Source organism: Dysgonomonas sp. PH5-45, assembly GCF_029893235.1.
Classification (GTDB): domain Bacteria; phylum Bacteroidota; class Bacteroidia; order Bacteroidales; family Dysgonomonadaceae; genus UBA1309.
Genome location: NZ_JARXWE010000003.1, coordinates 57,672 through 115,342 on the forward strand (window position 1 = coordinate 57,672; position 57,671 = coordinate 115,342).

Annotated in this window: 51 protein-coding genes and 5 tRNA genes (2 of these 56 cut by a window edge); 12 read left to right on the top strand and 44 right to left on the bottom strand. The window is 41.3% G+C overall.

What is annotated here, in order from left to right; translation table 11 throughout:
- The 18 genes from rpoC to M2132_RS02190 form a co-directional block, all read right to left on the bottom strand.
- Nucleotides 1–770, bottom strand: partial view of a DNA-directed RNA polymerase subunit beta' gene (gene rpoC / locus M2132_RS02105; protein WP_280670890.1) — the beginning only. The gene continues 3,514 nt to the left of window position 1, outside the view; 770 of the gene's 4,284 nt are visible here — the first part of the coding sequence; its start codon is at nucleotides 768–770; the stop codon falls past the left edge of the window.
- A gap of 91 nt (nucleotides 771–861) precedes the next feature.
- Nucleotides 862–4,674 carry a DNA-directed RNA polymerase subunit beta gene (gene rpoB / locus M2132_RS02110; protein ID WP_280670888.1) on the bottom strand — a complete coding sequence of 1,271 codons (3,813 nt, stop codon included), beginning with the start codon at nucleotides 4,672–4,674 and terminating at the stop codon, nucleotides 862–864.
- Between the two features lie 102 nt (nucleotides 4,675–4,776).
- Nucleotides 4,777–5,151, bottom strand: coding sequence for a 50S ribosomal protein L7/L12 (gene rplL, locus M2132_RS02115; protein ID WP_280670886.1), 375 nt, complete (start codon nucleotides 5,149–5,151; stop codon nucleotides 4,777–4,779).
- Between the two features lie 44 nt (nucleotides 5,152–5,195).
- Nucleotides 5,196–5,708, bottom strand: coding sequence for a 50S ribosomal protein L10 (rplJ, locus tag M2132_RS02120; RefSeq protein WP_280670884.1), 513 nt, complete (start codon nucleotides 5,706–5,708; stop codon nucleotides 5,196–5,198).
- Between the two features lie 22 nt (nucleotides 5,709–5,730).
- Nucleotides 5,731–6,429 carry a 50S ribosomal protein L1 gene (gene rplA, locus M2132_RS02125; RefSeq protein WP_280670882.1) on the bottom strand — a complete coding sequence of 233 codons (699 nt, stop codon included), beginning with the start codon at nucleotides 6,427–6,429 and terminating at the stop codon, nucleotides 5,731–5,733.
- 18 nt (nucleotides 6,430–6,447) lie between these two features.
- Nucleotides 6,448–6,891: a 50S ribosomal protein L11 gene (gene rplK, locus M2132_RS02130; protein ID WP_280670880.1), complete on the bottom strand. Its 444-nt coding sequence runs from the start codon at nucleotides 6,889–6,891 to the stop codon at nucleotides 6,448–6,450.
- A 64-nt stretch (nucleotides 6,892–6,955) separates the two neighbouring features.
- Nucleotides 6,956–7,498: a transcription termination/antitermination protein NusG gene (gene nusG, locus M2132_RS02135; protein ID WP_280670877.1), complete on the bottom strand. Its 543-nt coding sequence runs from the start codon at nucleotides 7,496–7,498 to the stop codon at nucleotides 6,956–6,958.
- Between the two features lie 15 nt (nucleotides 7,499–7,513).
- Complete coding sequence (gene secE / locus M2132_RS02140; protein ID WP_280670875.1) at nucleotides 7,514–7,702, bottom strand: preprotein translocase subunit SecE; 189 nt, start codon at nucleotides 7,700–7,702, stop codon at nucleotides 7,514–7,516.
- Between the two features lie 19 nt (nucleotides 7,703–7,721).
- Nucleotides 7,722–7,795: transfer RNA gene (locus M2132_RS02145), tRNA-Trp, on the bottom strand.
- Nucleotides 7,796–7,855: 60 nt separating this feature from the next.
- Entirely contained in the window at nucleotides 7,856–9,043 is a 1,188-nt protein-coding gene (tuf, locus tag M2132_RS02150; protein WP_280670873.1) for an elongation factor Tu, read from the bottom strand.
- A gap of 96 nt (nucleotides 9,044–9,139) precedes the next feature.
- A tRNA-Thr gene (locus M2132_RS02155) sits at nucleotides 9,140–9,211 on the bottom strand.
- A 10-nt stretch (nucleotides 9,212–9,221) separates the two neighbouring features.
- A tRNA-Gly gene (locus tag M2132_RS02160) sits at nucleotides 9,222–9,294 on the bottom strand.
- Nucleotides 9,295–9,305: 11 nt separating this feature from the next.
- A tRNA-Tyr gene (locus M2132_RS02165) sits at nucleotides 9,306–9,391 on the bottom strand.
- A gap of 18 nt (nucleotides 9,392–9,409) precedes the next feature.
- Nucleotides 9,410–9,483: transfer RNA gene (locus M2132_RS02170), tRNA-Thr, on the bottom strand.
- Between the two features lie 91 nt (nucleotides 9,484–9,574).
- Nucleotides 9,575–9,874 (bottom strand): ribosome hibernation-promoting factor, HPF/YfiA family, encoded by a 300-nt coding sequence (hpf, locus tag M2132_RS02175; RefSeq protein ID WP_280670871.1) that lies wholly within the window; start codon nucleotides 9,872–9,874, stop codon nucleotides 9,575–9,577.
- Nucleotides 9,875–9,893: 19 nt separating this feature from the next.
- A complete protein-coding gene (gene xerC / locus M2132_RS02180) occupies nucleotides 9,894–10,778 on the bottom strand; it encodes a tyrosine recombinase XerC (RefSeq protein WP_280670976.1) in 885 nt (294 codons plus the stop codon).
- Nucleotides 10,779–10,846: 68 nt separating this feature from the next.
- Nucleotides 10,847–11,038 carry a 30S ribosomal protein S21 gene (gene rpsU, locus M2132_RS02185; RefSeq protein ID WP_280670869.1) on the bottom strand — a complete coding sequence of 64 codons (192 nt, stop codon included), beginning with the start codon at nucleotides 11,036–11,038 and terminating at the stop codon, nucleotides 10,847–10,849.
- Nucleotides 11,039–11,532: 494 nt separating this feature from the next.
- A complete protein-coding gene (locus M2132_RS02190; RefSeq protein WP_280670867.1) occupies nucleotides 11,533–12,171 on the bottom strand; it encodes a nitroreductase family protein in 639 nt (212 codons plus the stop codon).
- Nucleotides 12,172–12,367: 196 nt separating this feature from the next.
- Between M2132_RS02190 and M2132_RS02195 the strand changes: the two genes are divergently transcribed.
- Nucleotides 12,368–12,985 carry an HAD family phosphatase gene (locus tag M2132_RS02195; protein ID WP_280670865.1) on the top strand — a complete coding sequence of 206 codons (618 nt, stop codon included), beginning with the start codon at nucleotides 12,368–12,370 and terminating at the stop codon, nucleotides 12,983–12,985.
- Nucleotides 12,986–13,010: 25 nt separating this feature from the next.
- Nucleotides 13,011–13,943 carry a riboflavin biosynthesis protein RibF gene (gene ribF / locus M2132_RS02200; RefSeq protein ID WP_280670863.1) on the top strand — a complete coding sequence of 311 codons (933 nt, stop codon included), beginning with the start codon at nucleotides 13,011–13,013 and terminating at the stop codon, nucleotides 13,941–13,943.
- Nucleotides 13,944–14,058: 115 nt separating this feature from the next.
- Here ribF and nifJ read toward each other — a convergent pair whose 3' ends face one another.
- The 5 genes from nifJ to M2132_RS02225 form a co-directional block, all read right to left on the bottom strand.
- The gene (gene nifJ / locus M2132_RS02205; protein WP_280670861.1) at nucleotides 14,059–17,628 is read right to left on the bottom strand and encodes a pyruvate:ferredoxin (flavodoxin) oxidoreductase; all 3,570 of its coding nucleotides are present in this window, start codon (nucleotides 17,626–17,628) and stop codon (nucleotides 14,059–14,061) included.
- 151 nt (nucleotides 17,629–17,779) lie between these two features.
- Nucleotides 17,780–18,973 (bottom strand): ATP-binding protein, encoded by a 1,194-nt coding sequence (locus M2132_RS02210; RefSeq protein ID WP_280670859.1) that lies wholly within the window; start codon nucleotides 18,971–18,973, stop codon nucleotides 17,780–17,782.
- Nucleotides 18,974–19,275: 302 nt separating this feature from the next.
- The gene (locus M2132_RS02215) at nucleotides 19,276–20,103 is read right to left on the bottom strand and encodes a transporter substrate-binding domain-containing protein (protein WP_280670856.1); all 828 of its coding nucleotides are present in this window, start codon (nucleotides 20,101–20,103) and stop codon (nucleotides 19,276–19,278) included.
- A 90-nt stretch (nucleotides 20,104–20,193) separates the two neighbouring features.
- Entirely contained in the window at nucleotides 20,194–20,538 is a 345-nt protein-coding gene (locus M2132_RS02220) for a DUF6984 family protein (protein WP_280670854.1), read from the bottom strand.
- 94 nt (nucleotides 20,539–20,632) lie between these two features.
- A complete protein-coding gene (locus tag M2132_RS02225; RefSeq protein ID WP_280670852.1) occupies nucleotides 20,633–22,642 on the bottom strand; it encodes a putative porin in 2,010 nt (669 codons plus the stop codon).
- A gap of 226 nt (nucleotides 22,643–22,868) precedes the next feature.
- On the opposite strand from M2132_RS02225, the gene M2132_RS02230 reads away from it, so the two are divergent.
- A complete protein-coding gene (locus tag M2132_RS02230; RefSeq protein WP_280670850.1) occupies nucleotides 22,869–23,354 on the top strand; it encodes a surface-adhesin E family protein in 486 nt (161 codons plus the stop codon).
- Between the two features lie 7 nt (nucleotides 23,355–23,361).
- Here M2132_RS02230 and M2132_RS02235 read toward each other — a convergent pair whose 3' ends face one another.
- Nucleotides 23,362–24,210, bottom strand: a complete 849-nt coding sequence (locus M2132_RS02235) for a hypothetical protein (RefSeq protein WP_280670848.1) — start codon at nucleotides 24,208–24,210, stop codon at nucleotides 23,362–23,364.
- 329 nt (nucleotides 24,211–24,539) lie between these two features.
- On the opposite strand from M2132_RS02235, the gene M2132_RS02240 reads away from it, so the two are divergent.
- Nucleotides 24,540–25,979: a CCA tRNA nucleotidyltransferase gene (locus M2132_RS02240; protein ID WP_280670846.1), complete on the top strand. Its 1,440-nt coding sequence runs from the start codon at nucleotides 24,540–24,542 to the stop codon at nucleotides 25,977–25,979.
- Here the strand turns inward: M2132_RS02240 and M2132_RS02245 are convergent.
- The 6 genes from M2132_RS02245 to M2132_RS02270 form a co-directional block, all read right to left on the bottom strand.
- Nucleotides 25,976–27,070 (bottom strand): glycosyltransferase family 4 protein, encoded by a 1,095-nt coding sequence (locus tag M2132_RS02245; RefSeq protein ID WP_280670844.1) that lies wholly within the window; start codon nucleotides 27,068–27,070, stop codon nucleotides 25,976–25,978. The two genes, M2132_RS02240 and M2132_RS02245, sit on opposite strands and share 4 nt — an antisense overlap.
- A 15-nt stretch (nucleotides 27,071–27,085) precedes the next feature.
- Nucleotides 27,086–28,282 carry a glycosyltransferase family 4 protein gene (locus M2132_RS02250; protein ID WP_280670842.1) on the bottom strand — a complete coding sequence of 399 codons (1,197 nt, stop codon included), beginning with the start codon at nucleotides 28,280–28,282 and terminating at the stop codon, nucleotides 27,086–27,088.
- A gap of 25 nt (nucleotides 28,283–28,307) precedes the next feature.
- Nucleotides 28,308–29,456, bottom strand: a complete 1,149-nt coding sequence (locus tag M2132_RS02255) for a glycosyltransferase family 4 protein (protein ID WP_280670840.1) — start codon at nucleotides 29,454–29,456, stop codon at nucleotides 28,308–28,310.
- Nucleotides 29,453–30,640 carry a hypothetical protein gene (locus M2132_RS02260; RefSeq protein WP_280670838.1) on the bottom strand — a complete coding sequence of 396 codons (1,188 nt, stop codon included), beginning with the start codon at nucleotides 30,638–30,640 and terminating at the stop codon, nucleotides 29,453–29,455. The genes M2132_RS02255 and M2132_RS02260 overlap by 4 nt, the downstream gene beginning before the upstream one ends.
- Before the next feature lie 89 nt (nucleotides 30,641–30,729).
- The gene (locus M2132_RS02265) at nucleotides 30,730–33,072 is read right to left on the bottom strand and encodes a polysaccharide biosynthesis tyrosine autokinase (RefSeq protein WP_280670836.1); all 2,343 of its coding nucleotides are present in this window, start codon (nucleotides 33,070–33,072) and stop codon (nucleotides 30,730–30,732) included.
- A gap of 16 nt (nucleotides 33,073–33,088) precedes the next feature.
- Nucleotides 33,089–33,919 (bottom strand): polysaccharide biosynthesis/export family protein, encoded by an 831-nt coding sequence (locus tag M2132_RS02270; RefSeq protein ID WP_280670834.1) that lies wholly within the window; start codon nucleotides 33,917–33,919, stop codon nucleotides 33,089–33,091.
- Nucleotides 33,920–34,129: 210 nt separating this feature from the next.
- Between M2132_RS02270 and M2132_RS02275 the strand changes: the two genes are divergently transcribed.
- Together M2132_RS02275 and M2132_RS02280 are read left to right on the top strand one after the other, a co-directional pair.
- Nucleotides 34,130–35,149 carry a hypothetical protein gene (locus tag M2132_RS02275; protein WP_280670832.1) on the top strand — a complete coding sequence of 340 codons (1,020 nt, stop codon included), beginning with the start codon at nucleotides 34,130–34,132 and terminating at the stop codon, nucleotides 35,147–35,149.
- A 52-nt stretch (nucleotides 35,150–35,201) separates the two neighbouring features.
- Nucleotides 35,202–36,503 (top strand): MATE family efflux transporter, encoded by a 1,302-nt coding sequence (locus M2132_RS02280; RefSeq protein ID WP_280670830.1) that lies wholly within the window; start codon nucleotides 35,202–35,204, stop codon nucleotides 36,501–36,503.
- Nucleotides 36,504–36,568: 65 nt separating this feature from the next.
- On the opposite strand, the gene M2132_RS02285 is transcribed toward M2132_RS02280, so the two are convergent.
- The 10 genes from M2132_RS02285 to ribD all read right to left on the bottom strand — a co-directional run bounded on the left by M2132_RS02285 (nucleotide 36,569) and on the right by ribD (nucleotide 47,910).
- Complete coding sequence (locus M2132_RS02285) at nucleotides 36,569–37,750, bottom strand: ABC transporter permease (RefSeq protein WP_280670828.1); 1,182 nt, start codon at nucleotides 37,748–37,750, stop codon at nucleotides 36,569–36,571.
- On the bottom strand, nucleotides 37,747–38,388 hold the full coding sequence (locus tag M2132_RS02290; RefSeq protein ID WP_280670826.1) for an ATP-binding cassette domain-containing protein: 642 nt from the start codon (nucleotides 38,386–38,388) through the stop codon (nucleotides 37,747–37,749). Before M2132_RS02290 ends, M2132_RS02285 begins: the two co-directional genes overlap by 4 nt.
- Nucleotides 38,388–39,842, bottom strand: coding sequence for a DUF4836 family protein (locus M2132_RS02295; RefSeq protein WP_280670824.1), 1,455 nt, complete (start codon nucleotides 39,840–39,842; stop codon nucleotides 38,388–38,390). Before M2132_RS02295 ends, M2132_RS02290 begins: the two co-directional genes overlap by 1 nt.
- 96 nt (nucleotides 39,843–39,938) lie before the next feature.
- Complete coding sequence (locus tag M2132_RS02300; RefSeq protein WP_280670822.1) at nucleotides 39,939–40,436, bottom strand: OmpH family outer membrane protein; 498 nt, start codon at nucleotides 40,434–40,436, stop codon at nucleotides 39,939–39,941.
- Nucleotides 40,437–40,495: 59 nt separating this feature from the next.
- On the bottom strand, nucleotides 40,496–41,011 hold the full coding sequence (locus M2132_RS02305; RefSeq protein WP_280670819.1) for an OmpH family outer membrane protein: 516 nt from the start codon (nucleotides 41,009–41,011) through the stop codon (nucleotides 40,496–40,498).
- A gap of 98 nt (nucleotides 41,012–41,109) precedes the next feature.
- Nucleotides 41,110–43,761, bottom strand: a complete 2,652-nt coding sequence (gene bamA, locus M2132_RS02310; protein WP_280670817.1) for an outer membrane protein assembly factor BamA — start codon at nucleotides 43,759–43,761, stop codon at nucleotides 41,110–41,112.
- A 46-nt stretch (nucleotides 43,762–43,807) separates the two neighbouring features.
- A complete protein-coding gene (locus tag M2132_RS02315) occupies nucleotides 43,808–44,560 on the bottom strand; it encodes an isoprenyl transferase (RefSeq protein WP_280670815.1) in 753 nt (250 codons plus the stop codon).
- Between the two features lie 23 nt (nucleotides 44,561–44,583).
- Complete coding sequence (locus M2132_RS02320) at nucleotides 44,584–45,285, bottom strand: DUF6089 family protein (protein WP_280670813.1); 702 nt, start codon at nucleotides 45,283–45,285, stop codon at nucleotides 44,584–44,586.
- Between the two features lie 84 nt (nucleotides 45,286–45,369).
- Complete coding sequence (locus tag M2132_RS02325) at nucleotides 45,370–46,767, bottom strand: DUF6242 domain-containing protein (RefSeq protein ID WP_280670811.1); 1,398 nt, start codon at nucleotides 46,765–46,767, stop codon at nucleotides 45,370–45,372.
- A gap of 75 nt (nucleotides 46,768–46,842) precedes the next feature.
- The gene (gene ribD / locus M2132_RS02330; protein WP_280670809.1) at nucleotides 46,843–47,910 is read right to left on the bottom strand and encodes a bifunctional diaminohydroxyphosphoribosylaminopyrimidine deaminase/5-amino-6-(5-phosphoribosylamino)uracil reductase RibD; all 1,068 of its coding nucleotides are present in this window, start codon (nucleotides 47,908–47,910) and stop codon (nucleotides 46,843–46,845) included.
- A 24-nt stretch (nucleotides 47,911–47,934) separates the two neighbouring features.
- Between ribD and prmC the strand changes: the two genes are divergently transcribed.
- From prmC to M2132_RS02355, 5 genes are all read left to right on the top strand, one after another.
- Entirely contained in the window at nucleotides 47,935–48,783 is an 849-nt protein-coding gene (gene prmC / locus M2132_RS02335) for a peptide chain release factor N(5)-glutamine methyltransferase (RefSeq protein WP_280670806.1), read from the top strand.
- On the top strand, nucleotides 48,780–49,262 hold the full coding sequence (locus M2132_RS02340) for a regulatory protein RecX (protein ID WP_280670804.1): 483 nt from the start codon (nucleotides 48,780–48,782) through the stop codon (nucleotides 49,260–49,262). The genes prmC and M2132_RS02340 overlap by 4 nt, the downstream gene beginning before the upstream one ends.
- Entirely contained in the window at nucleotides 49,237–49,935 is a 699-nt protein-coding gene (locus M2132_RS02345; protein ID WP_280670802.1) for a ComF family protein, read from the top strand. The genes M2132_RS02340 and M2132_RS02345 overlap by 26 nt, the downstream gene beginning before the upstream one ends.
- A 30-nt stretch (nucleotides 49,936–49,965) precedes the next feature.
- Nucleotides 49,966–51,060: a glycosyltransferase family 1 protein gene (locus M2132_RS02350; protein ID WP_280670800.1), complete on the top strand. Its 1,095-nt coding sequence runs from the start codon at nucleotides 49,966–49,968 to the stop codon at nucleotides 51,058–51,060.
- Between the two features lie 161 nt (nucleotides 51,061–51,221).
- A complete protein-coding gene (locus M2132_RS02355) occupies nucleotides 51,222–53,150 on the top strand; it encodes a S8 family serine peptidase (protein ID WP_280670798.1) in 1,929 nt (642 codons plus the stop codon).
- 89 nt (nucleotides 53,151–53,239) lie between these two features.
- Here M2132_RS02355 and gpmA read toward each other — a convergent pair whose 3' ends face one another.
- The 4 genes from gpmA to rnr form a co-directional block, all read right to left on the bottom strand.
- A complete protein-coding gene (gpmA, locus tag M2132_RS02360) occupies nucleotides 53,240–53,986 on the bottom strand; it encodes a 2,3-diphosphoglycerate-dependent phosphoglycerate mutase (protein ID WP_280670796.1) in 747 nt (248 codons plus the stop codon).
- A gap of 97 nt (nucleotides 53,987–54,083) precedes the next feature.
- Nucleotides 54,084–54,506 (bottom strand): hypothetical protein, encoded by a 423-nt coding sequence (locus tag M2132_RS02365; RefSeq protein WP_280698185.1) that lies wholly within the window; start codon nucleotides 54,504–54,506, stop codon nucleotides 54,084–54,086.
- Nucleotides 54,460–55,101, bottom strand: a complete 642-nt coding sequence (locus M2132_RS02370) for a hypothetical protein (protein ID WP_280670791.1) — start codon at nucleotides 55,099–55,101, stop codon at nucleotides 54,460–54,462. Before M2132_RS02370 ends, M2132_RS02365 begins: the two co-directional genes overlap by 47 nt.
- Nucleotides 55,102–55,149: 48 nt before the next feature.
- Nucleotides 55,150–57,297 carry a ribonuclease R gene (gene rnr, locus M2132_RS02375; RefSeq protein WP_280670789.1) on the bottom strand — a complete coding sequence of 716 codons (2,148 nt, stop codon included), beginning with the start codon at nucleotides 57,295–57,297 and terminating at the stop codon, nucleotides 55,150–55,152.
- A 324-nt stretch (nucleotides 57,298–57,621) separates the two neighbouring features.
- Between rnr and M2132_RS02380 the strand changes: the two genes are divergently transcribed.
- A protein-coding gene (locus M2132_RS02380) for an HAD family hydrolase (protein WP_280670787.1) crosses the window boundary here: on the top strand, nucleotides 57,622–57,671 show its start. The gene runs 547 nt beyond the window's last position; 50 of the gene's 597 nt are visible here — the first part of the coding sequence; its start codon is at nucleotides 57,622–57,624; its stop codon lies off the right edge, out of view.

Here is a 57,671-nt window from a genome sequence, read left to right on the forward strand (position 1 = left end):
ATGACAGGAACTATCTTCACAATCATCCATTCCGGACGGTTTTTACCTTTCGACGTACGGAAAGCTTCCACAACCTGAAGTTGCTTCAAAGCCTCGTTCTTACGTTGTTGCGATGTATCTGTGTTTGCTTTGTGGCGCAAATTATTTGCCAACGAATCGAGGTTGATCCTTGTCAGAAGATCATAAATGGCTTCGGCTCCCATTTTGGCGATAAACTTGTTGGGATCGGTATCGTCCAACATCTGGTTATCTTTAGGAAGGGTATCCAATATGTTCAAATATTCTTCTTCTGTCAAGAGATCTTTTTCGGCAATACCTTCTTCGGCTTTAATACCGGCCTGTATCACAACATAACGTTCGTAATAAACAATCATGTCTAGTTTTTTGGTAGGTATGCCCAAAAGGTAGCCCATTTTATTGGGTAATGAACGGAAATACCAGATGTGTGCAACAGGCACCACAAGATGAATATGTCCGGTACGCTCGCGGCGCACTTTTTTCTCTGTAACTTCAACACCACAACGGTCGCAAACAATACCCTTATAACGTATGCGCTTGTATTTTCCGCAATGACATTCGTAGTCCTTGACCGGACCAAAAATACGTTCGCAGAAAAGACCGTCACGCTCGGGTTTGTAAGTACGATAGTTGATAGTTTCAGGTTTCAAAACCTCGCCGCTCGAGTTTTCCAGAATTTCTTCGGGTGATGCTAAACTAACGGTGATTTTTGAAAAGCCACTCTTTACTTTACTATCTTTTCTAAAAGCCATATAACTAAATTGTATAAAGAGTTATAATATATTCGGTAAAGTGTATCCCCCATTTTGAGGTAAAGGGATACACTCTGAATTTTGTTAATTATTAATCGAGAGTTATGCTAAGTCCCAGACCGCGCATTTCGTGCAACAATACGTTCAACGATTCAGGAATTCCCGCCGGAGGCATTGCTTCGCCTTTAACGATAGCTTCGTATGCCTTTGAACGGCCCGAAACGTCGTCCGACTTGATGGTGAGTATCTCCTGAAGTATATGAGCCGCACCGAATGCCTCGAGTGCCCAAACCTCCATCTCTCCGAAACGTTGTCCCCCGAACTGAGCCTTACCACCAAGTGGTTGCTGAGTGATAAGCGAGTACGGACCTATTGAACGGGCGTGCATCTTGTCTTCGACCATGTGCCCCAATTTCAGCATATAGATGATACCTACTGTTGCCGGTTGGTCAAAGCGGTCGCCTGTTCCTCCATCGCACAAATATGCTTTACCGTAACGAGGTATACCGGCTTTGTCTGTCCATTCGTTCAGGTCGTCCAGACTGGCTCCGTCAAAGATTGGAGTGGCAAATTTAACGCCAAGCTCCCGTCCTGCCCATCCAAGAACAGTTTCGAATATCTGTCCAAGGTTCATACGCGAAGGCACACCAAGTGGGTTCAACACGATATCGACAGGTGTTCCATCGGGCAAGAACGGCATATCTTCCTGACGGACAATACGCGATACAATACCTTTGTTACCGTGGCGTCCTGCCATCTTATCACCAACCTGAATTTTACGTTTCTTAGCCACATACACCTTGGCTATCTGAACGATACCCGAAGGCAATTCGTCGCCGATAGTAAGGTCGAAGCGTTTACGTTTCAACTCAGCATCGTATTCTTTATACTTACGCAAGTAGTTTACAATGACGCATCGTACAAGTTCGTTCTTATGCTCATCGTTTGTCCAATTACTTACTTGGATAGATTCGTAATCAATGCCATCGAGAGCAGCTTTCGTAAATTTAGCTCCTTTGGCAATAACATCCGAGTTCAGATAATCTTTAACTCCTTGCGAGGTTTTCCCTTCGGTCAAAACCAACAGCTTATCTACCAAGATAGATTTCAGACCGTTCATCTTAACTTCGTATTCCTCGTCAAGTTTCGGTAACAAAGCTTTTGTTGAAAGTTTTGTTTTACCTTTCTTGTTTGCTTTCGAGAACAAGTTTGTTCCTATCACAACACCCTTCAAAGAAGGTGAAGCTTTCAAGGAAGCATCTTTCACATCGCCGGCTTTATCGCCAAAGATGGCACGCAAAAGCTTTTCTTCGGGCGAAGGGTCGGATTCTCCCTTTGGAGTAATTTTACCGATCAATATGTCGCCGGGGCCAACATGCGCACCGATACGAACAATACCACGTTCGTCCAAATCTTTTGTAGCATCCTCGCTTACGTTAGGAATATCGGATGTCAGTTCTTCAACCCCGCGTTTTGTATCACGTACTTCGAGCGAGAATTCTTCCACATGTATAGAAGTAAGAACGTCTTCACGAACAACCTTTTCGTTCAACACAATGGCATCCTCATAGTTGTATCCTTGCCAAGGCATGAACGCAACTTTCAGGTTTTTACCGATGGCAAGTTCGCCATTCTCGGTAGAATATCCCTCGGTCAGAATCTGTCCGCTCACAACACGGTCGCCCTTACGGCAAATAGGACGAAGGTCGATAGTTGTGTTCTGGTTTGTTTTTCTGAATTTAGGGATTTCGTATGTCTTAATCGCATCCTCGAAGCTAACAAAGTCTTCTTCGTTTGTGCGATCGTATTTTATTTTAATTGTAGAAGCATCTACATAAACAACTTCGCCTGCACCTCCGGCCACGATTTGCGTACGTGAGTCCTGGATAAGTTGTCCTTCTATACCGGTACCGATAATCGGTGCTTCGGTACGCATCAATGGTACAGCCTGGCGCATCATGTTCGATCCCATCAGGGCACGGTTAGCATCATCGTGTTCCAAGAAAGGAATCAGTGAAGCGGCTATGGATGCAATCTGCGTTGGAGAAACGTCCATCAATTCGATTTCGGCCGGTGCTACAACCGGATAATCGGCATCCTGACGAGCTTTTACCCTTTTTAGAATAAATGTACCATCGCCATTCAATGGAGCGTTACCTTGTGCAATAAGTCTGTCTTCTTCTTCTTCGGCCGCTAAGTAAACAACACCTTTATCCGATAGGTCAACCTTGCTGTTTTCGACCTTACGGTAAGGAGTTTCTATAAACCCAAGCTCATTAATCTTTGCATACACACAAAGCGAAGAAATAAGACCGATGTTTGGTCCTTCAGGTGTTTCGATAGGACAAAGGCGTCCGTAGTGAGTGTAATGTACGTCGCGCACCTCGAAACCTGCTCTTTCGCGCGAAAGACCACCAGGTCCAAGAGCCGACATACGGCGTTTATGCGTAATCTCGGCCAATGGATTGGTTTGATCCATAAACTGAGACAAAGCATTTGTTCCGAAGAACGTATTTACAACCGACGATATGGTTTTTGCATTAATCAAATCGATTGGAGTAAACACCTCATTGTCGCGCACATTCATTCGCTCACGAATGATACGAGCCATACGGTTAAGGCCTACACCAAACTGGTTGTAAAGCTGCTCGCCTACTGTACGTACACGACGGTTACTCAAGTGGTCGATATCATCCACAATAGCTTTCGAGTTAATCAACTCGATAAGATATTTAATGATTTCGATAATATCTTCTTTCGTCAAAACACGAGTATCGTTACTGGTGTTAAGATTCAATTTTTTGTTTATTCTGTAACGGCCAACTTCTCCTAAATCGTAACGTTTTTCAGAAAAGAACAAGCTGTTGATAACTTCGCGGGCGCTGGTATCATCTGCTGGCTCTGCACTACGAAGCTGACGGTAAATATGTCTTACCGCGTCAATTTCAGAATTACTTGGGTCTTTTTGCAATGTATTGTAGATAATTGCAAAATCAGACAAGTTTTGAGTGTCTTTGTGCAACAGGATTGATGCTACACCCGATTCTATAATTGCGTCGATGTGTTCTTTCTCAAGAACGGTTTCACGTTCAATAATTACTTCGTTACGTTCTATCGAGGTAACCTCGCCTGTGTCTTCATCAACAAAATCTTCCATCCACGATTTCAAAACACGGGCAGCAAGCTTGCGGCCTTCTGCTTTTTTCAGATTTTGTTTGGTTGCCTTTAACTCTTCTGCAAGGTCAAAGATTTCAAGAATATCTTTGTCACTTTCAAAGCCTATGGCTCTGAGCAGAGTTGTTACAGGTAATTTCTTTTTACGGTCGATGTATGCGTACATCACGTTGTTGATGTCGGTAGCAAACTCGATCCATGACCCTTTGAAAGGAATGATACGTGCCGAATACAATTTTGTACCATTGGCGTGCATACTCTGTCCGAAAAATACCCCCGGCGAACGGTGAAGCTGAGAAACAACCACACGTTCTGCCCCATTGATAACAAACGTACCCTTCTCGGTCATATAAGGAATAAGGCCAAGATATACGTCTTGGATAACCGTATCGAAATCTTCGTGATCGGGGTCGGTACAATAAAGCTTCAACTTAGCTTTGAGCGGTACACTATACGTAAGCCCTCTTTCAATACATTCTTCTATTGTATAACGAGGAGGGTCAATAAAATAATCTAAAAATTCAAGAACAAAGTTGTTGCGGGTATCCGCAATGGGGAAGTTTTCGGTGAAAACCTTGTAGAGGCCTTCGTTTGTTCTTTTTTCAGGAGGGGTGTCAAGTTGTAAAAAATCTCGGAAAGATTTTAGCTGCACTTCCAAGAAATCCGGATAGTGGAGTGGATTTTTTATTGAAGCAAAATTTATTCTTTGTGTATTTGTTGTTGAAGACATAAAACCTTAAATTTATTGAACTTATTACTTTTGACGCAAAAAGGTTAAGAACCCTCGTTTCTGGAAGGTTCCTAACCAAATATCCTGATTTACAGGTTTGTATTATTTAAGTTCAACTTCAGCTCCAGCTTCTTCCAGTTGTTTTTTCAACGCGTCAGCTTCGTCTTTTGCTACGCCTTTCTTCAAATCAGAAGGAGCGGCATCAACGATGTCTTTAGCTTCTTTCAAACCTAAACCTGTCAATTCTTTTACTGCTTTAACAACAGCCAATTTGTTAGCACCAGCCGATTTCAAAATTACATCGAAAGATGATTTTTCTTCAGCAGCTTCAGCACCGCCGGCAGCGGGAGCAGCAACGGCAACAGCAGCAGCAGCTGGTTCGATACCGTATTCTGTTTTAAGAACTTCAGCAAGTTCGCTAACTTCTTTTACTGTTAAATTTACTAATGTTTCTGCAATAGCTTTTACGTCTGCCATCTTGTTTATTTATTAAAATGTTAATTACTTTTTTTGTTTTTGTTTTATCTTTTTGATAGAGTTTCAAGCACTCCATGAATAGTATTGCCTCCTGATTGAAGTGAAGACATAACGTTCTTGATTGGTGATTGCAACAATCCGATAACATCGCCAATAAGCTCGTTTTTGCTCTTGATATTAACCAAAGCAGGAAGATTGTTTGCTCCAACATAAAAGCTCTCCTGAACGTAGGCAGCTTTAAGCGAAGGCACACCTTCTTTTTTGTATTTATCAATCAGTTTAGCCGGTGCGTTTGCTACATTAGAGAACATGATAGCCGTATTGCCTTTCAAGGCAGGAGCCAACTCTGTATAATCGCCTTCCAGCGTTTCTAATGCTTTTTGCAACAATGTATTTTTTACTACCAACAACTTGATATCGCTCTTAAAGCATTCTGCTCTCAATTGACTTGTTTTCTCGGCATTAAGCGTTGCTATATCAGTCAAATAAAAGTTATCGTAAGCTTTAATAGTTGTTGCGATAGTTTCTACGATCTGGCTTTTTTCTTCCTTTCTCATAATTTTTTCTTAGCAATTAAAATTAGATTTCGTCTACTGATTTAGGGTCGATTTTAATACCCGGACTCATAGTGCTCGAAAGAAATATACTCTTCACGTAGGTACCTTTAGCAGATGTTGGTTTCATTTTTATCAATGTAGAAACAAACTCTTTCGCGTTGTCTCTGATCTGATCGGCTGTGAAAGACACTTTACCTACCGATGTGTGAACGATACCCGTTTTGTCTACCTTAAAGTCTATTTTTCCCGATTTTACTTCGGTAACAGCTTTGGCAACATCCATGGTTACTGTTCCGCTTTTAGGGTTAGGCATCAAGCCTCTTGGTCCAAGAACACGTCCTAAAGCACCAATTTTACCCATTATGGCAGGTTGTGTAATAATAACATCTATATCTGTCCATCCTCCCTTTATCTTTTCGATATATTCGTCAAGACCAACGTAATCAGCTCCGGCTTCTTTAGCAGCAGCTTCTGCGTCGGGAGAACATAATACAAGAACTCTGACTTGCTTTCCTGTTCCGTGTGGCAGAGATACAACACCTCTCACCATTTGGTTAGCTTTACGTGGATCTACACCCAGACGTACGTCGATATCAACTGATGCGTCAAATTTGGTAGACGTAATCTCTTTAACCAAAGCAGATGCTTCTTTAAGAGTGTACGCTTTACCTGCTTCAATCTTACTGAAAGCTAACTTCTGATTTTTTGTAAGTTTACCCATTTTTCAATTGAAGTTTAATTATTTAACATCGGGGAATGCCCCTTTTACAGTGATACCCATACTTCTGGCCGTTCCGGCTACCATTTTCATAGCAGACTCAACAGTGAAACAGTTCAAGTCTGTCATCTTGTCTTCTGCGATAGCTTTAACCTGATCCCAAGTTATTTCTGCTACTTTTTTACGGTTAGGTTCGGCCGAGCCGCTTTTTTGCTTAGCGGCTTCAAGCAATTGGACTGCCACAGGAGGATTTTTTACTATAAAATCGAACGATTTATCAGCATAGTAAGTAATCACTACGGGCAAAACTTTTCCTGCTTTGTCTTGAGTTCTGGCATTAAATTGCTTGCAAAAATCCATTATGTTGATACCCTTAGAACCCAACGCAGGGCCTACGGGTGGAGATGGATTTGCTGCACCGCCTTTAATCTGTAATTTTAATTGTCCAGCAATTTCTTTAGCCATTTTTGATTTTGATTTTTTAGTTCCTTGTTAAAATAACATTCGGATACGAGTGCGTAACTAAAATTTATTCTTTTTCAACTTGCAGATAGCCCAATTCGAGTGGTGTTTTACGACCAAAGATTTTGACCATCACTTTCAGTTTCTTCTTCTCAGAATTGACTTCTTCAATAACACCGGAGAATCCGGAGAAAGGACCTTGAGTCACTTTCACGTTTTCGCCTACAAGATATTGAACATCCATCTCTTCCTGCTGTTCGTCCAACTCGTCCATCGTGCCAAGAATCCGTTTCACCTCAGATTCTCTTAATGGTTGTGGGTTTGTCGCATCAGGCAAGAATCCCGCCACATAGTTTATGTTACGGAGTTCATGCACAACTTCGCCCACCAAAGCGGCTTCTATCAACACATAACCGGGAAGGTAAGCTCTTTCTTTCAGAACTTTTTTTCCGTTACGGACGATATAAGTCTTTTCGGTTGGAATAAGAACTTGCGAGATATACTTTCCCAAGTCGGATTTTTTCATTTCAGATTCAAGGTATTCCTTGACCTTATTCTCTTTACCACTGACAGCACGCAAAACGTACCATTTCTTTTCGATTTCAGCCATTTGTTTAAAGAGTTATTATAATCCGTAGAAAAGTTTAACCAACGTTTCGAACAGAGAATCTACACCCCAGATTATTAGCGCCATTATGATGGAAGCAATCATGACAACTACCGCACTGCTGGTTAGTTCTGAACGCGTTGGCCAAGAAACTTTATGAACAAGCTCGTTATAAGAATTCTTTATATAATTTGTAACTTTACTCATTGATTTGAAAGTTTTTTAGCACGGGTTGAGAGACTCGAACTCCCGACACCTGGTTTTGGAGACCAGTGCTCTACCAAACTGAGCTAAACCCGTATATAAAGCCGGCTATATCTCAAACCGGCTTTGTTGATATTTTTCGTTGTCGTCAGAAAATTACGACAAGATTTCTGTAATCTGACCAGCACCTACTGTACGTCCACCTTCGCGGATAGCGAAACGAAGACCTACGTTACAAGCAACTGGGTAGATCAATTCTACTGTGATAGTTACGTTATCACCAGGCATTACCATGTCTGTTCCTTCTGGAAGAGAGATTTCGCCTGTTACGTCCAACGTACGTAGGTAGAATTGAGGACGATATTTGTTGTGGAATGGAGTGTGACGTCCACCTTCTTCTTTTTTCAAGATATAAACCTCAGCTTTGAATGTAGTGTGAGGAGTGATTTTACCTGGGTGGCAAATAACCATACCACGTTTGATTTCATCTTTATCGATACCACGAAGAAGAAGACCTACGTTGTCACCTGCTTGACCTTCGTCAAGAATCTTGCGGAACATTTCAACACCAGTTACAACTGATTTTTTGTTTTCCAAACCAAGACCGATGATTTGAACTTCTTCACCTGTTTTGATGATACCTGTTTCGATACGACCTGTTGCAACAGTACCACGACCTGTGATAGAGAACACGTCTTCAACTGGCATCAAGAATGGTTTATCAACATCGCGTGGAGGAAGTGGAATCCAAGTATCCACGTTGTTCATAAGTTCCATTACTTGTTCTTCCCATTTATCAACGCCATTCAAAGCACCAAGTGCCGAACCACGGATAACAGGAGTATTGTCACCGTCGAATTCATAGAATGAAAGGAGCTCTCTCATTTCCATTTCAACCAACTCTAACATTTCTTCGTCGTCAACGATATCGCATTTATTCATAAACACAACCAAACGAGGAACGTTTACCTGACGTGCCAAAAGGATGTGCTCGCGAGTTTGAGGCATAGGACCATCTGTAGCAGCAACCACGATGATAGCACCGTCCATCTGAGCAGCACCTGTTACCATGTTCTTTACGTAGTCGGCGTGACCCGGACAGTCTACGTGCGCATAGTGACGGTTAGCTGTTTCGTATTCTACGTGCGATGTATTGATTGTGATACCGCGTTCTTTTTCTTCAGGAGCGTTATCGATTTGATCGAATGATTTTACTTCTGAAAGACCTCTTTTAGCCAATACTGTAGTAATAGCCGCAGTAAGAGTTGTTTTACCGTGGTCTACGTGGCCAATTGTACCGATGTTAACGTGTGGTTTCGACCGGTTAAAATGTTCTTTTGCCATAATAAAAAGTACTTATTAGTTAATGATTGCTATCGTTAATTTTGTCAGCTCACCGAGCTACTTACCTTATCGGCTTGTTTAAAAATAAAAAATTAGAGCCCATGACGGGATTTGAACCCGTGACCTCTTCCTTACCAAGGAAGTGCTCTACCACTGAGCTACATTGGCTTGGTGTAAGAGCGGAAGACGGGGGTCAAACCCGCGACCCTCAGCTTGGAAGGCTGATGCTCTATCAACTGAGCTACTTCCGCAACTTTCATTTTGGTGGGCAGTGAAGGATTCGAACCTCCGAAGACGTAAGTCAGCTGAGTTACAGTCAGCCCCAGTTGGCCACTTTGGTAACTGCCCTTGCTTCCTTTAAGGTAGAGCCTCTTGTCGGATTCGAACCAACGACCCCGAGATTACAAATCACGTGCTCTGGCCAACTGAGCTAAAGAGGCATCAATATAAAAAACATCGCCGTTTCCATATCAGAAGCGGCGACAAAAATAGGTATTTTTTTTTATTTACAAAAACTTTGTAAGGTATTTTTTATTTTGCTTGAACTTTTTCTTTTCGCTTGATTAGCTGCTTTTCAAGAGCTTCAACCGACATGTCGATTGCTTCCTCAAAAGTATCAGCTATTTTGCTGGCAAAAATATCTCCATTTTTTATATACAACTTAATCGAAGCATCCTTATTATTTGCCGATTCGGGTTTGGTAACCTTCAAAATCACATCCGCATCAATTATATCGTCTGAGTATTTTCCCAATTTCGATACTTTTTTATTTACAAATTCCTTTAGTTGTTCCGTTGCATCGAAATGAACAGATTGAATCCTGATATCCATATGATCCTCCTTACTTTTTTTAGGCTCTTGGATGAGCCTTGTTATAAATATTTTTTAATTCCTCGAACGAGGTGTGTGTGTAAACCTGAGTCGATGCCAAACTCGAATGCCCCAACAATTCTTTTACGGCATTCAGTTCAGCTCCATTATTAAGCATCCCCGTTGCAAAAGAGTGCCTAAGCACATGAGGGTTTTTTTTCACTAACGATGGTATCCATTTCAGTTCGGCAGTTACCGCCCTATAAACAATCATCGGATAGAGTTGCCCTCCATCTTTCTTAACAAAGAACCAGCCCGATTGTTTTTCTATTTGAGTGTTTCTTTTCTCAAGATAATCCTCCAAACGTTGTTTGGTGTCCCGCCCAAAAGGTATAAGTCGCTGTTTATTACGTTTTCCTGTCACCCGAATCACGTTGGCCGAAAAATCGACATCCGTATCTTTCAGCCCTATCAGTTCCGCCCGCCGTATGCCTGTCATATAAAACAATTCGATTATTATTTTATTGCGCAGTTGTTCAAAGTCAGACTCATCTTCAGCGACTTCATCGAGCAAGGCATTCATATCCTTATCGCCCACAAACGAAGGCAAAGGCTGTTTTGCCTTAGGCCCCACAACCCGCCGCATAGGATTAGTCTCTATTTCGCCAATGCGAAGCAAATAACGGTAAAAGGACTTCAAGGAACTAAGCTTACGGTTAACGCTGCGTGCCGATATGCGTTGCTCCATCAAACAGACAATCCACCGGCGAACAACATCGCCGTCAACATCCTTCATTCCGATGTCTTGACAATGCTCTTCAAGGAAGGTTTTGAACTGGACGAGGTCTGTAAAATAAGAAATCTCCGTATGAGAAGAATAGTTCTTTTCATGCCGGAGATATCTGATATATTTTTCGATTAACATCATACCCAGTCAAACATTGCATTGTTTAGACGAAGTTACGAATTAATCATTAAAAAGCAAATTTAAATTTACTCCTCTATTCCCCTCAATTTTTGAACGTAAACAGCGTGTATTCTTTGTTTTCTGTTCTCAACAGAAGGTTTAACAAACGCCTGACGTCTTCTTAGTTCTTTAACAACGCCTGTTTTTTCGTATTTTCTTTTGAATTTTTTAAGCGCTTTCTCTATGTTTTCGCCTTCTTTTACAGGTACAATAATCATAATTTATTTATCGTTATTTTAAGTTATTTACAAAATCTTTGTATTGTTTGATATTTGGAAGATTTAAGTTGTTAATTGCATACAAAAATCCCGCAGGCTCTTCCTCAACCTACATTTGGATTCTCGTCTGGAATATATTAAACTATATTTTGTTTCTAATAAAGCAATTAACCTCCCTTCTTTTTCGGTCTGCAAAAATAGCACTAATTTATTTCAAAGCAATACTTTCAGCAAAAAAACTTCTATATTCAACAAAAATATTCTTTTAACCCATAGTGCATTTAAAGAATTTATATCAAACAACTTATTATAAATATCTTATAGTATTTGTCCTTCTGAACAAAGTGAAGAATCTCTGTATTTTATTCAAGATCCTTCGTTACACTCAGGATGACAAAATGGATAAATATTGTTTTTCAGACAATTAACTTTTATTCTCTAAAGACACAACAGGTTCTTTTATCATTATGTTACCGTAAAAGCAGAACCGCAGCTTATTTCCATTGGGTGATTTCATCAACCGAACAACGAACCGAATCTTTTCCCTGTTCGGCAGCCTTACCTATCGATATCAGCAATACAGGTATGTAACGCTTGGTATCTACGCCTAATGCCTCAGACAACTCTTGTTTCTGATATCCCCCAATCGGATTGGTGTCGTATCCGTAAGCCTTGGCCGAGAGCATCAGTTGCATAGCTATAAATCCGCAATCGAGCATTATTCCATTTGTTGCCCTGTCGTCAGGGATACCGGTTTTATATTCCTTCATCATGGCTGCCATTTTTTCTTTCTGCTCAGGTGTCATTAATTTGTAATCGACATTTGCGGCCAATATCGGATCTATCGACAATTGGTTTTCCTTATCTCCAAAAATCGCTATTATAGCCGACGATGTTTCGCATTGCAACTGGTTAAACATCATATGTGGCTTTATCAGAGCCTTACCCTCTTCGCTGTCTATAACCACAAACCGCCAGGGTTGCAGATTGAAAGACGAAGGCGCCGTCATTGCATCTTGTAAGATATTCTTCATTTCTTGGCGGCTTATTTTCACCGAAGGGTCGTATTTACGAATAGATACCCTTTCTTTCAGCAGTTCATTAGCTTGATTTACAATGTTTTTTATTTCCATCTTTTTCTTTTCTGTTTTTAGATTCACAATTTACCGTACCAAACATAGCAAAAGCAAGCTCAATTTATATTACGGCAAAGCATGAATTTAAAAACTTTTATCATTTCCATTTTATACGATACATCATTAACTCTGTGATAAAATAATCTGTAACTTCGCGGTTTATATAACAACAAGAATAAAACTGTAAGAAAAAATGAAACCTATAAAAAATATTCTTTTCGATTTTGGCGGGGTTATTGTTGGCCTCAATAAAAACAATGCCATAAAACGCTTCAAAGAAATAGGGGTGGCAAATATAGAAGATTACCTCAACGAATTCAGGCAAACAGGCATATTCCTTGCCTTGGAAGAAGGCAAACTCTCGCTCAATGAGTTTTACGCCGAACTGCAAAAACTTGCAGGCAGGGAAATATCTGAAGAGGATATGGACTCGGCATGGATGGCTTTCCTGACAGGTGTTGACGAATATAAGTTCCAGATGCTAAAGGATCTGCGCAAAAAGTATAATGTGTACCTGCTTAGCAATACCAATCCCGTTATTATGGGTTGGGCCGAATCGTCACAGTTTTCGCCCACAGGCGAGCCTATTACGGCTTTCTTCGACAAATGCTATTATTCATTCAAGATAGGTGCGGCTAAGCCCGACAAAGAGATTTTTGAGTACGTGATCAGAGATTCAGGTATCAACCCCGAAGAGTCGTTGTTCCTCGATGACGGACCGGCTAACCTTGAGGCCGCAAAAACGTTTGGGCTACAAACCTATCTGGCTAACCAAAACGAAGACCTGCGTAAGATTTTCGATTTAAACTAAACACACACTAAAATAAATAGTTGCCGTGCTACTGATTGACAAGAACCACTCCCCGGAACACAAACCTTTGATTGCCACAATCGGTTTTTTTGACGGAGTACATCTGGGACACCGTTACCTAATAGAGCAAGTCGAAACCATAGCGAAAGCCAAAGGATTACCTTCGGCCGTTATAACCTTTCCGGTACACCCAAGACTGGTATTGCAGAGCGATTACTGCCCCGCACTTTTGTGTGGATACGAAGAAAAGCTGGACCGATTAGCCTCAACAGGGATAGATTATTGCGTATCGTTCGATTTTACTGAGGAAACATCGAAGCTCTCCGCACACGATTTTATACATAAAATATTAAAGGAAGAATTAAACGTTGATACGCTCGTAATAGGCTACGATCATCGTTTTGGACATAACCGCCGGGATGGATTTGAACAATATGTTGCTTACGGAAAAGAAGCGGGTATCGACGTTATACAAGCCCAAGAACTCGGCTGGCCGAAACACGTAAGTTCGTCACGCATACGTAGCCTACTTAGCAAAGGGGATATCGGCAAAGCCTCAGAAATGCTGTCGTACAACTATACCATATCGGGTAAAATTGTTGAAGGCTTCAAAGTGGGGCGCACCATTGGTTTTCCGACGGCAAATATACAGGTTTGGGAAAACTTTAAGGTTATTCCCGCCTTTGGGGTATATGCCGTATATGTACATATTGAAGGGCAAAAATACGGAGGTATGCTCTATATAGGCAAACGCCCTACCCTACAAAACGGCGACAACATAAGCCTGGAGGTGAATATCTTCGATTTCGACCAAGATATATATAATAAAACGCTCACGGTAGAATTTATAGAATTTGTGCGTCCGGACGAAAAATTTGCCAATATAGACGAGCTTAAAGCACAAATAACCAACGACAAACACACCGCGCAAAGCATCCTGAAAAAGAAGCAACCCTAAGCATTCCTGACATTTACGTTTTACCCGGAAAAATCAAATATTTATATACAATCAGGAGGTAGACCTTGCGGGTCTACCTCCTGACACATTTTATACTTATCCTATCAAGTTTCTTTTACTCTTGTACATTCTTGGCTTCGTCAAAAGCATCGAATTTTGTATTAGCCAAACGCTGGTAGCTTTTCCAACGCCATAGGGCATTTTCTTGTGCTGCAAGGTAAAGCTCCTGCGACTCATTCGGATTCGACTTCTGAAGCGATGTATAGCGCACTTCGCTACCCAAGAAAGACTGGAACTTGCTCCAATCAGGGTCTTTGCTATCCATCGTGAAAGGATTTTGACCCTCTTCTTCCAACATTGGGTTGTAACGCCACAAATGCCAGTATCCGCATTCAACGGCAGCTCTCTCTTCGTCTTGCGAGTGCCCCATGCCTTTACGTAAGCCGTGGCTGATACAAGGAGAATAAGCAATAATCAGAGATGGTCCTTTATACTCTTCCGCTTCACGGAATGCTTTAAGACACTGTCCTTGATTAGCACCCATTGCCACTTGGGCAACATAAACATAACCGTAGGTTGTGGCAATCATACCAAGGTCTTTTTTGCGTACCTTTTTACCTCCCGAAGCAAATTTTGCAACAGCGGCAACAGGTGTAGACTTAGACGATTGGCCTCCGGTATTTGAATATACCTCGGTATCGAGAACAAGAATATTCACATCTTCGCCCGAAGCCATCACATGGTCAAGACCGCCAAAGCCTATATCGTATGCCCAACCGTCACCACCGAATATCCAGATTGAACGTTTAACGAGGTACGATTTCAACTCGTAAATTTCTTTGCAATAATCGCACTTATCTTTTTCAATTTCCAACAGTGGAAGAAGTTTTGCCGCTATTCCTTTCGTAGCTTCGGCATCATCCTTGTTGGTAATCCATTCCGAATACAAGGCTTTGATTTCAGCAGAGCATTTATCGCAACCTTGAGCCTCTGTCATCAATTTCTCAATCTTGTTCCTAAGGCTAATATTAGCGATAGCAAAACCAAGACCGAATTCAGCATTATCTTCGAACAGTGAATTTGCCCATGCAGGCCCTTGTCCTTTTTGATTTTTTGTATATGGTGTTGCCGGAGCAGAACCTCCATAGATAGAAGAACATCCTGTTGCGTTGGCAATCAGCATCCGGTCGCCATAGAGTTGTGTTACCAATTTGATATAAGGAGTTTCGCCACAACCCGAACATGCTCCGGAAAACTCAAACAAAGGAGTGGAGAACTGCGAGTTCTTCACGTTTTGTTTGATATCTACCAAGTGAGCCTTGCTCGATACGTTCTTAACCATGAAGTCCCAATTATTCTGTTCGGGATATTGAGTGCCTATTTCGGCCATATGAAGGGCTTTTTCGCCTTTTTTACCAGGACATACATCGGCACAGTTACCACAACCCAAGCAGTCTAATACATCGACTTGGATGCGGAAGCCCATACCTTCGAATTGTTTACCCTGAGCTTTTAGCAAAGTCATTTCGGCAGGAGCTTTTTCCTGTTCGGCGGCATCCAACACAAACGGACGTATGGTTGCGTGCGGACAAACGTAAGCACATTGATTACATTGTATACAGTTTTCGGCGTTCCAAACAGGAACAAAAGCAGCTACGCCACGTTTTTCGTAAGCTGTGGTTCCGTTATCCCATGTACCGTCTTCGCGACCAACAAATGCCGAAACAGGAACACTGTATCCTTTTTGTGCATTCACAGGGCGAACTACGTTTTGGATAAATTCGGGAGCATCGTCTTTAGCAGACTCTCCCACTACGATGTTTGCCCATTCGGCAGGAACATCAACTTTTTCCACTTCAACGCCACGGTCAACAGCCGCATTGTTCTTGTTAACAACATCTTCGCCTTTGCGTCCGTAAGACTTGACGATGAATTTCTTCATCTGCTCAACGGCAAGGTCGTAAGGTATGATGTTCGATATTTTGAAGAATGCCGATTGCAGGATCGTATTTGTACGTCCGCCAAGACCAATTTCCGTTGCTATTTTAGTAGCATTGATTATATAGAAATTGATATTGTTAACGGCAAGATACTTCTTAACGTTGTCGGGCAAGAAGTTGCCAACTTCTTCTTTGCTCCATACGGAGTTCAGAAGAAATGTTCCGTTCTTTTTCAGCCCCTTAGTCACATCATAAAGGTGAAGGTATGCCGGAACGTGGCATGCCACGAAGTCGGGCGTATTAACCAAATATGTTGACCGGATAGGATGGTCGCCAAAACGCAGGTGAGACGAGGTGAAACCTCCCGATTTCTTAGAGTCGTAAGCGAAGTAAGCCTGACAATATTTGTCGGTATTATCGCCAATAATCTTTATCGTGTTTTTGTTTGCGCCCACTGTTCCGTCCGAACCCAAACCGTAGAATTTAGCCTCATAGTTTTTATCATCGACCGAAATCTCTTCTTTGAGCGGAAGCGACTTGAAAGTAACATCGTCAACGATACCAATAGTGAAGTCGTTTTTGGGCATCGCCATTGCAAGGTTTTCGTAAACCGACATGATTTGCGAAGGAGTAGTATCTTTCGACGACAAACCATAAATACCGCCCACAATAGTTGGAACTTCAGTTTTGCCGAAGAAACAGTCTTTCACATCAAGATATAATGGTTGTCCAAGAGCTCCCGGTTCTTTTGTACGGTCAAGAACAGCTATTCGCTTAGCTGTTTTAGGCACAGCAGAAAGGAATGCTTCGGCCTTGAACGGACGATACAAGTGTACAGCCACCAAGCCTACCTTCTCGCCTTTGGCATTCAGATAGTCTATCGTTTCGCGGATCGTTTCGCAAACCGAACCCATGGCAATGATAACACGGTCGGCATCTTCCGCACCATAGTAATCGAACAAGCCATATTTACGGCCGGTAACTTTTGCAAGCTCGGTCAGATATTTTTCAACTATATCGGGTACAGCATCATAAAATTTATTGGCTGCCTCGCGCGATTGGAAATAAATATCATCATTCTGAGCCGTACCACGGGTAACCGGACTTTCAGGATTTAAAGCCCTGTCGCGGAATGCTTTCAGTGCCTCTTGGTTTACAAGGGGAGCTACATCTTCGTTTTCGAGCATTTCTACTTTCTGGATTTCGTGCGATGTACGGAATCCGTCAAATATATGCATGAAAGGGATGCGAGCCTCAAGCGTTGCCAAGTGAGGAACAGCAGCCAAGTCCATAACCTCTTGCACCGAATTGGTGAAGAACATGGCAAAGCCTGTTTGGCGAGCTGCCATAACATCCTGATGGTCGCCAAAAATGGATAAGGCTTGCGCCGCAAGCGCACGAGCCGAAACATTGATAACACAAGGCAATAGTTCACCCGCAATCTTATACATATTGGGGATCATCAACAAAAGTCCTTGCGATGCAGTGTAGGTTGTTGTCAAGGCTCCAGCCTGCAAAGAACCATGAAGCGCACCGGCGGCTCCGGCCTCCGATTGCATCTCCTGTACACGAATAACTTCGCCGAAAATATTTTTACGTCCGGCTGTTGCCCATTCATCAACATATTCTGCCATTGTTGACGAAGGGGTGATGGGATAAATCGAAGCAACTTCGCTGAACATATAAGATATGTGTGCAGCGGCCTGATTACCATCACAGGTTAAAAATTTCTTTTCTTTTGCCATACTCTTTAGTTGAATATTTTTAGTTGTTAGTTTAATTCTGATTTTTTCCTTTTTTTCTGAATACGCTACCTCCGTTTGGGTGTTTATTGATTGTAGCGAAACCGGTTGGTGTATCTGAAGTTTAATACTTATTACCTTGTTGTTTCTTGTTTTAATATAAAAATCCGAATAACCACAAAGGGATTGTATTTTCGTTCCCTATTTCCATCATTTCGGATGCTATATATATGTCCGGTTTTTTATTGTTACTTTTTGTTTTCGTTTCCTCTACCTTAAATGTATACTTATCATCTTTGCGGCTTACAATAAAAAAGCCTGTTTTAGTGCCTTTCTTCAGTTTGCAGTTATTGTGATGCAACTGATTGTAAAAGAATGTTTCGCGCAAGGCCTGATCGTCGGCAGGGCCCGGTTTGAGTGCATAAATCAGATTGGTATTATGCATATATACCAAGTCCGGTTTTTTAGGAAACCCTTCGCCTTCCCTGTAAAGCAGGTTAATTAAACGTGCATTTTTCAGATAATCGAGGTAGTTTGTTACGGTTGCCCGCGATATTTCGCAATCGACACTCAATTGGCTGATGTTCGGTTTTCCGGGGCACGAGAGCGACAGCAGGTAATACAGCTTCCTCAACTTTGGCAAATAGCTTTGTTCTATCTGCCTGATTGATAAAACGTCTACCTCCAACATCATGTTTATTGTCTTAAGCAGATTTTCAGAAAAATTACGTTTTTCCAAAAAGAAAGGGTAATATCCGTGATGGATATAATCTCTGAAATAGGCCAAAGGTTTTACTTTGGTACGAATCTCGCTGGCAATTGCCTTATGGTTTGCCAATATATCTTGTAGGCTGTAAGCCTGCAAATTACTTCCTGTAATGATATTCAGAAATTCGCGAAAAGAGAACCCGCGAAGGTTATAAAACTTCACGATGGGAGCAATATCCGGGTTTTCGCTCAGCCTCATAACCGTCGAAACCGTAAATATTATTTTCAGTTCCGGAAAGTCTTCATAACATGCCCTGAGTTCGGCAGGCCAGTTCGGATATTTAAACACTTGGTCTATAAGCAAGGTTTTCCCTCCTTTAAAGCAGAATTCCTGTGCAAAATCGTAAATAGAACGGCAGGTAAACGAAAAATTGTTCATATTAATATATAAGCAATCGCGTTTATCCAAACTGGTATATTTTGCCGCATACTGAAGCAAGAATGTTGTTTTGCCTACCCCCCGCGTTCCTTTAATAGCAATAAGGCGGTTGCTCCAGTCAACCTCGTCCATCAGCAGGCGGTCAACAGGATTACCCAAATGTTCTACCAGATATTTATGTGTTCTAAAAAACGATTCCACAAATTCCTCACTTTAATGCAGCGAAGATACTTCTTTTTTATCTATTTGCAATGTCCGGATTGCAATTTTAATCATTTTTCATCAATTTATTTGACATCCGAAAGCACCTGTTTTGTATTATATTACTACACAATGCCTTATCCGATTCGCACAAATAAAACTATAACATAAATAGTATTTGTCCTTCTGAACAAAATGAAGAATCTTTGTATGCTTTTATCCGAGATCCTTCGTTTCTCTCAGTATGACAAAACAACATATATGTTATTCCTCAAACAATTAGCTTTTATTTCCTAAATGCGCTACGGGTTATGGTAATATTTTCTGTAAATGCGCGAAAAATCGGGTGTGTGTCTGAAGCGTTCTATCCACACATTGAGCGAATCCAACAACTGTGGCGAAGCAGACCGTACAGCCCATGCCTCCAAGTGAGTGAACCCAATATCGGTTTCTACATCCAATTCGGGTAGCTTGGCTTGCAGTTCGCGAGCCGTCTCTTCGTCGCAAACCGAAAATTCTATGTCGCCTGCCGCAACCATCATTGCCAGTTGCTGGGCTTCGTAAGTAGTATTTTCACTGATGAATATGGAGTCGCCAATCTCGTGCGACAGGTTTCTGAGGCGCAGTATATAAGGAGAGTTTACCGGTACGGTTATAGTTTTGCCTGCCAGTTGAAGATGGTTCCGCAGTAGTTTTTTGCCTTCATTAAATTCGGCTTTGCGTTGCACCAGAACTATTTTATTGCGGATGATGGGCTTTGTAAACAAAAAATCGCTTCGCAAACCTGCATTTACAGGTATGTTGCGTGTAATGAGGTCGTAGGTTTGGTTTTCCAACCCCGAAAAACTATTCTCCAAACTGTTTTCAAGCACCACACTAAACTTCACTGGTGTATATTTTTGCAAAGCGCTCAGTAGTTCGTAAGTAAAGCCTTGCAAGGTATCGCCTTGTACATAGTAGGCTTTCGGCTCAAGATTAGTTACCACTCGCAGAGTATCGCTCTGGACTATTTGCTCATAATCGCGAGGGAGGAGTTTTTTGTCTGTTTTCGGAAAGAAGAAAGAAGCAACTATGACTACAATAATAAATACGTAGCCAATAACAACCCAATATTTATATTTTCTCTTCATAACATAACTCGCTTTTTCTCAATCTTTAAATGTGATAATATTTTGAAACTCATACAAGAAGTTACATGCAGCGAAAATCGGATAAATTTCTCAAGTCAAATATTCAAAAGTTAATGGTATTTCTATTAATTTCTCAAAATTTGTTTTCCAAATATCAAGTTCAAATAAATTACCGTCTGTATCTATTATTAAAGAAGCTATTACTACAACTCCATCTTTATCTACGAACTTACATTCACTGGCTATTTTGCCAAAAAATCTTTTTTCTTCCGAAACTCTATCATCGGTACATAAACAAAGACTACCCATATCTCCATCTGACATCGGTTTTACAAGTAATTTCCCATTCCAATTATCTTTGATTTTAACAAATGCATTTGCAACCAGAAACTCTATCAAGCTAAGTTCTTGCACCGTTGGTCTTCTATTCTTCATGCATTTTTCTATATTTATTTCTTATACCAAACTTATATTTTATATTCAAATCCACATAATTTCATGCGGAAAAGAGATGGTATAATAAAAATCTTTAATCAAAGAAGTTCCACGAAAGCCCAAATTTAAGAATCATCGGGTTTACGGGATAGTGCAAGGTAGTGAAATAGTTGGAATTACCTACATCTTTGCCCACATTATAGAGCATTACAAAGAATTTTGTGTTTTTCAGATGCAGATTCAAGTAAGCATTGGCAAAAGGGAAGTTGCCCACTTTCTTTTCACGTTGGTTGTAGAATTGCAACAGCGCAGGCTCGTATCCGGGAGCGTAATATTCGGTAAAGTATTGCACATCGAGCCCCAGTTGAAGGGTCAACACCTTTGCTATCTTACTCTGCAAATATATGTTAGAATACACACTCAGGGATGGTAAAGGCAAGGATTTCTCCTTACTGCTCATCTGGTAAACAATCTTATTGTCCCAATGGAATATCCCTGCATTCAGCTTTTGGTCTAACTGAACGGAAACGACCTGTATATTCCCGCTTTCTTGAGCAATATATTTGTCGGCTCCGTAATAGATATAATTCTTTATGTTTTCTACCCCTCCCTTAATACGGGTTTTGGTTTGTGGCAAATATATCTCGCCACCTATATACACACGGCGTATATCGCTAAAGTCGTGATTCCATGAAAAATACTTGGAATAGTATATATTTTCAAAAAAGGTAGGTTTCGTATTCTTTATATAAGCATTCGCCTTAATGTGGGCTTGCTTTCCTTTTATATTAAAGAAAGTTTGCAATTCGCCATTCACTCTGAATTCACCCACATTATAACCCAATACACCCAAATCGGCCGACAGGTTGTAACGTAGAAAGTCGCCCTTTTGTTTCGACAGCACACCACCTACAACCGTGGAATTCTGATTGTCTACTACCCCCACCGGGGCAAATACCATATTTGGGTCTAAATGCTTGAAGCGGCGGATGTCTTGTTCGATGAAGGCCGTTAACCCGAATTTCACCCAAGGCCTGAATCCTTCGTTGAGAGCTATACCAAAGGTATTGCGGAACGACCAATAAGACATTCTGTCGTTTGCCGGATAACCCGAATAATTGTTTTCGGCATACAGCGTATCGGTTGCCGTCTGCCCACTTGTTCCGTTCACGATGGTTTCGTCGGTCGATACAAAGCGGCGTTTCTGATCGCGGTAATAGCTCGTAAGAATAAAACTGGCAACAGGTATCGAATCCTGCTCGCCAATGCCGACATTGTATTTATTGGTCAGATACAATTGCCTACCCCGCAGCTTATTCCAAGCATTGTCCATACGGGTTGCGATATCGCGCGAGTTATCGAACTTCTGTACCTCGGGGTTGGTTATATTATCGTCGTTCACTACCCCTCCATTCTCCTGATTATTGAAGTTGTTGTTATAGGCTAAGGCATGCATTTCGTATTTTGTGCCTATGTAGCTTGCATAAAGGCCATATGATATTTGTTTACTACCCAAATGATTGTAATATCCGCGTGAATAAACATAATCCAAATCGAAGCCCACATTTAGTCTCTTTCCGAAGTTTATTGATATTTCGGGACGGAAGCGTTCTTCTTTGTTCTGCCCACCGCCACCTGTCTGGTAAAAAAGGTTTGAATAAGGAACTTTAGAATTTCTAAACAGTTTTTTATCGGGCGTTACCAGATAATAGCCAAAAGGATTCAGAAAATTGAAAAGCCCACCTTCTTCCCTGTTAAAGAATATCATAGTTTGATTTGGTGAGCCAACATTACTCAATGTGCTGACAGCTACATCCTGCCCTGTCATTATCGTTGCGCGATGGAAGTTGTAAGCCACAGTATCGTCGGCAGGTGCAAGGCGGGGTTCGGCAAGGCGTGATGAGATATACCAACCATACATATCAGGTTTCACTTTCCGGGCATTCTTCGCCTGCTCTTCGGGTGGCGATACCTTCCCGATATCTCCCACAGGACTTATCACCGCAGTTGTATCGAGGTTCAACACCTGAGGGGTAGCACCGGTACTGTCTTTATCGAGAATAATAACCTGATTCTGCGCTTTCGTTGTGCAGAAAAAAGTCATAAAAATGAATACGGTTAACAGATATTTATTCATCGGCGCAAACTTACATAAAAATAAAATACGAGGTATTATTTTAACATTATTAATAATATCGCCCTTGTTGGCTGATTTTGTCCGTAAAGATTATTCGGGTAAATGTAAAAGTAAAATAAAAACTGACCGAAAGGTTCGGGCTTTAGTTCTTTTCGTTTATCTTAGTGTCGTATCATATATATAGTTAACGATTATGCATAAAATATTATTCTCTTTCGTCTTTATTTTCACCACATTTTTGACCTATGCTCAAAATACAATTGATGATAAATGGAAACTGTTTGCCGTGACCGAAGATGGTGTGGAAGTTTATCTTGACACCACGAGTATAAAAAGGGTGAACAACGAATACCGGGTTCTCTCAAAAAAAGTGTATGCCACCGCATTGGCTAAAGAAAACTATAAAGAAACATTCGTTGCGGCATTCAGCAAAACCGAAAAAAAACCGGAGAAAGTGGCAAAGAAAATGAAACGTTGGGACGATTTGGCATATACCATCGTTGAATATTCTTTCGACTGTCTGAACAAACGTTTCCGCACTCTCACCATAACAGATTATTCGTCAAAAAATAAAGAGATCGTAAAAACCAAAACCCCGAAAAACCGAGGCTGGACCAATATAGAAGGTGATGATATGGGCGACTTGATGCGCTTCTTTGTTTGCGACTATGAGCAATAAGCCATTATTACTGCACCACGGGAGAAAGTGACGAAGCGGCTTCCTTTTTCTCGTCCAAATAATCGTTTAAGGTAAGGGCTTTGAATTTAGCATTTTGAAGGCTGTCGTTTTTTTGTATCAGCTCGGATAGTTGTTGCGATTTTGCGATAGACTGTTTCGATGCAGCCGACAGGGTGTAAGACGATGTTGCTTTACCCATGAGCTGCACAGTTATCTTCTCGTCAGTATCGCCAATAAAACGGATAATACCATTCTCCTTATTGGGCATAAAACGGATAATTTCGTAATACCGCCCGTTATCATCGAAACGGTAATTCAAACCATCGCCTGTTTCTTCGAGCGTTTCGGCAAAAAAGTCTTTCGTCATTACTTTTAGCTTATTGTGTTGCTGCCCTCCCAAGAAAACACTTTCTACATACATCGTACCATCCTCGGCTACGCCCGACCTCAACCCTGTTGAGAAGCCACTAAGCGCGGGATCGCCTTTCGGAACGTAAGTTCCTTTATCTTGATATTCCTTGTTTTGCTGCAATACAAAAAACGTTTTCATTTCTTCCAACTGCGGAGAGTAAATGGCAAGCAACGAATCGCACTGCTTTATCTGACGGTCGTTCATCGCCCGGCGTATTTCTTGCAGCAAAACCATCCCTTCCTTGCGCTGCTCTACAGCCTTAGGATAATTGAAATTGAGGCTGTCGAGGTTTTGTTTTGCCTGCTCATAATTTCCACTTTCGAAAGCTGTTTGTGCATTCTCAAGCAAAACCTTCGCCTGAGCGTTCTTATCGCCACACCCTGCTATAAGCAGAGCAAAAACTGCCATACAAGAAATAAAGAAAACCGATTTATGATGTTTCATTGCTCCAAATTATTTTCTGTAAATATCTAAAATACTCGTGGTGCATTTAGAAAATAAAAGCTAATTGTTTGAGGAACAACATATATGTTATTTTGTCATCCTGAGAGCAACGAAGGATCTTGAATAAAAATACAGAGATTCTTCACTTTGTTCAGAAGGACAAATCCTATAAGATATTTGTAATAAGCTATTTAATATAAATCCTCCAAATGCACAGCGGGTTAAAACAATTAAGCGTAGTTATACCACCGCAACACAAAAATAACATTATTCTGTGGTATCCGGTCTATTTGTTTTATTTTTGTGGTCTAAAAAAAGATTTATTCAGAATGTACATAGTAGACGACAGCATAATAGAAAAACACCTTTCGGGTAAAATATTCGATACCATCAGCCAAACGGCCGACAGTCTGGGATTGGAATGCTATGCTGTTGGGGGCTATGTAAGGGATATTTTTTTGTATCGCCCATCGAAAGACATAGACATCGTTACCGTGGGGCGAGGCATCGAACTGGCACAAGCCGTAGCCGCCAAACTGGGCAGAGGAGCGCACCTATCGGTGTTTAAAAATTATGGAACGGCTCAAATAAAATACAAAGACCAAGAGATAGAGTTTGTAGGGGCACGGCGGGAATCTTACCAGCGCGACTCACGCAACCCTGTGGTGGAGGACGGCACTCTGGATGACGACCAAAAACGGCGCGACTTCACCATAAACGCCCTTGCCATTTGCCTCAACAAAGAGCGCTATGGCGAGTTGCTCGACCCCTTCGATGGATTGGGCGACTTAGACCGTTTACTGATCCGTACACCTCTCGACCCCGACGTCACCTTCTCGGACGACCCCTTGCGTATGATGAGGGCAATACGTTTCTCATCGCAACTTGCCTTCGATATAGAAGATGAGGCTTTCGATGCCATTTGTCGCAATAGGGAAAGAATAAAGATAATTTCGAAAGAACGGATTGTTGACGAACTGAACAAAATCATGCTTTCGCCCAAACCATCTCTGGGCTTCGTCCTGCTCGAAAAAACAGGCTTGCTCGAAATAATTCTGCCCGAACTTCTGGCACTGAAAGGAGCTGAAACCAAAGATGGCGTAGGCCACAAAGACAACTACTATCACACGCTTACCGTCCTTGACAATATTGCCCTGAAAACCGATAACCTGTGGCTACGTTGGGCTGCTCTGCTGCACGATATAGCAAAACCGGCAACAAAACGTTGGGATAATAAACTGGGATGGACTTTCCACAATCACAACTTTGTAGGAGCCAAAATGATTCCGAAGATATTTGCTCGGATGAAGCTACCCTTAAACGAGAAAATGAAGTATGTGCAAAAACTTGTTTCGCTACACATGCGCCCCATTGCTTTGGTTGAAGACGAAGTTACGGATTCGGCCGTGCGGCGTTTGCTGTTTGAGGCAGGCGATGACATAGACGACCTTATGACCCTTTGCCAAGCCGATATCACATCTAAAAATCCGGCAAAAGTGAAACGTTTTCTTCAAAACTTCGAGATAGTGCGTCAGAAAATGAAGGAAATAGAAGAAAAAGACCATGTGCGCAACTTTCAGCCGCCTATCGACGGGCAACAAATCATGGAAATATTCGGACTCGCTCCCTGTGCCGAAGTGGGCAGGCTCAAATCCTCGATAAAAGATGCCATTCTGGATGGTGTTATTCCCAACGAATATGATGCCGCCTACAAATATTTACTCCAAAAGGCAAGCAGTATAGGATTGAAACCCATAAAAAACGGTTAACCCATCGTCTTGTAAACAGCCGCAACCTGCAAGGCTATCGTATCCCAATTATAGGGAGAAAGGTTATACATCCGTTTCTTGACGGGAACAGATAGTTTTTCTTCTATCTTGCGTGTCAATTCTTCTTCATTATAAGGGTCAAAAAAATCATCACTCGGAAGGTTTACCTGCGTGTTTGCCGGAATATTGCTGACAATAACATTCAGGTCGTAGCTCATACCTTCGAGCAAAGCGATAGGTAATCCCTCGTGAAAAGAAGGGAGTACAAACAAAGCCGGATGCGAAAGCACTTCGGCCAATTTATCGCCGGTAATAAATCCGGTAAGGACTACGCCATTATCCTTGGCCAGTTTTTTCAGCCCAAGCGAATACTCAGTTTCGTGGTCGGCATCGCCTGCAAGAACAAGTTTAAACTTATCCCGGACATTGCTTTTGGTGTATGCACGGATAAGCGAGTCGAATCCTTTCTCGGGCACAAATCGGCCTATTGCCAAAATATACTTTTGTTTCTCTAAGCCTAACGATTCTATATAGTTGGTCGATTCTATAACACGAGCCTTTTCAACCCCGTTAAATATAAGGCGTATATTCTCAGATCGTCCGTATTTTTCTTTCAACGAATCGGTTATAACATTCGATATCGAGATTATATTATTGGCATACTTAGCGGCGAATCGCTCACCCGTTTTGAGCATAAACTTTGCCATACGCCCCCACTTCTGACGGTTATAATCGGCTCCGTGATGCGTCATAACGACCTTCAGTCCCAACATGCGGGCAAAAGGGGTAACCAATGCCGGACCAATGGCATGTATGTGCAGAATATCCGCTTTCTGCCGCTTGGCATAAATAACCCCCAGAAAAGAGTGTATAATGGCTTCGAACCTTTTTTTGCGAGGGGCATAAATATCTTTTACCTTAACACCCTTAAATTCTGTTATACGGTTATCGTCTGTTATATAAGAAGAACGGCGTACAACAGTCACGTCGTATCCCATAACAACAAGGCGCGAAAAAAGCTTCTCGCAATGAGTTTCTACTCCTCCGGGGATGCCGGGAATGCCACGCGTACCGATAACTACAATTTTCATGCGATAAAACTATTCTTATTTTACAAGTTCGTTATATACCTCCATCAAGTTACGAAAATAAATTTCTTCCGAAAACTTTTTCACACTTTCGTAACCATTCTTGCTTAAACGTTCGTATTCTTCGTTCGATATTTGCAAAGCTTTTTGCAGGGTTGTTGCTAAGTCTTGTTCATTTTTGGGTTCAAACAAATATCCATTCTGCCCATCTTCAACAATTTCGGGTATCGCCCCTATTCGCGATGCTATGACAGGCGTACCCAATGCGAGACTTTCAGTACACGCAAGGCCAAACGTTTCGTACCATTCCGAAGGGACAATAACATAGGAGGCATTATATATCAAATCTTCAAGATCAGATTTATTTTGATGCCCCAAAAACTCAACATTAGGAAGAGCTGATTCCGAATACCGTTTTTCGCCTGCTCCCGCAACCTTCAGTTGTATATCCGGAAACCGCTTCATTACGGAAAGGAGCGTAGGCAATCCTTTTTCGCGCGAAAGCCGCCCTGCATAAAGGATATAATTACCTCGATTCATCGTCTTATATATGGACGGAAAAGCTACAGGATTATATACAGGCTTTATTTTTCTTGCAATTTCTTTATTAAATTCAGCATGTTTATCAGCCTCGAATCGACTCACACAGATGAACCTATCCACATATTTCTCTGTTTTGTAAAACCACCGTCTAAAATACATCTCGAAAGTCATCAGAGTGCTCTCCGCAACACTTCCTTTAGAACATCGGGAAAACATACAATGAAAATAATTACCCGATTTACATTTTTCGCAGATATTAAGGTTTCTGTCGAGCAAAAGATATGACGGGCAAATTTGCCTGTAATCGTGCAAACTCATAACCACAGGTATACCATACTTTTTCAGTACAGGAAGAATCGAAACCGATAAGCTGTTTAAATAAAGATGTATATGAGCAATGTCGGGTTTTTCGGTTTGTATTACTCTTTCGAGTTCTTTGGCTGCACGCCTGTTATAGAAGAAAGAACCTATTCTTTTTATTTTTTCACCAATTGGTGCATCCGTACTGAAATATGGCGTGGTATATGTGGGCTGATATACAGATTGCCCCTCGTCCGTGGCAAAAAGGCTCACCTGATGCCCTGCGTTGTTCAACAAACGAATCGTGTTGAACATCACAGTCTCGGTTCCTCCTTTTATATAAGGATATTTATCTATTTGTAATACTTTCATCAGAAAAACAAAATCAACCTTTACTTTAATTTTTGTCTGCAAGTTGATCAAAAAGGTTGATCCACTTAGTCATAACCTTATCGGGTAAGAAACGCCGGACATTTACTTTAGCTTTCCGTCCAAATTCTTTCCTCACATTATCATTCTCTGCTAAATATAGTATTTTTTTTGATAACTCTTCAATATCGCCCAACCCAACAAGGAATCCATCTTCATTATTCTGTATTATTTCGGATGGTCCGCTGGGGCAATCGAATGCCACGCATGGAATCCCGCAAGCCATTGCCTCGGCTAACACCAAGCCAAAACCTTCGTATGCGGAAGATAGGGCAAAGATAGAGCTTTCTATAAACTCCGTTTGTATGTCGGATGTCGGGGGCTGGATATGAACACTATTATTCAATTCCAATTCGTTTATCAGAGCTTCTATACTTTCTTTTTCACTTCCCGTTCCAAATATATCTAACCGCCAATCCGGAATTCGGTTTGCAATGAGTTTCCAAGCCCTAATGAGCGACGGATAGTCTTTTTGCTTGGCCAGACGCCCGGCACTGATTACCCTTTTTGTAGAGCAATCACTCGAATCTTCGGGATAAAAAGACAACAGGTTGGGGATGACGAACAAGCGTTCTATGCCAGTCCATCGCCGAGCATCATCTTCGGACAGAACAACAAAAGCATCGTACTTATTTGCAAAACGCCGCTTATTTTTATCGGCAAGAAGCGCAAATTCTTTTTTCAACCACGATACATCAAGGCTTTGAATCTCTAACTCCTTATGCTGTTTGCAGAAGTGAATTTCGGCTATTTTCTTACTCCCATCATTAATTCCGGGGAGCATCGTCATTTCGTGAGTATAGGTTGATATTGAGATATCCGGCTTTATTTTGTTCAATGTTTCTGCCAACCTCAATCTGTGTTGTTTCCTTTTTTTTAATTGCAAAAAGAAACCCTTATGAAACGGAAGACCATCCAATTCAGAATAGTTTATACCAAGGTCTATAAAATTAATCTTTGAAGAAAACGAAAAAAAATTGGGTTTATCTTTCCTGTCGGTAGTAATTATTGTTACCTCATGTCCTAAATTATCGGCCAAATAGTTAGCCTTAGAACAGACTATCCGCTCCATGCCTCCCGAACGGGAAGAGTCAACAAGGCAATACACTATCTTCATGCTTCTTCTGCCACTAACTCGTTTACATCTTCATCCGTCAATTCTTCTTCCGACGAAGACCCGAATTCTTCTATAACACCAAACCGGTACTTGTACAACAACGCCCAAAATATAGTGTTTCCGATATTCATTATCCCCAAAAGCGTTGTTTCTACAAAGCCGTATGCCATCGTGCCAACAAGAATAGCTATTACCAATGTATTTTGTTGCTTTATAATATTCTTAGCTGCAATAAAATAAAGGGCTATGAAGTATACGAAAAACACCAATCCTCCGGCAAACATTAACGTCAGATAAGAGCTATCAATCACCAGTTCTTCGGTAGGCATAAAGGTAGTCCCGAATATTAGCTGCTCAGGTGTTAGTGTAGACAGAAAATCGCCATACAAACTGGGTCTGTTGCTCAAGATTATGTCTATCAGAGGGAAATTCTCGGCATTCAATCCGAGAAACAATGTTAATGCACTCAGTATAAGAGGCAGAACGAGTATGATGTACTTTGTTACACCCAATTTGTAGTTTTCGGAGATTTTCTTCCGCAGGGAATAATAACCGTATGTACACACAAAGGCCAAAATCGCAATCAAGAAGCCGCGCGACATGGTCATCGTATAAATGAACATCGCAAATAGCATGGCTCCTACAACAAACATAGGAAGCATTTTTCTATACTTCGAAATGCTAAGTAAAAGGATACTCGCAATTATTAACCCATAGTAGTTTGTCGATGCTGCATTAGGATGGCGGAATCCGAAATCGTACCGGGCTCTGATCAAGTTTTCTATATCCGAATTATTCTCGAACATAGCCAACCGTCCAAACCCATAAAGGAAAAACATTATAACCGATACCACACCCAAAATGACGAGGATATACTTCAAATAGGTTTTGATATCAACCGCAAGGCTGGCCTGCATTATAGTCATCAGGAGCAAAACGTCGCGCTTGTAGTAATGGGGGGACATAACCATTATAAAGCACAGAAATATCATGATAAACAGATACCCTTTCGATATTGTCTTAAAGTTAAAGGCCAAGAGGGCAAACAAAACTGTGGCAGGCCCTAAAACAATCAGTGGTACTCTGAAAACGAACGAAGTAAGAAAACCGATATTCAATGCCAACAAGAGCAGAAGAACACATATCCTCCGAAAACTTTCGTATGATTGAGTATTGCTATTCATTGTCTGATTTCTTGTCTGTCCGAAGAAGCTTTCTTTTATCTATTAAAATCCCCCTCTTTCCACGAAAAGAAGGGGATTCTTTTTATTCCTTATTTATTACCCTTCGTATTTTTGTTTCCGTATCCGTAACCATATGCACTTTTTGTGCTGGTTCCGTTCATAACGAGGAACATTTTCTTCAATTTTTCGTCACGAACCACTGCTTCGGCAAGTTTCAGGTTCGATTTGTTTGTATAATTTGCCCTATACAGATACAAGGTCATATCCGATATGCGATCTAAGGCAAAGGTATCGGAAACCATTCCAACAGGAGCCGAATCTACAAATACGTAGTCATAGTTTTCTCTCAGATATTCAAAGAATTCGTCGAGGCGTTCTCTCAACAACAACTCGGCAGGATTAGGTGGTATAGGACCAGCCGGTACAAAATACAGGTTTGGATGTATGTCCGACAGTGGCTCTATTATTTCCTCCGGCTTCATATCTTCGGATGCCAGATAGGTTGTCATACCAATTTTCGATTTAGCACCAATATACTGGGTAAGAAGCGGATTACGAATATCCAGCCCCACTATCACAATCTTTTTCTTACTTATAAGAGCAAACGAAAGAGCTAAGTTGAGCGAAAAGAAAGATTTTCCTTCGCCCGAAATACTGGAGGTGATAAGTATAACTTTTTCCGGTTTTTTCAGAACGAACTGTATGTTTGAACGCAGCAAGCGGAACAATTCGGCCGTTGAGTTGGTTGTTCCTTCCTGCACAACAGCTTTTTCGCCCGATTTATCCAGACATATCTCGCCCAATACCGGCAAGTGGGTTGTTTCTTCCAATTCCTCTTTGCTGGCCAATTTAAAGCGGAACAATTTATACAGGTATATGCCACCAACAGGTATAAGCAATCCCAAAACTAAAGCGATACTGAATACATTACGTCCTTTGGGGGCAACAGGCTTAAAGATATTGAAAGCCATGTCTATGATTTTTGCCTTAGGAGTATTGGAAGCCAATGTTAGCTTTGCTTCTTCATATTTTTTCAAGAGGAATACATAAAGCTCCGACTTTATCAATTGTTGGCGTTGAATATCCACATATTCTCTTTCTTGGGTAGGCATTTTTTGGAGGCGCGATTTCATTTGGCTTTCCCTTTTCATGAAATCCGACTTGCTTGAGCGTATTTCGTTTCTGATTTGGTGAATACTTGACAAAACGTTATTACGCAACAGTTCGAGCTGCTGATTGTAGGTTATGACAGTAGGGTTGGTTTCGCTTGAGTTCTGCAACAAGCGTTGACGTGCAAAAACGGCCGAGTTATATTCGGTAATAGCTTCGATTGCTGCCTCGGGAAGCCCCAAACTGGAAGGCATTGCCGCATATTTATTTTCGGGTTTCTGGAGATGTTTTTCAAGCATCTCAACCAGATTGAGCTGTATCTCCTGCCTTAAGCTGTTTTCCTCTGTTTTGCTTAAACTTTCCACAAAAATAGGAATCTCTGCGGTAAGGTCGGTAAGGTTGTTATCTATTTTATATCTTTCCATTCTTGTTTCGATAGAGTTCAGGTCTATCGAGATGGAGTCGATTCTTTCCTTTATAAATTTAGCCGAGTTGAAGGCTGTTTTATTCTTGTCGTCTAAGGCATCTATATTGTACAGTTCTATAAGCTTGTCCAATATATCTCGTCCCCTTTGTTTATCGGTATCGTCTATCCCCAGATTTATAATATTCGACTTTTTGCTTGATGTGGATATACCTATTTTTTTTCTGTAATCTTCGGCTGCCAAATCCAATCCGGTTATAGCTATATACAATGTAAAGTCTTTGTCTTTAACATCTGTTTGAGGGCTTTTTTCGAACGTAAAATCTCCACAGGCAGTCTTTATGGTTGTGGGGAATTTGTCGAAAGTGTAAGTCCCTAATTCTTCTTTATTATACTTTATCTCTACCGTATTTTTATTTTCCGGATCAACCTCCAACTCCATTTTCAAGACACCGTTCAGAGTATCGTTTATGCTTTTTTCGTATTGCACAATAACGGGCGAAGAGTTGTACAGCGACTTATTGAAAGGAAACTTCTTTAACCTGTATGTTGCGTTCAACTTCAGCTCGTTAATCATATTACGAACCATTGTTTGCGAACCAATAAGGCTCACTTCGTCTTCTGTATTGGCAGAACTGGCAAGCCCGTCTATCCCTGTGGCTTTCATGAGCGAAGCTTCCATCATTTGTTTAGCCCCCCCCGACGATTCGGTCTTTATCATTATACTGGCAGCCATGTAATAGACCTTATTGGCTGTTTTGTAATAAATTGCAGCTATGCAAAAACAAACTATAACGGAAATGAGAAACCATTTCCAATATTTGGTATAGCCTAAAATAATATCTTTAAGACTAACAAAATCGGATGTTTTCTTTTGTGAATTGTCTTGTTTTGACATGGAAAGAAAGGGATTTTTATTTAACTATAATAGCAAGTATTGTTAACAAACTGCTGATAGCAGAGGTTATGATTGTCAGGTTATATTGTTTTTGGATACCCACATCGGCATCTTTTTGTTTTTGGTCGGTAGGTTCAATATACAGCACGTCGTTTTGCTGTAAAAAGTAGTCTTGCGATGTCAACAAATCACTTTTTGTGAGGTTAATTCGCTTATATTCTTTTTTTCCGTTCTTTTCCCTGATTAAGAGTATATTTTCTCTTTTCCCGTATATGGTAAGGTCTTTTGCGGCGGCCAGTGCATCAAGCACAGACACCCTTTGTCCGGAAAAATAGTAAGAACCCGGCTGAAAAACTTCGCCCAACACAGACACCTTAAAGTTTAGTATCTGAACGCTCACAATGGGATCTTTAATATATTCTTTCAATCGGTTTTGCAGATATCCGGTAGCTTCGTCGGTAGTCATTCCACCTAATTTTATTCGGCCCAAAGTGGGGAAGTTAATTTCTCCCGCCTGATTCACAAGATAGCTATACGCTTTTGTGGCCTCAGATGCCGGAGCGGTCAACGACTCTATCATCAAAGTACCTGTTTGTTTGCTCTTAGACTTGTCTACCACCGTTGGAGCGGTTAAATTAAACGATGCCGCCACCGAAGGATCTACCGCCGAAACAATGATGCTCAGTTCATCGTCGGGCGATATTACGGTTTTGTACGAAACAGGATTTGCGTTCAGTTGCTCCTGGGTTAAAGAATCTATATTATTGAAATACGCTATTTTACTTTTCGATTTACATGAAGAGAGTATGATAACTCCTAAAAAGAGGATGAAGAATATTTTTTTCATATTTATATATTAAAGACTATGGTTATGGTACATTTTACACCTACTTAGTAACGGATTTAAACTAAGTATATTGTACGTAACATATTATTTTCCTCGCATTTTTTAAAAGACACAAAGATATTCAGAATTTTAGTTATTAACAATGTATTGTTGATAATTTTTATCGGCATACAGGCACTGCGCTAAAGGCAAATCCATTATATTTGCATCATGAAAAGACTGATATCGCATATAAGTTCTTTGGTATTAAAACATAACTGTGTCATTGTTCCCGAATTCGGCGGATTCATACTCAACTACAATAATGCCAAAATTGACAATACCGGTCTTATTCTATCTCCCAAATTCACCTATGCTTTCAACCAAAACCTAAAATATAACGACGGTCTGCTGGCCGAAGCTTATATGAACGAAGAGAACCTTTCGTACGAGGCGGCTTGCAAAGAAATTGCAGAAGATGTGAAAAATCTGAACGTCTTTTTAGCATCGGAAGGCACACTGCAAATAGAAAACATAGGGGGCTTGAAGATTCAGGAAGGTGGATTGCTTGTATTTGAACCGATAGAAGTTTTTTTCCACCCCTCAACGTTTGGCTGTTCAGACTTATCTATCCGCCCTTTAGACCAGATAATGGAAGTAAAGAGCATGGTAGAAACCAAGCGCAAACATTTCGATATGAAGCGGGTGGTAAGTGGCGCGGCAGCCGTTGCGGCAGCCATTGCGGTTTTCTTTATCGCCTCCACGCCTATTAACGAAAACAACGACCCTTACATACATAAATCGGGCTTCTTAACTACTGTTATTCATCCTAATAGCAATCTGAATATTGCTACACCCTCTGCAAATACAGGGGAAAAACCAACCGTTTTGGATGAGCCTGCACTTATATCCGAAGTTGAAACAAAACAACCATCAAAAGAAGCCGATAAAATCCCCGCCACACCAATCAACACCGCAAAAAAAGAGGTAAAAGTTGAAGTTTCGGACCAAGCGGCAAACCTCAGATATTACCTTATTGTAGGTGGTGAAACAGACAGCCACTTAGCGGAAAGACGGTTGAACCAATTTAAAAATCAAGGCTTTGCTAATGCACACCTTCTGAAATCGCCCGACAGAATCCGTATATATGTTGCCGCATTCAACAATAAAGATTCTGCCGATTCTTATTTGGTTCAGTTCAAAAAAAATCATCCTAAATATAGCGATGCGTGGATTTTAACTAAAAAGTAAAAACCCTAAAAACACCACACGGATAACCCTATCTGTTTTGTACCTTTGCAGGATGGATAAACAGATACTCAGGTTAGCATTACCCAATATAATATCCAATATCACCGTTCCGCTTTTGGGCTTGGTCGATATATTTATTGTGGGGCATCTCGACTCCGAACTATACATCGGAGCCATAGCCATTGCTGCCATGATATTCAATCTGATTTACTGGAATTTTTCGTTCCTGCGGATGGGCACGAGTGGTTTTACGGCACAGGCTTACGGGGCAAACAATAAACAAGCGGTAGCCAATACGCTTGTCCGTTCGTTGAGTGTGGCTTTCTTTTCGTCGGTGGTTATAGTTCTTTTGCAGTATTTCATTCTGTGGTTAGGTTTTCATATTATAGGTGTCAACAAAGAACTGCAAGCTTATGTAGAAGAATATTTTTACATCTACATATGGGCTGCCCCGGCCATTCTGGGGATGTATGCTTTTTCGGGCTGGTTTGTAGGGCTGCAGGATTCCAAAACACCGATGTTTATTGCCATTACCGTCAATCTGGTTAATATCTGCTTGAGCCTGCTGTTTGTTTTCGTTTGCGGAATGCAGATTAAAGGCGTGGCTCTGGGTGCGGTTATTGCCCAGTTTTCGGGTTTAGTGCTTGCCATTGTTATAGCTTTGAAGAAACACAGGTTTGTAAGCCAACATTTCAGCCTCAAAGTATTGAACAACAGACAGGCATACGTTCCTTTCTTTAAAGTGAACGGCGATATATTTTTGCGTACGCTTTGTATTATTGCCGTAACAACTTTTTTCACAGCGCAGTCCGAAAGTATGGGTAACACCCTTCTTGCCGTAAACACACTACTCTTGCAACTGTTCGTGCTGTTCTCTTATATGATGGATGGGCTTGCTTATGCTGCCGAAGCCCTTACCGGAAAGTTTATCGGTGCCGGAAGCATGGACAGGCTCAAAGCTCTCGTAAAGCGTCTGTTTTTGTGGGGAACAGCTTTCGCATTGCTGTTCACGCTGGTTTACGTCCTGTTTATCGACCAGATTTTCCATTTGCTGACCGACAAAGAAAATATCATAGAGGCAAGTAAGCAATACCGCTGGTGGGCGCTGCTTATACCCATAGCCGGATTTTCGGCCTTCTTGTGGGACGGCATCTTTGTGGGGGCTACCGCTTCTAAATATATGCGCAATTCTATGTTTGTGGCTGCAGGATGTTTCTTCGCCGTTTTTTACGCCCTGTTTCCTGTTTGGGGGAACGATGCCTTATGGCTGGCATTCGTCACATATCTGTTTATGAGAGGCGTAATGCAAACCTTTTTATTTAAGAAAGTAAAACAGGAAATAAGAATGATGTGAACACAAAAGAGCAGATTGTATTTTCTTGCTTGATACTGCAATCTGCCCTTTCGGTGTAATAATATCTATTTTATTTTTTTGCGGATGATAAAAGCGTTTACAGAACCTAACACAACAAACAGGATCAAGCCTATAAGCACCATATTCAGATATCCCGCAGATTCGTATTGCGGAAAAATCCGGCTTACAACCTCGCTATATTGTTTCTGAGCCACTACAACCACAATGAACGACAGAAGCAAAGTTGCTCCGTTTATGGCCAAAGCCAGATAGATGTAAGGCTTGGTCAGGGTTTTACGGGCATAGCCAATCAAGCGTAAATTGATAAGTTTCTGCATATTCTTTTCCAACAGCAGGTAAATGCTCAAAATAAGAATCACCAAGGCCAGCACACATATTATCAACCCGATAGCCGCCACGATGGTTACTATAATCTTCAGAAACATAGACAGTTTGCTGGCTGCCGTATTTCCTTGATTCACTTCATAGCCTTTATTCTTAAAATAGGATGCGATTTGAGGATGCGTAACGTCTTTGATTTCAACAATCAAGCGGACGGGCTTAGCATCAGTATTTTCGCCGAAGCGGGTGTTTGCCCAAGTCATAAAATCTTCGGGAACGAGTATCGTGTTCAGGCGGTCGGAAAATCCCACCACATTGCCCTTGAATTGCTGCATCTGTCCGTTACCACGGATTGTTATATCAAAATTTATCATCTTCACCAAGTCCTGCGAAAGCTTAGGCATGGAGCGCGACTCGGCAAACCCGAAGTTGTACAAATCCAGATAGTTGCGAGGCAATATAATGGGGATAACGTTACGCCCTTCCGAGAATTTCCAATCGCGGGTATTGACATCTATAAATTGCACAGGAACCGACTCGAAAAACATATCCGTATTGAACCCGATGCCCATGCTCCGGGAAGAGATTCCTGCCCTCACACCGAATTGTCCGGGAGTGAATACCCCAACGTCTTTTATAAAGTCTTTGGTTTTCAGTTCGCCGATTTCGTCCGGATGAAATCCCGAACCTGCGGATGCCAACGAACTGAGCAGACCCAGTTTCTTGGTCAGCACAAAATAATCCTTCTTAAAGAGAGTTTCTTTTTGCGAAAACAAAGGATTTATATCGAAGTAAAACTGAAGAGACAACAGCAAGATGGACATCCCTATCAGGTTGGCAAAAAAGAACCCGATGAGTTGGGGTTTGCTGATGTTTTCGCGCAATAATTTCCAAACCAGCTTCATAAGGCAAATTTTTGATGGTAGTCTATGGGCAAGTGTTTGCCGATGGAGGTCACTATTATGGCCGCACCTTGCGTTTGTGCTTCGGCAGTCACCATTTGGGCTATCAACAGGGAGTTATCATCGTCCAAGTGACTGATAGGCTCGTCCAAGACCAGAAAACGGAACGGTTGGCACAGTGAACGCACAACAGCCACGCGCTGCTGCTGCCCCCACGACATTTTTCCTATTTTTTCGTTTATTTTCTCGTCGATGTTCAGTTCTTCGAGCAGCGATTTTATTTGTGCCGGAGTTTTATAACCTGTCAGGTTATTTTTTATCTGGATATTTTCGAGAACGGTCAGTTCAGGAAACAAACGCAGTTCCTGAAACAGCAGGCTGAGTTGCGTGCGCCTGACGTCGTCCCATTGTTTGGGAGGTAAGGTTTTTATATTGTGTCCGTTAAGGCTTATCGTGCCCGAATAGTCGTGCCGATAGCCATACATAAAACTGCACAAAGAACTTTTCCCTTTGCCCGAAGCCGATTCGATAAGATACCGCTCACCTGCTTCGAACTGTATGGTGTGCTGCCAGACTTCGGATTCGATAACCTCGCCCCGAAACACATCGGGCAACACATCATATAGCTTTATCTGATTCATTATTTTCTGATTTGCTCGAAGATAACCGCCAAACTGTTTTTGTTGGCATCGGCCATCCTTAGCTTCATTTCAGTTGATTTATAATCCGTTACCGAAATCGAAAAATCTTTAGTCATTGCTCCGAAGCCACCTAAAGCATACGTGCTACCAAATATGGAAGCCGTATTCACATAAAAGTAAAACACCCCGTCATTTATACCGGGCAGATCCGATTTTTTAAAGCCGGATTTATAATCGCTGTTCAGAACTTCTTTTTGGGTTGTCAAGTAAAACAGCTTATCTTTTGTTCCCAAATAAATATTCTTAGCGCCGGTAAATATGTAGTAATTGTTATCATCCACTTTCTGTACAGGCAGCATAAATTGTGTAGCCATTTCTTTGATGGCGGTTTGCATAACTGCCGGATCTTTAATGTCAGCAAACAGGTTTATTTCGAAATCGCCCCCTCCTATATTGTTTAAGGTACATGTAAGGTCGCCGTCGATGTTACCAAGCAGGCTGGCAATGTCAAATAAAGACTCTTTGCCAAGTTCTTTCATTATACCCTGTTGTTCCAGCATTTTCACAAGCCCTTCGCCCTTAAGGTTTGCCGAGATAAACATTGCTGGGTTTTCGTTCAAGTATTTGAAATGATTGTCGGAACCTTTTCCCGTCAAAGATTCCATCAGTTCTTTCTGATGGTTTTCGGCTTCCTTGTTCAAGAAACTCATCGCTGATTTTGCAACAATTTCTCCTTTGTTGAAATCAATATACATGCTATTGCGGGCATCGGCAACCATGTTTACAATCGGCATATTCATTGCCACGCCGGCTATATCGGCCAAATCTTTAAAATCGTTCATCGCATCGGGCGACACGAATATGGATAAATCCGATTTTTTATCAAGAAATGCTTTGAACAGTTCATCGCCTGCCAAGCTGGCTTTTTCGTCTTGTTTCAACAAGGCCTTAGCGGCATCGCCGGGAGCGATATCGCTGCCAGAGGAACTTGCATTATAGATGAGAAGGCGGCTGTTGTCCCACACCAAGGCTACGTTGCTGTTTTCGGAGGCAACATAAACGCCATTCGATTTTGTTATTTTATCTTTCTCTTCGGGAAACATCGTCTTTATTGTTTCATGCAATTTATCGGCATCGCTAACAGCCATCAAAAGAGCCTGAAAATTCTTGTTGCCAAAAACGAACGAGTTTTCCTCAAAATCCAAACCGCACGACGAAGGGTCGCCTGCTATTTTGGCAAAAGCGGCGCTCTGCTCGTTATTATCACCTATTTCTTTCAACAATTTATCGGTTTCCTCTTTGTTCAACCCTGCTTTTTCGGCAAGGCTTGCACAATTAAACCGCACAACAAAAGACGCATCGGCCGGAATAGTGTTCAGTAATTCTTTGTTTTCTTTACTACACGACGTAAAAATAAGAACGAGTAGCGAAACGATTGAAATGATTTTTCTCATAGTTATCAGTATTTTATATTTGAAAAGCCAAAACTAACAAAAAAAAGGATAAGTCACCTTATCCTTTTTTACAAAACAGTTATTAAACAACCGTTTTTATTTTATTCCTAATTTTGCTTTTACAAGTTTTCCCGCGTCTACGGCACTGGTACTTACATAAGGCACAGTTCCTTTTTCGATGATGTATGTATATCCTTGTTCCAGACCTACTTCTTGGATAGCTTTTCTTAATTTATCCAATAGCGGAGCTTGCAAGGTTTGATATAGTTCTTGCAACTCTTTTTGGCTGCTTTGGCTATAAGTTTGATATCGCTCTTCAATTTGTTCCAATTGTTTTTGGCGATCGGCAATAATGCTTGGGGTCAGGGTAGTTGTGTCATTACGGAATTCAGTTTGTTTTTTCTGGAATTCGGCATCTATTCCGCCAATGATTTTCTTTATTTCTTCTTGTTTGGCATTGATTTTAGTTTCAACGTCTTTCAGTTCGGGCATAGCCATAAACACCTCCTCAGTACTGATATAGGCAAGTTTTTCTTGTGCATATACGCCAAAAGGCATTGCAATCAGAAGGCAAATAATAAGTTTTTTCAACATAATGAATGTAGTTTATTTATCTATTAGTTTAATTTTTTTTGCGCACAAATGTAGCGTATTTACTTCGAATAACCTAATCTGGAAAGTACTTCGTTGCTTATGTCTATTTTGGGCGAAGCAAATATCACGCTGGTTGCCGAAGCCCGGTCTACCACCATTTGATATCCTTTGGCGTTGGAGATCTCCTTCACCGCATTGTATATTTCGTCTTGGATAGGCTTAATCAGGGCTTCACGTTTTTTGAACAATTCGCCTTCCGGACCAAAATATTTACGGTTAAGTTCCTGCAAAGCTTTTTCTTTCTCTACTATTTGCCCTTCACGTTTTTTCTTCTGGTCGGCCGACAGATATACCGATTCCGACTGATAGTTTTTATACATATTCTGTATTTCCTGTCTCGATTTGTCGAGCTCGGCCTGCCATTTTTTAGACATAGCGTCCAATTGTTCGTTCGCGGTTTCGTAGCTACTTATATTTTTAAGAATATACTCCATGTCGATAAGCGCAAATTTCTGAGCATACGTACCGGCCGAAAAGGCAAGCATTAAACCGAAAAATAGAATAATCTTTTTCATATAGTTAATTTGTTTGGTTTATACTCTGTATTAGATGCTAAAACTAAGCAATTTGTTTAATAATAACGGGTTAAATAATGTAAATATTCGTTACTACATCAGAATTCGCGTCCCATAATAAAGTGAAGCTGGCTTCCGCTATTGCTACGGCTACCATTAATGGGGTCGAACCCATATGCCCAGTCTATACCCATCAGCCCAATCATCGGCAACATAATTCTTGCTCCAAATCCTGCCGAACGTTTCAGTTCGAATGGGTTGATGTCTTTTATATCGTCCCATGCGTTACCACCTTCCACAAATCCAACTAAATAGATTGTTGATGATGGCTCAAGTATAAGCGGATAGCGAAGTTCCAAGCCCAACCTCGAATAAGCGCTGGCTTGCGAACCCAAAGCCCCGTTTTCGTACCCACGCAAAGCTATCGTTTCTATCGCATAGTTAGAATAAGACCCCGACATACCATCGCCTCCTACATAGAATGTTTCGAACAGCGATTTTTTATGCTTATTGAAATATCCCACCAATCCGAATTCGGTACGGGTCATCAACACCGGCGTTTTAGGATTGCTTGGCAAAAGCGGAATATAGGTTTTGGATTTAAATTTCCATTTATGGTATTCTATCCATTTAAATTTGGCTCCCGGTTCGTATCCTTCTTCGTCGCGCTGCATGTTCTTATAGTCTTTTCCGTCGAAAGCAGAAAAGGGAGGTGTTATTTGCAAGCTCAGAGAGTACTCCGTTCCACGGCGTGTGTACAGCGGATTGTCTAATGTATTACGCATAATAGAGAAGTTCAGGCTCAAGTTATTACATACCCCGTTTTTAACAAGGAAGTAATACGTCCAGTCTTTCATCTGATATCTTTGGTACGACAACTCTACCTGAGCATAGAAATAGTTATCGGGCCAGCTCAGACGTTTTCCGTAAGCAATGCTTGCCCCAAGGGTCTTCATCGATTTATCGGGGTCGAGCGAGTTTTGATAAGAATAGTCGTTATAGTTATCGTTATAATAATTACCGTATGTACTACTATTGTAGTAGTTGCTGTTAACCCCCGACTGCACGGAGTAGTAAGCCCCTACCGACAAAGAGTTGGGACGTTTACCTCCAAACCAAGGGTCGGTAAACGAAATAGAGTACGATTGATAATAGCTGGCATTGGTCTGGGCACTAAGCGTCAAGGTTTGCCCTTCACCTTGGGGAAGGATACCCTTGTAAGAACCTTTGTTGAACAAGTTTTTCAAAGAGAAGTTCGTAAATTTAAGACTCAAACGGCCTATGATACCCGTTTGTCCCCATCCTGCCGAGAATTCCACTTGGTCATTTGCTTTCGATGCCAAATTCCAGTCGATATCCACTACACCATCTTCGGGCGAAGGATTCACTTCGGGGTTAAGCCTTTCAGGGTCGAAGTGCCCGGTTTGAGCAATTTCGCGATAAGTCTGCAAAAGGTCTTCACGGCTGAACAAAGCACCGGGTTTGGTACGTAGTTCGCGACGCACAACGTCTTCATACAAACGGTCGTTGCCAGATATGCCGACACGCCTTATTGTAGCCTGTTCGCCTTCTCTGATGCGTATTTCGAGGTCGATAGAGTCTTTTTCTATATTTACCTCAACGGGGTCTACATCATAAAACATATAACCCTTATTGTAGTAAAAAGAATTACCCAGCGATTCTTCTCCCTCTCTCAGGTTTTGAAACAACTTTTTCTGGTTGTAAACATCCCCGCTTTTCATATTGAGGTATCTTTGCAACATTTCTGAAGGATAAACCGTATTACCTATCCAATCTATATTGCGGATGTGGTATTTTTGCCCCTCGTCAATCTTGAGGTGTATGTCTACCTTATCTTCCTTATAGCGGGTTACGGTATCGGATACAATCCTTGCATCACGATATCCAAGTTCATTGTATTTTGCAATCAGATTTTCTTTGTCAGCCTCGTAGCTTTCGGGTACGTATTTGGTTGAACGCAAGAAATTTCTAAACCAAGCCTTTAATGTTGATTTATGGCGGGTCTTTTTCATCGACTTTTCCAGAGCTGAAGTAGAAACTTCTTTATTGCCTTCAATGGTAAGGGTGTGTACCTTTATTTTATTTTTCTTGTTAATGTCGATATCAAGAAAAACCTGATTCTTTTGCGCAGGGTCTTCTTTTTGAGAAACATTTATTACAGCGTTTGTAAAACCTTTGTCGTCCAGATATCTTTTAATTACTTTTTTAGTCGCATCTATATCGTTCGGGGTAATCTGGTTGCCTTTCACTACACCCAATCGTTCTTGCAGATCTTTTTTCTCACCACCTTTCAGTCCATAAAATCTGATATCCGAAACACGAGGCCTGTTTTTCAGCCGTATTTCGAGCCATATTTTATTACCTTCTATTTTTGTGGCGAGTATCTTTACTTCCGAGAAGAAGCCGTTGCGCCAATAACGCCTCACGGCATTCGTTATCTCTGTTCCGGGAATTTCTATCTTATCTCCGACGTTTAACCCCGAAATTCCAATCAAAATAAATTCTTCGGACGCCGGGTTGTCAACACCACTCACCTGTATGCCGGCAATCTCGTATCTCATCGGATTCAGAGAATATGAAATAACGGGTACATTGTTTTCGGCTGCTTTAACATCGGCAGATATCGCGTTGTTGATAGATTGTACTGAAACAGAATCTGTGTTTTGTGCAAAAACATTAATGCCGAAAGCACAGATTGCGGAGAGAAGAAGTAAACCTTTTTTGAACATATTATGTTTTGTTATATCTGGCTGATTTCTTGAGTTTTGAATAAGACTATTTCTGTTGGCTACTGACCTGTTCGCTTGTTTTTCCGAACCGGCGCTCGCGTGCCTGATAATTAATTATTGCAGCATACAATGCTTCCCCTCTGAAATCGGGCCAAAGGGTATCGGTAAAATAAAATTCGGTATATGCTGTTTGCCACAACAAAAAGTTACTGATGCGAAACTCCCCTCCGGTACGTATCAACAGATCGGGGTCGGGAATGGATCGTGTGGTCAGGTAATTACTTATCGTATCTTCTGTTATGCTATCGGCATCAAGTTTACCGTTTTTCACATCTGTTGCAATCTGCTTAGTGGCATTTGTTATTTCCCATCTTGACGAATAACTGAGCGCAAGCACCAAGGTCAACCCTGTTGACGAAGATGTATCTTGAATACATTTGTTGAGAGAGGCTCTTGTTTCTTCGGGCAGGCGGTCTATATCGCCAATGGTTTGCAGGCGAATATTATTTTTTATGAGGTCGGGCGTTTCGTTGGCAATAGCCTGAACCATCAACGCCATCAATGCCCTGATTTCTTCTTCGGGGCGATTCCAGTTTTCGGTCGAAAAAGTATATAACGTAACATAAGGCACTTTCAGTTCGGTAGCGGCTTCTATAACCTTCCTTACCGACACAACGCCTTCTTTATGACCTTCAAACCTTTCTTTACCTTGCAACTTTGCCCAACGACCATTACCATCCATGATGATAGCTATGTGCCGAGGCAAACGTTCTTTATTTATTTTTTCCAATAGAGACATTGGTTTATTATATTTTTTTGTACTTAATCTAAATTTATACAATCCTGTGTCCGTAAGCCAAAATCCCATGTAATGGTAAACATGGTGAGGCAATACCAATCTTTGTTCTTAATGAAGCTGCTCTTTATTTTATACGGATCGTTTAAACTTAACCCGTCAGAGCCTGTATCGTCAAAATCGTCGCCAAACAGTTTCCTTACCGAAAACTCAAAGCCCAGATTTATCCTCTCCTTCCATTTATATTTTATTCCCACACCTAAGGGAATGTTCAGTCCGAAAAAAGTTTTATCACCCGTTCCCATCGTAAGGCCCACTCCGGCAAGCATGTAAGGCGAAAACCTTTTTGTTCCGAGAAAAGCGTACTTGTCGCTATAATTAAAGAAATTATATTCTACCTGTCCGCCTAATTCAACAAACGTACGGCTGAAAGAGGTATTCATGTTGTACGGAAATTTATTCCCGCTGTTCTTTGTATCGCCCGACACACCACCTACCACAAGGTTACCCTTGTATGCCCAGCGGAAACTACGGTTGTATCTGAAAATAGCTTCGCCGGCTATGTTCATGTTTTTGAAAGGAGTGCTTTTATTGGCATCGCCCATATAAAAAGCCGTGCCAAGCCCCCCTCCTATTTCATACTTATAGTCTTGAGCAAAAGTAGCAGATAAAGAAAGACAGCAAATTGAAACTACCGAAAGAATAAACTTTTTATTTATTATCCTCATTTTTTTCTTTTTGAAGTGTTCTTTATTTCTAACGGAATACTTTCCTCAAAAGTATATCCTCAAAAAAGAACTTTTATCAAAATATCAATAGCCCAAAAGGCTGTTCAATTTCCCTTTCCAAACTTGGGTTGAGTATGCTCCGGTTTCTGTTTTTCCGCCGAAAATCCAGATATTATTCTCATTGTCAACAATAAGGTTCTGATATCCCACCGAGTTCAATCCTTCGGGCAATACCTGCTGTTGGGGAGCCTCGCTCCAGTTTCCGCCCCAGTCTGTGCTGGTATAAAACCGGTTGTTAGACAAAACATATACGGCGTTTATCAAAACATTTTCAACCTTATTTTTATAGACTATTGCCGCAAGCCCTTCTCCCGCAAAGTATTTCTGCTTATCGGTATACGGTGATACGCTTACTCCGTCTCCGTTGTTAGCCACAAGCCAAACGGAATTCAAATCGGTTCCATTCTGATTTTTCCCACCAACGATAGCCATTCTTCTGCTGCTCCGGTCGATATCTGATGCAACAGCAAATCCCGACATCGGGAAATTATTCGGAACGGATGTCACACCGCCAAATATACTGAAGTCTTGCGTTTTAGCTATCTGATAATTGCTGCCATCCTTGATGGCTACAAGCAAATAATCTGTTGTTGATGTATTATCTGGAATAATGCCATAAATCACAGCTATTTGTTTGCCGTTATTCACTGTATTCCACGTAATGCCATTAAGCGAGGTGTATGTTTGCCCAGCGGATGTTATGGCATAGAAATTACCATTGAGCAAAGCGATACTGCTTATATCCGCATCAGCAGGTAAGCCACTTGTAGAACTTTCTGACCAGCTTGCACCATCTGTTGATGTGAACAATTTTATGTCGGCAGAGCGTTTTTCAAAGCAGTAAAACTTCGAGTTGCTGTTGTTTAATAAAGTTTTGGTTTGCCCACCCCCGGTTGGTACCGTTCCGGCCGATTTCCACTCAATTCTATCGGGATCTATCTGGTGGATACGGATATCTACCGTATATTCTCTTTTGGTGCTTCCATCGGCTGCCGTAACTTCAAACTTCACTTCTCCCTTCGAGAAGTCGATAGAGTCTGTACTATTCCATGTGTAAGTAGAATCCTTTAATTTAACTTTAATAGAATTTGCGCCATAAGTGGGATTGAAACTCATTGTTACGTAAAACTTACGCAAATTCATGCCATAAGGCAAGGAGTCGGGGTTAAATATTATCTTTTTATTCTGGTCGATTGCAAATTTCGTTTTTCCGAGAACAACATATGCTATCGAGTCTCTTGCTCTGGTAAGAGAATCAACATTGTCGTCTTTTAAATGTTTTCCCTTTGCCGAAAAGCTATATATCTGAGCATCTGACATTTTTATCTCTATTCCTTCATCGTCGCTCGAATTCAGACACGACTGGAATATTGCAACGAGGACTATCAGAACCAAGAATTTTATGAAATGTATTTTGTTCATTTGTTTCACACAATTTACTTCATTAGGTTGCAAAATTAGAAAGATTTTCAACTAAATGCCCAATTAAATAGATATTTATAAAAAATTATGGATTATCTTATTTTTTAAATGTTCTATTTTTCTGTCATTTTCACGAAAAATAATTGTCTCTTCACCCACTATAACAGGGGCGGATGTACCTTTTTTTAACATAATGTCAGCCGTCTCAACAAAAGCCTCATCCCACAAACCGGCATCTATAAAGCTTTGCAAAAGCCTGCGACCACCCTCTACAAGGATGGAATTGATTTTTAAATTATTTAACGCCAAAAGCACCTCTTTCAGACTATCCCCTCCCGCGCTCATGGGTACGAAAGTGGTATTCCCTATCGTGGTTTGTGTATCTACGGTTTCTGTGAAAATGTAAGTCCGGACAGCATTATTCAACAAATTGTTCAATTCCGGTATCCGTCCTTTACGGTCAATAACCACCCGTACGGGATTCCGTCCATACCAAAGGCGAGTGGTAAGCGAAGGGTTGTCTACCACGGCCGTATCCGTACCTACCATTATTGAGGCAACCTCCGCCCTGAGTTTATGCACCAGCATTGAAGTGAAAGCCGAAGATATTTGTGTACGCACAATTTCGTTTTTTTCGTTCACCCCGGCAATATATCCGTCCTGGCTTTGAGCCCATTTCAGATAAACGTAAGGACGGCGGTTTATCTGGCTCATCAAGAATTCTTTATTAAGTTCGTCGGCCTCCGCACGCATGACTCCCTCCACAACCTCAACTCCGGCATCTTTCAGCATCGTTATGCCCCGTCCTGCCACTTCGGGAAAAGGGTCGGTGGTGGCTACAACAACTCTGGGTATCCGGCTATCTATTATTAATTGTGCGCAGGGAGGCGTTTTTCCGTAATGCGAACAAGGCTCTAACGATACATAGATGGTTGAATGCGGCAACAGGTGTTTTTCCCTGACACTATTTATGGCATTAACCTCGGCATGCGCTTGTCCGTATTGACGGTGAAAACCCTCGCCTATAATCCTGTTGTTATGCACAACAACTGCCCCAACCATAGGGTTTGGAGCAACGTAACCGCGCCCCATCTGTGCCAATTGCAGGCAACGAGTCATGTATATGTGGTCTGTATCTTGCATTTATTTTATTATTTTTGTTGTTCGATGACAGAAACATTCAAATATATAAAAAATTCTCTTTTGGGGTTTTATCCCGAAACGGAAGCCGGATATCTTACCCGTTATATCATCGAATATATAACCCAAAAGCCCTATCCGGTTGCTTTGGGTGACAAAAATACTAAAATTACGCCTGCACAACTTCAAAAAACAGAGGAGATTGTAGGCCGTCTTAAATTATACGAACCGATACAATACGTATTAGGGCAAGCCGAATTTTATGGTATGCCTTTTGCTGTAAACAAAGATGTGCTGATACCCCGTCCCGAAACGGAAGAATTGGTTGAACTGATTTGCATCGAAAATAAGACGCAAGGATTAACCGTTTTGGATATCGGCACTGGCAGCGGATGTATAGCAGTGGCACTGGCAAAGAAAATGACAAACCCAAAAGTTGAAGCTTGGGACGTGTTGGCCAAGGCTTTAAATATAGCTCGCAACAATGCGGTGCGAAACAAGGCAGAAGTTCACTTCCGTGAAGTAGATGTACTGAAAGATATTGACTCTGATAAAAAGTTTGATATAATAGTGAGCAATCCGCCTTATGTACTGGAGTCGGACAAAAGAACGATGGAACGGAATGTGCTTGAACATGAGCCTCATTTAGCTCTTTTTGTACCCGACAATGATGCCTTGATGTTTTATGAAAGGATTGCCGACGTTGGACACAATCTGCTGAAACCTGACGGGCGGCTCTATTTCGAAATCCATTTCCTGAAAGGAAGGGAGGTTGCCGAAATGCTAAAAGAGAGGAAATACTCTGACATTAATTTGCATAAGGACATGTCGGGGCAAGACAGGATGGTTAGTGCTGTTTTAAAACAAAAGGGATGAAATTGACCGAAGGCCAAGCCTTAGCTAAAATCGCAGGTTATTGTTCCAAGGCGGAACGATGCGAATTTGACGTGCGCAAAAAATTGAACGGTTGGGAGCTTACCGCCGAAGAGCAGGAAAGAATCGTCAGTCGTCTGAAAAAAGAAAACTTCCTGAACGACAAACGGTTTTGCCAAAGCTTTGCGCGCGACAAAGCACGGTTCAATAAATGGGGAAAAGTGAAAATCGCTTTCGAGTTGAAGCGGAAGAAAATACAGCAGGCCTTTATAGATGAATGCCTCTCGGAGTTGGATGACGCGGATTTAATCGAGTCTTTGACAAAGATTTTGGAAACAAAGCTAAAATCGGTAAAAGCAAAAAACAGCTATGAGCTAAGAGGCAAATTGATGCGATTTGCTTTAGGTCGTGGATTCACCGCAGAGCAGATAACGAAGGCAATGAAAGGAATGGTAGATGAAGATTGCGAAGAACATATTTAGTGGTTTATTGGATTTATTCTTTCCATCCGTTTGTGTAGCTTGCAGCAGAAAACTGGTGGAAGGCGAAGCTTTTCTGTGCTTGGAATGCTTAGCCGGTTTGCCAAAAACGAACTTTTGCCATCAACCTCAAAATCCGGTGGAGCAGATATTTGCCGGGCGTTTTCCGTTTTTGAATGCTGCCTCGTTCTTTCATTTTTCGAAAGGAGGAGGGCTGCAACAAATATTACATGAACTTAAATATAAAGATAACGGCCCGATAGGCATTTGGTTGGGGGAGCTATGTGGCAATGAATTGAAGAAGTCAGGCTTCATGAAACCCATAGACGTAATTGTGCCCGTACCCCTACACCCTAAAAGGCAACGCAAACGGGGTTACAACCAGTGTTTGCGGATCGCCAAAGGCTTATCGCATGCCACAGGGATAGACGTGTGCGATGATGCCGTAAAACGTGTTATAGATAATAAATCGCAAACAAAGAAGTCGCGATTAGCCCGTTTCGAGAATGTTTCGGGTATCTTCCACTTAGAACACCCCACTCTGCTCGAAAACAGGCATGTGCTTCTGGTAGACGACCTGATTACAACAGGAGCAACAATGGACGAATGTGCCCGGACAGTTTTGCGGGCCGAAGGTGCAAGAATAAGTATCTTTGCTATCGGGTCGGCCTTATAGATACAATAAATAGACTAAATTTGAACTGAAATGAAAATACTATTGGTTGGAGAATATAGCAATCTGCATTGGACGCTGGCTAAAGGCTTGCGCCAGTTAGGGCACGATGTTACCATTGTGTCGGACGGCGATGCTTTTAAAAATTATCCGCGCGATATTGACATTGCCATGCATGGCGAAGGACGCATAGCTCAAATAAAATGTATGGTATCAATAATGAAATGCTTGCCTAAACTGAAAGGATTTGACATTGTGCAGATAATAAATCCATGCTTCACCCGCATCCATCCTATCAATATTTACCTGTACCGTTATTTGAAAAAGAATAACGGTAAAATATTTTTAGGAGCCTTTGGCGACGATTACTATTACACAAAAGCTTGCATAGAAAATAAGACATACCGCTACTCGGAATACTTTGCCGACGGGAAACCCACCAACCTGAAGGCCAACGCCGGCCACATACACACATGGATGCACACTTACCGCAAGCGCGACAATGAAGAAATAGCCGAAACATGCAACGGCATAATAGCCTGCCTGTGCGAATATTACATGGCATACGAACCCCTCTATAAAGAGAAACTGGAGTATATACCTCTGCCTATCGACTTGAGTGAAGTTCCGTTTTCGCCTTTAGAAATTACCGATAAGATCAGATTTTTTCACGGAATAAATAAAGGACGGGCCGAAGTTAAAGGAACGGCATTTTTCCTGCAAGCATTTTCGGAGTTGGAAAAAAAGTATGGCGAAAAAGTTGAACTGATAACAGTAGAGTCGGTTGCCTTCGATGTTTATAAAGAAAAGCTAAAGCAGGGAGATGTTGTTCTCGATCAGGTATATTCTTACAGTCCGGCTATGAACGGATTGCTCACAATGGCCTCCGGAAAGATATTGGTTTGTGGAGCCGAACCCGAAATGTACGCCGCCTTAGACGAAAGCCAAATGAAGCCTGTTGTTGCCATCACGCCTTCGGTTGAAGTTATCTACAACCAGATGGAAAAAATTGTCTTATCAAGAGACTTAACATTGGAAAAATCTTCTATTGGTCGAAAATTTGTTGCAAAACATCATGATTTTATCAAAATTGCCTCACATTATGTTTATTTTTGGAGCGCTCATTAAAAACATAGGGTAATAAATAATAAAAAACAGCCCACTTAAGTTTAAGTTTTGCTAAATTTCGTGCCCGATACCGAAAGAAAAGTGTTCTATTTGAAGACACTATTTTTGCTGTTGGCACATGAAAAAACCTTATTATAAAAATAGAATAATATAAAACTAAAATGAAAAAGAGACTACTACTGATTCCCGTTTTTTTACTGACTGTTTGCACAGTTAGTTCACAAACATTGGAGGAACGGACAAAAATTATTTCGAAAAGCAACCCTACCCAAATAGAGAGATTGGAACAACGCTTAGAAAAAAATGAAAAAGAAAGACAAAGCCGAATATCCGCTTATTTGGAAAAGAACAAAATATCTTTAAGAACCGTATCTAAAGATGGTACTGTAAGCGAACTGGTTGATGTGATTGACGGGCAACCTATCTACTACGCAACATATAATGCCGGATCAGCCAGAACAATGAGAGCTAACACATTATTTTCCGGAGGAAAATTAGGATTAGAGCTGGATGGAACCGATATGGTGGCTGGTGTTTTTGAAGGTGGCCGGATTTTAGACACCCATCAAGAATTTTCGTCCGGAGGAGACGGCAACTCTCTCATAAAAGTAATGGATAACAACATAAAAAACTTACCTTTTAATGAACATACAACCCATGTTGCCGGAACAATTTCCGCATTAGGGGTAAATAGCGGAGCAAAAGGTATTGCTTCCGGTGCCGAAATACACCAATATTCATGGACCAATGACCTTCAGAACATGAGCAAATTTGGACGGGATGGCTATTTGGCATCGAACCATTCATATGGTTTAGATATGTCGAGAGGAATCCCTGAGTGGTATCTTGGAGCTTACGACGCTACAGCGGCATATACGGATGCAATAGCTTATACTTACCCGAAATACCAAATAGTATTTGCTGCCGGAAATGACAGAAATACTTATACTACATACTATCCGACGCATAACAAAAGCGGTTATGATTTGCTGACTCAATATGGTGTGTCAAAAAATACGCTGACTGTTGCTGCCATACATGAAATGAATTCATATTCATCACCGGCCGATGTTCAGATGTCAAACTTCAGTAATTTCGGACCAACAGACGATGGCAGAATAAAACCAAACATTTCGGCAAAAGGTGTATCCGTATTCTCACCTATCAGTACAGCCAACGACGCGTATGGCTCAAAACAAGGCACATCGATGTCCGCACCGGCAATAGCAGGGGCAGTTTTGTTATTACAAAAACATTATAAAAATGTAAATGGCGACTACATGAACTCTGCCACTGTTAGGGGCTTGCTTCAGCATACAGCTTTCGCGGCAGGTTCTTCAATGGCTCCAGATTACAGATTTGGTTGGGGAGCAGCCAACCTGGAAGATGCGGCATTAGTTATATCAAACAATGATAACACCGCCCTGGTAAAAGAATTAACACTAAATAATAACGAAACATACGAACTTGAATTTGAAGCGGATGGCTCAAATAGCGAGTATGTGAGAGTTTCAATCTCTTGGACAGACCCTGCGGGAACAGCTATCAAAGACGAAATTGATTCCAGAACAAAAGTTTTGGTAAATGACTTAGATCTTAGGGTTATAGACGCTTACGGAACCACAAATCAGCCATGGCGATTAAATCCTGAGAACCCTTCTGCTGTTGCGGAAAAAGGTGATAATAACGTAGATAACTTTGAAAGAGTAGATATTTCAGCTCCTTTTGGCAAACATAAATTGATTGTTAGCCATAAAGGCACTTTAGTAGATGATAAAGGTTCAGCTAATCCACAAGATTATACCTTGATTGTGACCGGACCTAATTTAAAACTATCGTCAGCATCTATCGAATCGGAAAAAACATCGAATGCTTCGGTATATCCTATCCCTGCTAAAAACACGGTTTATGTATCGGTTAATAAAGACGCAAAATATACATTGTTCGAAATCTTAGGCCGTCAGATAGCTTCGGGAAGTTTTGCTGAAGGCGAAAACTCGCTGGATGTATCTTCTTTGGCCAGCGGAAGCTACCTTCTAAGAATTGACACAGGCGATTCGGTAGAAACAAAGAAAATTATACTTGAATAAACAGCTTTAAGTAAAAGAAAATATGAAAGCCAAAAAAGGCGGAAGAATAAAAAATCTTCCGCCTTTTTTCTAATCCATCCGGATTTATTTTATTTTTTCTTACCTTGGTTAGCTACGGCATCCATCAGTTTCTTTATTTCTTCGGGATCGCCAAGGAAGTAATCTTTCACCAGGTTCAAATCGTTGTCAAACTCAAACACGTAAGGAACGGCCGTTGGCAGGTTCAGGCTCACTATATCCTCGTCCGAAATACCTTTCAAGTACTTGATGATACCTCGCAAACTATTGCCATGAGCCGCAACTATAATATCATTATGATTTACCATAGACGGATAAATAACCTCCTGCCAATAAGGGAGGATACGCTCCACGGTATCTTTCAGCGATTCTGTTTCCGGAATGTAAGCTTTAGGCACGCCACTGTAACGAACATCTTGCGATGATGAACGGGGGTCTGTTTTTTCGAGTGGAGCAGGTGGCACATCGTAACTACGACGCCATACAAGCACTTGTTCGTCCCCGTATTTTTCGGCTGTTTCGGCTTTATTCAAGCCTTGTAGCATCCCGTAATGTTTTTCGTTGAGACGCCATGTTTTTTCAACGGGAATCCAATCGAGATCCATCTCATCGAGAATACTATTCAGGGTTTTAACAGCCCTTTTAAGGTAAGATGTGTAAGCAAGTTCAAATTGGAATCCTTCTTTTTTAAGAAGTTGTCCGGCTTTTATTGCTTCGCCGATACCTTTTTCCGACAAATCGACGTTTGTCCAGCCAGTAAAGCGGTTTTCTTTGTTCCATACGCTTTCGCCGTGACGTATCAATACTACTCTTTTCATTTTGTTCTAATTATTTGTTATCAGATATTCTATTGTTTAATCAAAAAGGAAATACAAATTTACAAACAAAGCCCGATAAAACAGTGTTTTCAAGGTTTTAATCTCTCCCTTTGCCGGAGTATATTCTGTTCATGATGCTGTCTCCCACCAAAGGCCGGAAATGGTTTCTTTCGTAATAATTATACTTCGACTCCGTTATCGGATTTTTGCCCGAAAAATCGAATACATTTTCCTTTCCAAAAACTCCTTCCAAGTAAGACACATCTTTATCATTAAGCTTTGTTTGAGAAAACAACGGATTCACCACTATTCTGTAATTGGTTTGATACTTATCCAAAATACGTTTTATCTCGGCTAACATCTCTTTTTGTTTCTCATCAATTATCAGTTGTCGCAAAACTGAATATTGAGCCGGTTCCTGAAAAATATCGTTCGAATAATATTTTTCGGGATTTTCTCTTATCCGCTTTTCGTTAGCAGCAGCACACATCACAATTGGTAGGGAAAACTGAAATGGCATTGACCCGGCGTTTCACCGTATATTTATTTTTTATACCCAGAAGCCCTCCATAAAAATAAACTAAATATTTAGGTTTTGTATAGGTAAAAAAATGTGCTTTCTGAAATTTGAACCAATCTCCAAAACTATTGTCCAGAGTTATAGGGTGTTTCATTTTTATACATTCTGTTTCTTGCCTGTCTACATCAAAAAATATGGAGTCGGCATCGACTAACATCAAAGCATTATTCACCGGAACACGATTCCTATCCAAAAACCTTAATTTAAGATAAATACCAACAATCGTTTCGCTCGAAGCATCGAACGAAAAAGGGCGTGCCCCCTCTCCCAAATGCGTTGCCCACGAAGCCGGATTATAACCCATGGAGCGTGAACTGCCAAAAACAAACGAGTTGTATTTTTGTGTGGGATTATGTTTAATGAACCTTTCGGTTGTTACATAATCACGATTAAGGTCGTTGGCTTGTATAGAGTCAATATCGTACTTATACACAAGCTTAAAGGGATCGTACACAAAATAGCCTACTGTCAGAGCAATACAGAAAAACAGAATTGGCAATGAAAACAATATCAGTTTTTTCAGAAACTTATTCATTGATATATAATCCCTTCTCCTGCTTTAAAGACAATATTTACTAACTATTTAATCGACTATCGTAAAATCGAGTTGCTTGCGGTCGAGGTTAGCCCGTGTCACTTTTATTTCCAGCTCGTCGCCCAACCGATATTCGCGCCCCGAACGGCGACCACGCAAGCAATAATTTTTTTCGTCGAACTCATAAAAATCGTCATCCAACTCGCGCATCGGAATCATACCTTCGCACTTGTTTTCTTCAATTTCGGCATAAATACCCCATTCGGTTATACCCGAAATAACGGCTTTAAAGATGCGACCTATCTTATCGGCCATAAACTCCACTTGCTTATATTTTATTGAAGCCCGTTCCGCATTGGCTGCAAGCTGCTCCATATCCGAGCAATGTTTGCACTCATCTTCATACTTTTGCTTATCAACGCTGCGCCCCTCGTCCAAATAATGCGTCAGCAAACGATGCACCATCATATCCGGGTAGCGGCGGATAGGCGACGTAAAGTGAGTATAATAACTGAACGCCAATCCGTAGTGCCCTATGTTTGTGGTAGAATATACAGCCTTGGCCATAGCCCGTATGGCAATGGTGGAAATCAGATTTTCTTCGGGTTTGTTGTGCACATCTTCGAGCAACTTATTGATTGACTGCGAAACAGCCACACTATTACCTTCGGTCTTTATCTTATAGCCAAACCGGCGGATAAACTCCGACAGATTTTGCATTTTGTCGGGATTGGGCAAATCGTGAATACGGTAAACAAATGTTTTTGCTTTCTTGTTCTTCGGAACCTTACCTATAAACTCGGCAACGGTACGGTTGGCAAGAAGCATAAATTCTTCTATCAGTTTGTTCGAGTCTTTCTGTTCTTTGAAGTAAACGCTCAGCGGTTTTCCGGTTTCGTCTATCTCGAAGCGTACCTCTTCGCGGTCGAAGGCAATAGCTCCGTTTTCGAAACGCTTGGCTCTGAGTTTCTTTGCCAAATCGTCTAACTTCAGTATTTCGTCCTTGAAGTCTCCCTCGCCTGTTTCTATTATTTGCTGTGCTTCTTCGTATGTGAAACGGCGGTCAGATTCTATTACAGTCCGTCGGATACGATGTTTTTTCACAACAGCATTATCGGTCATTTCAAAAATGGCAGAGTAGCACAATTTCACTTCGTTCGGTCTTAGCGAACACAGTCCGTTGCTCAACCGTTCGGGCAGCATCGGAATGGTGCGGTCTACCAAGTAGACCGATGTTGCACGGGCTTCGCCCTCTTTGTCGATAATCCCTCCGGGTGTAACGTAATGCGTCACATCGGCAATGTGTACCCCAACTTCCCAATGCCCGTTTTCGAGCTTGCGTATGGAAAGAGCATCGTCAAAGTCTTTTGCATCGCGGGGGTCGATGGTAAATGTTGTGATACCTCGGAAGTCCTCGCGCTTTGCTATTTCCTCGTCTGTTATATCGTCCGGAATTTTGTCGGCCTCGGCTTCTACCTCTTCCGGATATTTATACGGAAGTCCAAACTCGGCCAGTATAGCGTGCATTTCGGCATCGTTCGTTCCGGCCTTGCCCAAGATATCTATAACCTCGCCTATTGGGTTTTTCGCCCTCTCGGGCCATTCTACGATTTGTACCAGAGCCTTATCGCCCGTCTTACCGCCTTTCATATTATCTTGCGGAATAAATATATCGTTGGCTAGTACCTTGCTATCCATTTCGAGGAAAGCAAAATGCTTCTGCACGCTAAGCGTACCCACAAAGCGGGTTTGCTTACGAACCAATACCTCCACAACTTCGCCTTCGGCATCACGTCCTTTTCTTTTTGCAAGCATCTGTATGCGAACCCTGTCGCCATCCATGGCATGGGCAGAATTGCGCTCTGCTACAAAAATATTATCACCGCCTTCGTCTGGTATAAAAAAGTTCTTACCATTGCTCCGCCGTTCAAAAACGCCCTCCAGAAACAACCCTCGGGTATTCGATTTGAATTTGCCTTTTGCGGTTTCGATAATAAAGGCTTCGTCGCGCATTTCTTCCAGAATAGACATCAGGATAAGCCTTTCGGGTTGGGTTTTCAGCCCCATATCGGCACTTATCTGTTTGTAATTATATGACTTTCCGGGATTGCTGTTAAAGAAGTTTGCCGTTGCGGCAATGATATATTTCTTTGTTTTTCGTTTGGCCGTTTTTTGCGGTATTCTGTCTTTAGCCATAATGTTATTTTCGTTTATTTGGTTTTATGAAATTGCCTTGACTGGCTCATCGTGATGATACACAGTTGTTCAAGACATACTTTTTGCCATTTTGAGCGGAGTGATAATCTATTGAAAAAGATGCTTCCTGCCGTCAGCATGACAAAATACAATATAAATAAAAAAGTCGAAACGACTTCTATACAAAGAAAACAAAATATGCCCACAAAGCGTTCTATTTATGTTTAATTTTAACGAAATATGATGTTTGAGCTTTAATAACACCATAAACAAGAGCATCATTCATGCCAAAGACCAACATAGAATCTACGTTATACGAAACCCATGAAGAAAAGACAGGTTATAGCAGCATTCGACTTTGATGGAACAATCAC

Bases quoted from the DNA above. Each gene is read 5' to 3' on its own strand.
- rpoB (WP_280670888.1), bottom strand. From the start codon at position 4,674: ATGTCTTCAACAACAAATACACAAAGAATAAATTTTGCTTCAATAAAA.
- rplL (WP_280670886.1), bottom strand. From the start codon at position 5,151: ATGGCAGACGTAAAAGCTATTGCAGAAACATTAGTAAATTTAACAGTA.
- rplJ (WP_280670884.1), bottom strand. From the start codon at position 5,708: ATGAGAAAGGAAGAAAAAAGCCAGATCGTAGAAACTATCGCAACAACT.
- rplA (WP_280670882.1), bottom strand. From the start codon at position 6,429: ATGGGTAAACTTACAAAAAATCAGAAGTTAGCTTTCAGTAAGATTGAA.
- rplK (WP_280670880.1), bottom strand. From the start codon at position 6,891: ATGGCTAAAGAAATTGCTGGACAATTAAAATTACAGATTAAAGGCGGT.
- nusG (WP_280670877.1), bottom strand. From the start codon at position 7,498: ATGGCTGAAATCGAAAAGAAATGGTACGTTTTGCGTGCTGTCAGTGGT.
- secE (WP_280670875.1), bottom strand. From the start codon at position 7,702: ATGAGTAAAGTTACAAATTATATAAAGAATTCTTATAACGAGCTTGTT.
- tuf (WP_280670873.1), bottom strand. From the start codon at position 9,043: ATGGCAAAAGAACATTTTAACCGGTCGAAACCACACGTTAACATCGGT.
- hpf (WP_280670871.1), bottom strand. From the start codon at position 9,874: ATGGATATCAGGATTCAATCTGTTCATTTCGATGCAACGGAACAACTA.
- xerC (WP_280670976.1), bottom strand. From the start codon at position 10,778: ATGTTAATCGAAAAATATATCAGATATCTCCGGCATGAAAAGAACTAT.
- rpsU (WP_280670869.1), bottom strand. From the start codon at position 11,038: ATGATTATTGTACCTGTAAAAGAAGGCGAAAACATAGAGAAAGCGCTT.
- M2132_RS02190 (WP_280670867.1), bottom strand. From the start codon at position 12,171: ATGGAAATAAAAAACATTGTAAATCAAGCTAATGAACTGCTGAAAGAA.
- M2132_RS02195 (WP_280670865.1), top strand. From the start codon at position 12,368: ATGAAACCTATAAAAAATATTCTTTTCGATTTTGGCGGGGTTATTGTT.
- nifJ (WP_280670861.1), bottom strand. From the start codon at position 17,628: ATGGCAAAAGAAAAGAAATTTTTAACCTGTGATGGTAATCAGGCCGCT.
- M2132_RS02215 (WP_280670856.1), bottom strand. From the start codon at position 20,103: ATGAAGAGAAAATATAAATATTGGGTTGTTATTGGCTACGTATTTATT.
- M2132_RS02220 (WP_280670854.1), bottom strand. From the start codon at position 20,538: ATGAAGAATAGAAGACCAACGGTGCAAGAACTTAGCTTGATAGAGTTT.
- M2132_RS02225 (WP_280670852.1), bottom strand. From the start codon at position 22,642: ATGACTTTTTTCTGCACAACGAAAGCGCAGAATCAGGTTATTATTCTC.
- M2132_RS02230 (WP_280670850.1), top strand. From the start codon at position 22,869: ATGCATAAAATATTATTCTCTTTCGTCTTTATTTTCACCACATTTTTG.
- M2132_RS02235 (WP_280670848.1), bottom strand. From the start codon at position 24,210: ATGAAACATCATAAATCGGTTTTCTTTATTTCTTGTATGGCAGTTTTT.
- M2132_RS02240 (WP_280670846.1), top strand. From the start codon at position 24,540: ATGTACATAGTAGACGACAGCATAATAGAAAAACACCTTTCGGGTAAA.
- M2132_RS02245 (WP_280670844.1), bottom strand. From the start codon at position 27,070: ATGAAAATTGTAGTTATCGGTACGCGTGGCATTCCCGGCATCCCCGGA.
- M2132_RS02250 (WP_280670842.1), bottom strand. From the start codon at position 28,282: ATGAAAGTATTACAAATAGATAAATATCCTTATATAAAAGGAGGAACC.
- M2132_RS02255 (WP_280670840.1), bottom strand. From the start codon at position 29,456: ATGAAGATAGTGTATTGCCTTGTTGACTCTTCCCGTTCGGGAGGCATG.
- M2132_RS02260 (WP_280670838.1), bottom strand. From the start codon at position 30,640: ATGAATAGCAATACTCAATCATACGAAAGTTTTCGGAGGATATGTGTT.
- M2132_RS02265 (WP_280670836.1), bottom strand. From the start codon at position 33,072: ATGTCAAAACAAGACAATTCACAAAAGAAAACATCCGATTTTGTTAGT.
- M2132_RS02270 (WP_280670834.1), bottom strand. From the start codon at position 33,919: ATGAAAAAAATATTCTTCATCCTCTTTTTAGGAGTTATCATACTCTCT.
- M2132_RS02275 (WP_280670832.1), top strand. From the start codon at position 34,130: ATGAAAAGACTGATATCGCATATAAGTTCTTTGGTATTAAAACATAAC.
- M2132_RS02280 (WP_280670830.1), top strand. From the start codon at position 35,202: ATGGATAAACAGATACTCAGGTTAGCATTACCCAATATAATATCCAAT.
- M2132_RS02285 (WP_280670828.1), bottom strand. From the start codon at position 37,750: ATGAAGCTGGTTTGGAAATTATTGCGCGAAAACATCAGCAAACCCCAA.
- M2132_RS02290 (WP_280670826.1), bottom strand. From the start codon at position 38,388: ATGAATCAGATAAAGCTATATGATGTGTTGCCCGATGTGTTTCGGGGC.
- M2132_RS02295 (WP_280670824.1), bottom strand. From the start codon at position 39,842: ATGAGAAAAATCATTTCAATCGTTTCGCTACTCGTTCTTATTTTTACG.
- M2132_RS02300 (WP_280670822.1), bottom strand. From the start codon at position 40,436: ATGTTGAAAAAACTTATTATTTGCCTTCTGATTGCAATGCCTTTTGGC.
- M2132_RS02305 (WP_280670819.1), bottom strand. From the start codon at position 41,011: ATGAAAAAGATTATTCTATTTTTCGGTTTAATGCTTGCCTTTTCGGCC.
- bamA (WP_280670817.1), bottom strand. From the start codon at position 43,761: ATGTTCAAAAAAGGTTTACTTCTTCTCTCCGCAATCTGTGCTTTCGGC.
- M2132_RS02315 (WP_280670815.1), bottom strand. From the start codon at position 44,560: ATGTCTCTATTGGAAAAAATAAATAAAGAACGTTTGCCTCGGCACATA.
- M2132_RS02320 (WP_280670813.1), bottom strand. From the start codon at position 45,285: ATGAGGATAATAAATAAAAAGTTTATTCTTTCGGTAGTTTCAATTTGC.
- M2132_RS02325 (WP_280670811.1), bottom strand. From the start codon at position 46,767: ATGAACAAAATACATTTCATAAAATTCTTGGTTCTGATAGTCCTCGTT.
- ribD (WP_280670809.1), bottom strand. From the start codon at position 47,910: ATGCAAGATACAGACCACATATACATGACTCGTTGCCTGCAATTGGCA.
- prmC (WP_280670806.1), top strand. From the start codon at position 47,935: ATGACAGAAACATTCAAATATATAAAAAATTCTCTTTTGGGGTTTTAT.
- M2132_RS02340 (WP_280670804.1), top strand. From the start codon at position 48,780: ATGAAATTGACCGAAGGCCAAGCCTTAGCTAAAATCGCAGGTTATTGT.
- M2132_RS02345 (WP_280670802.1), top strand. From the start codon at position 49,237: ATGAAGATTGCGAAGAACATATTTAGTGGTTTATTGGATTTATTCTTT.
- M2132_RS02350 (WP_280670800.1), top strand. From the start codon at position 49,966: ATGAAAATACTATTGGTTGGAGAATATAGCAATCTGCATTGGACGCTG.
- M2132_RS02355 (WP_280670798.1), top strand. From the start codon at position 51,222: ATGAAAAAGAGACTACTACTGATTCCCGTTTTTTTACTGACTGTTTGC.
- gpmA (WP_280670796.1), bottom strand. From the start codon at position 53,986: ATGAAAAGAGTAGTATTGATACGTCACGGCGAAAGCGTATGGAACAAA.
- M2132_RS02365 (WP_280698185.1), bottom strand. From the start codon at position 54,506: ATGCCATTTCAGTTTTCCCTACCAATTGTGATGTGTGCTGCTGCTAAC.
- M2132_RS02370 (WP_280670791.1), bottom strand. From the start codon at position 55,101: ATGAATAAGTTTCTGAAAAAACTGATATTGTTTTCATTGCCAATTCTG.
- rnr (WP_280670789.1), bottom strand. From the start codon at position 57,297: ATGGCTAAAGACAGAATACCGCAAAAAACGGCCAAACGAAAAACAAAG.